The organism is Streptomyces sp. NPDC046915, assembly GCF_040644935.1.
Lineage (GTDB): Bacteria > Actinomycetota > Actinomycetes > Streptomycetales > Streptomycetaceae > Streptomyces.
This window is the reverse complement of record NZ_JBEYXB010000005.1, coordinates 461,208-516,538: the sequence shown is the minus strand read 5'-3', so window position 1 is coordinate 516,538 and position 55,331 is coordinate 461,208. Positions and strand designations below refer to the sequence as shown.

General features: G+C 73.1%; 53 protein-coding genes (2 of these 53 cut by a window edge). 32 read left to right on the top strand and 21 right to left on the bottom strand.

What is annotated here, in order from left to right:
• Nucleotides 1–126 carry the final stretch of an aminotransferase class I/II-fold pyridoxal phosphate-dependent enzyme gene (locus ABZ915_RS16400; RefSeq protein WP_361802336.1) on the top strand. The gene continues 1,206 nt to the left of window position 1, outside the view, so the window shows 126 of its 1,332 coding nt (coding positions 1,207–1,332); its start codon lies off the left edge, out of view; it ends in the stop codon at nt 124–126.
• A gap of 6 nt (nt 127–132) precedes the next feature.
• On the opposite strand, the gene ABZ915_RS16395 is transcribed toward ABZ915_RS16400, so the two are convergent.
• The gene (locus tag ABZ915_RS16395) at nt 133–1,071 is read right to left on the bottom strand and encodes a DMT family transporter (protein WP_361802333.1); all 939 of its coding nucleotides are present in this window, start codon (nt 1,069–1,071) and stop codon (nt 133–135) included.
• A 74-nt stretch (nt 1,072–1,145) separates the two neighbouring features.
• Here ABZ915_RS16395 and ABZ915_RS16390 point away from each other — a divergent pair, with 74 nt between their 5' ends.
• Nucleotides 1,146–2,048: a LysR family transcriptional regulator gene (locus ABZ915_RS16390; protein ID WP_361802330.1), complete on the top strand. Its 903-nt coding sequence runs from the start codon at nt 1,146–1,148 to the stop codon at nt 2,046–2,048.
• A gap of 15 nt (nt 2,049–2,063) precedes the next feature.
• On the opposite strand, the gene ABZ915_RS16385 is transcribed toward ABZ915_RS16390, so the two are convergent.
• The gene (locus ABZ915_RS16385) at nt 2,064–2,531 is read right to left on the bottom strand and encodes a pyridoxamine 5'-phosphate oxidase family protein (RefSeq protein WP_361802327.1); all 468 of its coding nucleotides are present in this window, start codon (nt 2,529–2,531) and stop codon (nt 2,064–2,066) included.
• Between the two features lie 162 nt (nt 2,532–2,693).
• Between ABZ915_RS16385 and ABZ915_RS16380 the strand changes: the two genes are divergently transcribed.
• Complete coding sequence (locus ABZ915_RS16380; RefSeq protein ID WP_361802324.1) at nt 2,694–3,338, top strand: cysteine hydrolase; 645 nt, start codon at nt 2,694–2,696, stop codon at nt 3,336–3,338.
• A gap of 10 nt (nt 3,339–3,348) precedes the next feature.
• Here ABZ915_RS16380 and ABZ915_RS16375 read toward each other — a convergent pair whose 3' ends face one another.
• Nucleotides 3,349–3,855: a Rieske (2Fe-2S) protein gene (locus ABZ915_RS16375; protein ID WP_361802321.1), complete on the bottom strand. Its 507-nt coding sequence runs from the start codon at nt 3,853–3,855 to the stop codon at nt 3,349–3,351.
• Nucleotides 3,856–4,029: 174 nt separating this feature from the next.
• Between ABZ915_RS16375 and ABZ915_RS16370 the strand changes: the two genes are divergently transcribed.
• The 7 genes from ABZ915_RS16370 (at nt 4,030) to ABZ915_RS16340 (ending at nt 10,085) form a co-directional block, all read left to right on the top strand.
• Nucleotides 4,030–4,821 carry a HipA family kinase gene (locus ABZ915_RS16370; protein WP_361802319.1) on the top strand — a complete coding sequence of 264 codons (792 nt, stop codon included), beginning with the start codon at nt 4,030–4,032 and terminating at the stop codon, nt 4,819–4,821.
• Nucleotides 4,818–5,234, top strand: coding sequence for a DUF3037 domain-containing protein (locus tag ABZ915_RS16365; protein WP_361802316.1), 417 nt, complete (start codon nt 4,818–4,820; stop codon nt 5,232–5,234). Before ABZ915_RS16370 ends, ABZ915_RS16365 begins: the two co-directional genes overlap by 4 nt.
• Before the next feature lie 126 nt (nt 5,235–5,360).
• Entirely contained in the window at nt 5,361–6,122 is a 762-nt protein-coding gene (fabG, locus tag ABZ915_RS16360; RefSeq protein ID WP_361802313.1) for a 3-oxoacyl-ACP reductase FabG, read from the top strand.
• A 20-nt stretch (nt 6,123–6,142) separates the two neighbouring features.
• Nucleotides 6,143–6,904: an SDR family oxidoreductase gene (locus tag ABZ915_RS16355; protein WP_361802310.1), complete on the top strand. Its 762-nt coding sequence runs from the start codon at nt 6,143–6,145 to the stop codon at nt 6,902–6,904.
• 200 nt (nt 6,905–7,104) lie between these two features.
• Nucleotides 7,105–8,679 carry an ABC transporter substrate-binding protein gene (locus tag ABZ915_RS16350; RefSeq protein WP_361802308.1) on the top strand — a complete coding sequence of 525 codons (1,575 nt, stop codon included), beginning with the start codon at nt 7,105–7,107 and terminating at the stop codon, nt 8,677–8,679.
• Between the two features lie 91 nt (nt 8,680–8,770).
• Entirely contained in the window at nt 8,771–9,454 is a 684-nt protein-coding gene (locus ABZ915_RS16345) for a uracil-DNA glycosylase (RefSeq protein ID WP_361802305.1), read from the top strand.
• Between the two features lie 106 nt (nt 9,455–9,560).
• On the top strand, nt 9,561–10,085 hold the full coding sequence (locus tag ABZ915_RS16340) for a hypothetical protein (protein ID WP_361802302.1): 525 nt from the start codon (nt 9,561–9,563) through the stop codon (nt 10,083–10,085).
• 33 nt (nt 10,086–10,118) lie between these two features.
• Here the strand turns inward: ABZ915_RS16340 and ABZ915_RS16335 are convergent, their stop codons facing one another.
• The 3 genes from ABZ915_RS16335 to ABZ915_RS16325 form a co-directional block, all read right to left on the bottom strand.
• Entirely contained in the window at nt 10,119–10,604 is a 486-nt protein-coding gene (locus ABZ915_RS16335) for a hypothetical protein (RefSeq protein WP_361802299.1), read from the bottom strand.
• A 114-nt stretch (nt 10,605–10,718) separates the two neighbouring features.
• Nucleotides 10,719–11,231, bottom strand: a complete 513-nt coding sequence (locus tag ABZ915_RS16330; protein WP_361802296.1) for a DinB family protein — start codon at nt 11,229–11,231, stop codon at nt 10,719–10,721.
• A gap of 69 nt (nt 11,232–11,300) precedes the next feature.
• Entirely contained in the window at nt 11,301–11,891 is a 591-nt protein-coding gene (locus ABZ915_RS16325; RefSeq protein ID WP_361802293.1) for a TetR/AcrR family transcriptional regulator, read from the bottom strand.
• A 128-nt stretch (nt 11,892–12,019) separates the two neighbouring features.
• Here ABZ915_RS16325 and ABZ915_RS16320 point away from each other — a divergent pair, with 128 nt between their 5' ends.
• Together ABZ915_RS16320 and ABZ915_RS16315 are read left to right on the top strand one after the other, a co-directional pair.
• Nucleotides 12,020–13,207, top strand: a complete 1,188-nt coding sequence (locus ABZ915_RS16320; protein WP_361802290.1) for an FAD-dependent monooxygenase — start codon at nt 12,020–12,022, stop codon at nt 13,205–13,207.
• Entirely contained in the window at nt 13,204–14,118 is a 915-nt protein-coding gene (locus ABZ915_RS16315; protein WP_361802287.1) for a Gfo/Idh/MocA family oxidoreductase, read from the top strand. The genes ABZ915_RS16320 and ABZ915_RS16315 overlap by 4 nt, the downstream gene beginning before the upstream one ends.
• A 24-nt stretch (nt 14,119–14,142) precedes the next feature.
• On the opposite strand, the gene lnt is transcribed toward ABZ915_RS16315, so the two are convergent.
• The 4 genes from lnt to ABZ915_RS16295 all read right to left on the bottom strand — a co-directional run bounded on the left by lnt (nt 14,143) and on the right by ABZ915_RS16295 (nt 17,768).
• A complete protein-coding gene (gene lnt / locus ABZ915_RS16310) occupies nt 14,143–15,726 on the bottom strand; it encodes an apolipoprotein N-acyltransferase (RefSeq protein ID WP_361802284.1) in 1,584 nt (527 codons plus the stop codon).
• A gap of 104 nt (nt 15,727–15,830) precedes the next feature.
• Complete coding sequence (locus tag ABZ915_RS16305) at nt 15,831–16,316, bottom strand: nuclear transport factor 2 family protein (protein ID WP_361802281.1); 486 nt, start codon at nt 16,314–16,316, stop codon at nt 15,831–15,833.
• Between the two features lie 139 nt (nt 16,317–16,455).
• Nucleotides 16,456–16,953, bottom strand: a complete 498-nt coding sequence (locus ABZ915_RS16300) for a hypothetical protein (RefSeq protein WP_361802278.1) — start codon at nt 16,951–16,953, stop codon at nt 16,456–16,458.
• Between the two features lie 173 nt (nt 16,954–17,126).
• Complete coding sequence (locus ABZ915_RS16295) at nt 17,127–17,768, bottom strand: helix-turn-helix domain-containing protein (protein ID WP_361802275.1); 642 nt, start codon at nt 17,766–17,768, stop codon at nt 17,127–17,129.
• Between the two features lie 70 nt (nt 17,769–17,838).
• Here ABZ915_RS16295 and ABZ915_RS16290 point away from each other — a divergent pair, with 70 nt between their 5' ends.
• A complete protein-coding gene (locus ABZ915_RS16290) occupies nt 17,839–18,732 on the top strand; it encodes an NADP-dependent oxidoreductase (RefSeq protein ID WP_361802272.1) in 894 nt (297 codons plus the stop codon).
• A 206-nt stretch (nt 18,733–18,938) separates the two neighbouring features.
• Here the strand turns inward: ABZ915_RS16290 and ABZ915_RS16285 are convergent, their stop codons facing one another.
• Nucleotides 18,939–19,562, bottom strand: coding sequence for a hypothetical protein (locus ABZ915_RS16285; protein ID WP_361802269.1), 624 nt, complete (start codon nt 19,560–19,562; stop codon nt 18,939–18,941).
• A 190-nt stretch (nt 19,563–19,752) separates the two neighbouring features.
• On the opposite strand from ABZ915_RS16285, the gene ABZ915_RS16280 reads away from it, so the two are divergent.
• On the top strand, nt 19,753–20,739 hold the full coding sequence (locus ABZ915_RS16280) for an LLM class flavin-dependent oxidoreductase (RefSeq protein ID WP_361802266.1): 987 nt from the start codon (nt 19,753–19,755) through the stop codon (nt 20,737–20,739).
• Nucleotides 20,740–20,790: 51 nt separating this feature from the next.
• Here ABZ915_RS16280 and ABZ915_RS16275 read toward each other — a convergent pair whose 3' ends face one another.
• The gene (locus ABZ915_RS16275) at nt 20,791–20,970 is read right to left on the bottom strand and encodes a hypothetical protein (protein ID WP_361802263.1); all 180 of its coding nucleotides are present in this window, start codon (nt 20,968–20,970) and stop codon (nt 20,791–20,793) included.
• 95 nt (nt 20,971–21,065) lie between these two features.
• Nucleotides 21,066–21,941: an undecaprenyl-diphosphate phosphatase gene (locus tag ABZ915_RS16270; RefSeq protein WP_361802260.1), complete on the bottom strand. Its 876-nt coding sequence runs from the start codon at nt 21,939–21,941 to the stop codon at nt 21,066–21,068.
• A gap of 290 nt (nt 21,942–22,231) precedes the next feature.
• On the opposite strand from ABZ915_RS16270, the gene ABZ915_RS16265 reads away from it, so the two are divergent.
• The 3 genes from ABZ915_RS16265 to ABZ915_RS16255 are packed head-to-tail and all read left to right on the top strand — an operon-like array spanning nt 22,232 to nt 25,028.
• Nucleotides 22,232–23,380: a Gfo/Idh/MocA family oxidoreductase gene (locus ABZ915_RS16265; RefSeq protein ID WP_361802257.1), complete on the top strand. Its 1,149-nt coding sequence runs from the start codon at nt 22,232–22,234 to the stop codon at nt 23,378–23,380.
• Entirely contained in the window at nt 23,377–24,312 is a 936-nt protein-coding gene (locus tag ABZ915_RS16260; RefSeq protein WP_361802254.1) for a PmoA family protein, read from the top strand. Before ABZ915_RS16265 ends, ABZ915_RS16260 begins: the two co-directional genes overlap by 4 nt.
• Nucleotides 24,306–25,028, top strand: a complete 723-nt coding sequence (locus ABZ915_RS16255; RefSeq protein ID WP_361802251.1) for a cupin — start codon at nt 24,306–24,308, stop codon at nt 25,026–25,028. Before ABZ915_RS16260 ends, ABZ915_RS16255 begins: the two co-directional genes overlap by 7 nt.
• Before the next feature lie 166 nt (nt 25,029–25,194).
• Here ABZ915_RS16255 and ABZ915_RS16250 read toward each other — a convergent pair whose 3' ends face one another.
• Complete coding sequence (locus ABZ915_RS16250) at nt 25,195–25,665, bottom strand: helix-turn-helix domain-containing protein (RefSeq protein WP_361802248.1); 471 nt, start codon at nt 25,663–25,665, stop codon at nt 25,195–25,197.
• A 102-nt stretch (nt 25,666–25,767) separates the two neighbouring features.
• On the opposite strand from ABZ915_RS16250, the gene ABZ915_RS16245 reads away from it, so the two are divergent.
• The gene (locus tag ABZ915_RS16245; protein WP_361802245.1) at nt 25,768–26,937 is read left to right on the top strand and encodes a thiolase family protein; all 1,170 of its coding nucleotides are present in this window, start codon (nt 25,768–25,770) and stop codon (nt 26,935–26,937) included.
• A 16-nt stretch (nt 26,938–26,953) separates the two neighbouring features.
• On the opposite strand, the gene ABZ915_RS16240 is transcribed toward ABZ915_RS16245, so the two are convergent.
• The gene (locus ABZ915_RS16240; RefSeq protein ID WP_361802242.1) at nt 26,954–27,781 is read right to left on the bottom strand and encodes a VTT domain-containing protein; all 828 of its coding nucleotides are present in this window, start codon (nt 27,779–27,781) and stop codon (nt 26,954–26,956) included.
• 37 nt (nt 27,782–27,818) lie between these two features.
• On the opposite strand from ABZ915_RS16240, the gene ABZ915_RS16235 reads away from it, so the two are divergent.
• The 3 genes from ABZ915_RS16235 (at nt 27,819) to ABZ915_RS16225 (ending at nt 30,145) form a co-directional block, all read left to right on the top strand.
• On the top strand, nt 27,819–28,010 hold the full coding sequence (locus tag ABZ915_RS16235; protein WP_361802500.1) for a hypothetical protein: 192 nt from the start codon (nt 27,819–27,821) through the stop codon (nt 28,008–28,010).
• 106 nt (nt 28,011–28,116) lie between these two features.
• Nucleotides 28,117–29,286, top strand: a complete 1,170-nt coding sequence (tuf, locus tag ABZ915_RS16230) for an elongation factor Tu (protein ID WP_361802239.1) — start codon at nt 28,117–28,119, stop codon at nt 29,284–29,286.
• 13 nt (nt 29,287–29,299) lie between these two features.
• A complete protein-coding gene (locus ABZ915_RS16225; RefSeq protein WP_361802236.1) occupies nt 29,300–30,145 on the top strand; it encodes a fused MFS/spermidine synthase in 846 nt (281 codons plus the stop codon).
• 4 nt (nt 30,146–30,149) lie between these two features.
• Here ABZ915_RS16225 and ABZ915_RS16220 read toward each other — a convergent pair whose 3' ends face one another.
• Nucleotides 30,150–31,166, bottom strand: a complete 1,017-nt coding sequence (locus ABZ915_RS16220) for a hypothetical protein (RefSeq protein WP_361802233.1) — start codon at nt 31,164–31,166, stop codon at nt 30,150–30,152.
• An 85-nt stretch (nt 31,167–31,251) separates the two neighbouring features.
• On the opposite strand from ABZ915_RS16220, the gene ABZ915_RS16215 reads away from it, so the two are divergent.
• Complete coding sequence (locus ABZ915_RS16215) at nt 31,252–31,689, top strand: DUF4442 domain-containing protein (protein WP_132855047.1); 438 nt, start codon at nt 31,252–31,254, stop codon at nt 31,687–31,689.
• A gap of 9 nt (nt 31,690–31,698) precedes the next feature.
• On the opposite strand, the gene ABZ915_RS16210 is transcribed toward ABZ915_RS16215, so the two are convergent.
• The gene (locus ABZ915_RS16210) at nt 31,699–32,313 is read right to left on the bottom strand and encodes a sugar phosphate nucleotidyltransferase (RefSeq protein ID WP_361802488.1); all 615 of its coding nucleotides are present in this window, start codon (nt 32,311–32,313) and stop codon (nt 31,699–31,701) included.
• Nucleotides 32,214–32,657 (bottom strand): sugar phosphate nucleotidyltransferase, encoded by a 444-nt coding sequence (locus ABZ915_RS16205; RefSeq protein ID WP_361802230.1) that lies wholly within the window; start codon nt 32,655–32,657, stop codon nt 32,214–32,216. The genes ABZ915_RS16210 and ABZ915_RS16205 overlap by 100 nt, the downstream gene beginning before the upstream one ends.
• 356 nt (nt 32,658–33,013) lie before the next feature.
• Here ABZ915_RS16205 and ABZ915_RS16200 point away from each other — a divergent pair, with 356 nt between their 5' ends.
• From ABZ915_RS16200 to ABZ915_RS16170, 7 genes are all read left to right on the top strand, one after another.
• The gene (locus tag ABZ915_RS16200; RefSeq protein ID WP_361802227.1) at nt 33,014–34,825 is read left to right on the top strand and encodes an RICIN domain-containing protein; all 1,812 of its coding nucleotides are present in this window, start codon (nt 33,014–33,016) and stop codon (nt 34,823–34,825) included.
• Nucleotides 34,826–35,285: 460 nt separating this feature from the next.
• Nucleotides 35,286–42,281 carry an SDR family NAD(P)-dependent oxidoreductase gene (locus tag ABZ915_RS16195; protein ID WP_361802224.1) on the top strand — a complete coding sequence of 2,332 codons (6,996 nt, stop codon included), beginning with the start codon at nt 35,286–35,288 and terminating at the stop codon, nt 42,279–42,281.
• Nucleotides 42,282–42,291: 10 nt separating this feature from the next.
• Complete coding sequence (locus ABZ915_RS16190) at nt 42,292–47,157, top strand: beta-ketoacyl synthase N-terminal-like domain-containing protein (RefSeq protein WP_361802221.1); 4,866 nt, start codon at nt 42,292–42,294, stop codon at nt 47,155–47,157.
• Nucleotides 47,154–47,474: a phosphopantetheine-binding protein gene (locus ABZ915_RS16185; protein ID WP_361802218.1), complete on the top strand. Its 321-nt coding sequence runs from the start codon at nt 47,154–47,156 to the stop codon at nt 47,472–47,474. Before ABZ915_RS16190 ends, ABZ915_RS16185 begins: the two co-directional genes overlap by 4 nt.
• A gap of 3 nt (nt 47,475–47,477) precedes the next feature.
• A complete protein-coding gene (locus ABZ915_RS16180) occupies nt 47,478–48,284 on the top strand; it encodes an alpha/beta fold hydrolase (RefSeq protein WP_361802215.1) in 807 nt (268 codons plus the stop codon).
• Nucleotides 48,281–49,465 (top strand): glycosyltransferase, encoded by a 1,185-nt coding sequence (locus ABZ915_RS16175; protein WP_361802212.1) that lies wholly within the window; start codon nt 48,281–48,283, stop codon nt 49,463–49,465. The genes ABZ915_RS16180 and ABZ915_RS16175 overlap by 4 nt, the downstream gene beginning before the upstream one ends.
• Nucleotides 49,462–50,547 carry a class I SAM-dependent methyltransferase gene (locus ABZ915_RS16170; RefSeq protein WP_361802209.1) on the top strand — a complete coding sequence of 362 codons (1,086 nt, stop codon included), beginning with the start codon at nt 49,462–49,464 and terminating at the stop codon, nt 50,545–50,547. The genes ABZ915_RS16175 and ABZ915_RS16170 overlap by 4 nt, the downstream gene beginning before the upstream one ends.
• Before the next feature lie 234 nt (nt 50,548–50,781).
• Here ABZ915_RS16170 and ABZ915_RS16165 read toward each other — a convergent pair whose 3' ends face one another.
• Nucleotides 50,782–51,759 carry a lysylphosphatidylglycerol synthase domain-containing protein gene (locus ABZ915_RS16165; RefSeq protein WP_361802206.1) on the bottom strand — a complete coding sequence of 326 codons (978 nt, stop codon included), beginning with the start codon at nt 51,757–51,759 and terminating at the stop codon, nt 50,782–50,784.
• A gap of 182 nt (nt 51,760–51,941) precedes the next feature.
• On the opposite strand from ABZ915_RS16165, the gene ABZ915_RS16160 reads away from it, so the two are divergent.
• A complete protein-coding gene (locus ABZ915_RS16160) occupies nt 51,942–52,592 on the top strand; it encodes a DedA family protein (protein ID WP_361802203.1) in 651 nt (216 codons plus the stop codon).
• 23 nt (nt 52,593–52,615) lie between these two features.
• Here ABZ915_RS16160 and ABZ915_RS16155 read toward each other — a convergent pair whose 3' ends face one another.
• Nucleotides 52,616–53,146, bottom strand: coding sequence for a gamma carbonic anhydrase family protein (locus ABZ915_RS16155; RefSeq protein WP_361802200.1), 531 nt, complete (start codon nt 53,144–53,146; stop codon nt 52,616–52,618).
• A 107-nt stretch (nt 53,147–53,253) separates the two neighbouring features.
• On the opposite strand from ABZ915_RS16155, the gene ABZ915_RS16150 reads away from it, so the two are divergent.
• Nucleotides 53,254–54,024: an acyltransferase gene (locus ABZ915_RS16150; protein ID WP_361802197.1), complete on the top strand. Its 771-nt coding sequence runs from the start codon at nt 53,254–53,256 to the stop codon at nt 54,022–54,024.
• Nucleotide 54,025: 1 nt separating this feature from the next.
• On the opposite strand, the gene ABZ915_RS16145 is transcribed toward ABZ915_RS16150, so the two are convergent.
• Nucleotides 54,026–54,883: a DMT family transporter gene (locus ABZ915_RS16145; protein ID WP_361802194.1), complete on the bottom strand. Its 858-nt coding sequence runs from the start codon at nt 54,881–54,883 to the stop codon at nt 54,026–54,028.
• Between the two features lie 89 nt (nt 54,884–54,972).
• Between ABZ915_RS16145 and ABZ915_RS16140 the strand changes: the two genes are divergently transcribed.
• Nucleotides 54,973–55,331, top strand: partial view of an XRE family transcriptional regulator gene (locus ABZ915_RS16140; RefSeq protein ID WP_361802191.1) — the 5' portion only. It continues 214 nt past the right edge of the window; 359 of the gene's 573 nt are visible here — the first part of the coding sequence; its start codon is at nt 54,973–54,975; its stop codon lies off the right edge, out of view.

The window sequence follows — 55,331 nt, the reverse complement described above, 5'->3', positions numbered from 1 at the left end:
TTCCGCCTCGACGCCCCGCCCGGCATCCGGATCACCGTCTCGACCCTGGCCCCGGCCGAGGTCGCCCCACTGGCGGACGCGATCGCCTCGGCGGTCGGGCCGACCCCGATGCGCAGCTACGTCTAGGGGTCCCTAAGCGGCCCGCTTGCCCCGCGCCTGGGTCAGCGCCGCCCCCGCCAGCACGATCACCGCCCCCACCGGCGTCGTCCAGTGCAGTGTCTCGTCCAGGATGGCGACGCCGGCGGCTGTGGCGATGACCGGGATGAAGTAGGTGACCATCTGGGCCGTCGTCGGGCCGACCTCGGCGACCAGGCCGTACTGGATGAGGACCGCGAGACCGGTGCCGAGGGCGCCGAGGGCGGCGACGGCGAGCAGCGGTATGAGGGCGAAGCGGTCGGGGGCGGTGGTGAACAGGGGGGTGACGACGGTCAGCTGGAGCGTGGCCAGGAGCAGTTGGGCGCCCGTCATCGACAGGTGGGAGTGGCCGCTGCCGGCGAGTGTGCGGCGGACGTATATCCAGCCGACCGGGTAGCTGAGCGAGGCCAGCAGGGCCAGCGCGGTGCCCGTGGCGTCGAGGCCGGTGAAGCCCTGCCAGGCGCCCAGGACCGTCAGGACTCCGAGGAAGCCCAGACCGAGCCCGGCGACCCGCACTCGCGTCGGCCGGTCCTCGGAGAGGGCGACCAGGGACAGGGCCATGCCCCACAGGGGCGACGTGGCGTTGCAGATGCCGGCCAGCGTGGACGGGATCGTCAGTTCCGAGTACGCGAAGAGGGAGAACGGCAGGGCGTTGAGCAGGAACGCGGCGACCGCCAGATGGCCCCAGGTGCGGGCCCCGCGCGGGAGTCGTTCCCGCTTCACCGCCATCGCGGCCCCGAGCACCGCCGTGCCGAAGACCAGCCGCCCGAGCGTGACCTGGAAGGGCGCGTAGCCCTGCGTGCCCACCTTGATGAGCAGGAAGCTGAAGCCCCATATCAGGGACAGGGCGCCGAAACGGAGGCGCCAGTCGAGGCGGGTGCGGGGGCGCGCGGCGGTCTGTCGGGCCTCGGCGCGGGTGGCAGCGGCGGTGGTCATGGCCTCCACGATGCTTCAGTCGACCTCGTAGCACAATTGAGATTTCCACAGCGACACCTCTTAGTATTACTTATATGTTGAACCTGGAGCGCCTGCGCACCCTCGACGCCCTCGCCCGGCACGGCTCGGTCAGCGGGGCGGCCGAGGCGCTGCACGTCACGACGTCCGCGGTCTCCCAGCAGCTGGGCAAACTGGAGCGGGAGGTCGGCCAGCGGCTCCTGGCCAAGAACGGGCGGGGCGTCAGGCTCACCGACGGCGGCCGGCTGCTCGCCGAGCACGCCGCGCGCATCCTCTCCCAGGTGGAGCTCGCCCAGTCCGACCTGGAGGCGCACCGGGGCCAGGTCGCCGGAGAGCTGCGGCTGTCGGCGTTCCCGACCGCCGCGCGCGGTCTGTTCCCCACCGCCCTCGCCGACCTGCGCGCCCGGCACCCGGCGCTGCGGGTGCGCTCCGGCGAGCTGGAGCCGGAGAACGGCATCGCCGGAGTGGTGCGCGGCGACCTGGACCTCGCGGTCGTCCTCGACTGGTACAACAAGCCGATGCCGGTGCCCGACGGCCTGGTCAAGGCACCCCTGCTCGACGACCCCGCCGACGTGGCGATGCCGGCCGGCCACCCGCTCGCGGACCGCGAGGAGGTGGACCTCGGGGAGTTCGCCGAGGACGAGTGGATCACTTGGGGCGAGGGCGAGTTCTGCCACGAGTGGCTGATGTTCACGCTGCGTTCGCGCGGCGTCGAGCCCATCGTCGGCCACCGTGCCGCCGAGACCCACACCCAATTGGGCCTGGTCGCCGCGGGACTCGGCGTGTGCATCGCGCCGTTGCTGGGCCGCCACCCGGTGCCCCCCGGCGTCGTCATGGTGCCGCTCAAGCAGCGGGTGCGCCGCCATGTGTACGTCGTCTGGCGCGCGGACGCCGACCGCCGCCCGTCGATCCGCGCGGCGGTCGAGGCGCTGCGGACGGCGGCCGAGCAGGTCGGCTGAACCGCGCCGACAGTCCTACGCCGGGCCCAGCTTGCTGAAGTCCCAGGAGACGATCTTCTCCGGTGTCAGCCGCGCCCAGGCGTGCCGCCCGTCGTGGGGCATCTCGTCCAGGCCGAAGTTCTTGCGCGCGAACAGCGTCTCCGCGGTGTCCAGTTCGGCGCACAGCTCCCCGATGCGCGGCACCTCGCCCACGAACTCCATCGTGCCGGTCAGTTCGACGCCGCGCAGCTGGTCGTACTCCTCGCCCGAGTCGACCACGACCGCCACCCGCGGATCGCGGCTGAGGTCCGTCCAGCGCTTGCTGCGCACCACCGAGTACAGCCACAGCGACACACCGTCCCAGGCGTACCACAGGGCACTCACGTGCGGTGCGCCGTTCGCCGACACGGTGGCGACCCGGCAGGTGCGCTGGGTGGTGAGGAACTCGTCCACCTCACCCGTTGTCATCATGATCTTCCGGCCCCGGCGCTGAGTGGCAGTCATGCATCCCCCTCTTCTCCCACGTCGTGCCAGAGGAGGACGGTCCGGGTCCTGTCCGGCGCCTAGATCCTCTGACATCACGTCAGAAAAGAATGGGTCGTCTTCCCCTCGGACGCAATGCCGGTTAGTCTCGCCCGCCCCGAACTCCGGCGAAAGGGCGCGAACATGGCGTCGCACGAGCGGCTCGGTGAAGTCCTCGACCCCGCGAGCACCGCCCTGCTCACCGTGGAGTGCCAGCAGGGCGTGGTCGGCCCGGACAGCGCGCTGCCCGAACTCGCCCGTCAGGCCCGCTCCTCCGGCGCCCTGGCCAACATCGCCCGGCTGGTCGCCGCCGCGCACGACAGCGGTGTCCAGGTGATCCACGCCGTTGCCGAACGCCGCCCCGACGGCCGGGCCGCCAGTCGCAACGCCCGGCTGTTCCGTGCCGCCGAACGGCTCCCGGTACAGCAGCTGTCCGGCACCTCGGCGGTGCGTGTCGCGGCGCCGATCGAGGTCACCGAGGAGGACATCGTCGTACGACGGCTGCACGGCCTCTCGCCCGTACAGGGCACCGAGGTCGACGCACTGCTGCGCAACCTGGGCTGCCGCACGCTGATCGTGACCGGAGTCTCGGCCAACGTGGCGATCCCCAACGCCGTGTTCGACGCGGTCAACCTCGGCTACACCGCCGTCGTGCCCGCCGACGCCGTCGCGGGGGTGCCCGCCGACTACACCCCCGCGATGATCCGCAACACCCTCGCGCTGGTCGCCACGGTCGCGACCACGGACGAGGTGCTCGGCTGCCTCAAGCGGCCGCGCCGCCAGGGCTGACGCCCGCGTTTCACGCCAGCTTGATCTCGTCCCCGGAGACGGTGATGTTCGCGGCGGCCAGCGGCTGCGTCGCGGGCCCCTGCTTCACACTTCCGTCGGCCGCGGAGAAGTGGCTGTTGTGGCACGGACAGACGATCACGCCGTTGGCGACGCTGCCCACCGCGCACCCCGCGTGGGTGCACTTGGACGAGAACGCCTTGTACGTGCCCGAGGCCGGCTGGGTGACGACGACGCCCTGGTCCTTGAAGATCTTGCCGCCGCCCTCGGGGATGTCCGAGGTCTTGGCGAGCGTGGTGCCACCGGCGCTGCCGCCGCTCTCCTGTGCGCTGGGCGAGCTGCCGGCACCGGCACCGGCCGATCCGGCCGTTCCGTTGGACCCGGCCGCGCTGGAGGAGTCCGACGACTTGTCGTCCGACCCGCAGGCGGTCAGCGCGGCGGCGAGTCCCGCCGCTCCGGCCGCCGCCACGACGGTGCGGCGGGCCGGTCCCGCTGCGGGAGTGGGCGATGCGCTGGTCATGTGGGGTTCCCTTCCGCGGAGCTTTTCGTGATCCGTCCAGGGGTACGGTCTTGGGGCACCACCTGTTCAGACGGCATCGAGATCTTGTCTTCCTGGAGATGAGGCGAACGTAAACCACAGCTGTCGTTCCGCTGTCGGTCCGGGCGTCGCCGCAGCCCCCAGTAGCCTGGGGCGATGCTCAAGGAAGTCATCGCGACCCGCTACATCACGCCCCTGCGGGAGGGCGGCTCACTGCCGGGACTCGTCGAGGCCGACGACTTCGGGACGTACGTCATGAAGTTCATGGGCGCCGGTCAGGGCCGCAAGACGCTGGTGGCGGAGGTCGTCTGCGGCGAACTGGCCCGCCGCCTCGGCTTCCGGATGCCCCGGCTGGTCACGATCGACCTCGACCCGGTACTGGGGCTCGGCGAACCCGACCAGCAGGTGCAGGAACTGCTCAGGTCCAGCGGCGGCACCAACCTCGGCATGGACTTCCTCTCGGGTGCCCTCGGCTTCGACCCGCTCGCCTTCACGGTGAGCAGCGAGGAGGCCGGGCGGATCGTCTGGTTCGACGCGCTGGTGAACAATGTCGACCGCTCCTGGCGCAACCCCAATCTGCTGATGCACCGGGGAGAGCTGTGGCTCATCGACCACGGCGCCACCATGATCTGGCACCACAACTGGCCTTCCGCCGAGACCTCCGCGGCCCGTCCGTACGATGCCTCGGACCACGCCCTCGCGCGCTTCGCGCCCGATGTCCGCTCGGCCGCCGCCGCGTTGGCGCCCCTGGTCACCGAGGAACTCCTCGCCGAGGTCACCGCCGAGATCCCCGACGCCTGGCTGGCCGGTGAACCGGGCTTCGCGGCCCCGGACGACCTCCGGCGGGCCTATGCGCGTCCGCTGCTCGCGCGGGCCGCCGGCATCCACGAGCGCGTCAACGGCCTCGACAGCATCCACGGCATCCACGGCATCGAGGGGAACAAGTGATCGAGCGCCACATCACCCGGTCAGGTCAGGGCGGCGACCGCGACGTCTTCGAGTACGCGCTGCTCAGGGTCGTACCCCGTGTCGAACGGGGCGAGTGCATCAATGCGGGAGTGGTCGTCTACTGCCGCGCGAAGGCGTACGTCGGCGCCCGTACCCACCTCGACGAGGTCCGGCTGCTGGCGCTCGATCCGGATGCGGACGTGGTGGGTGTGCGGGCCGCGCTGGGCGCCGTCGAGGGCGTGTGCGCCGGGGGCGGGGCGGCCGGACAGGCGGCGGGGGACGATCCCGGGCGGCGCTTCCGCTGGCTGATCGCGCCCCGCTCGACGGTCGTGCAGCCCGGGCCCGTGCACACGGGGCTCACGACCGATCCGGCGGGCGAGGCGGAGCGGTTGCTGGACCTCCTGGTGAGGTAATGGATCACACGCGCCCTGTGTGCCGTTGACACGGGGTGCCAGGGCTTCTAGCGTCACCTGTGTCGAAGGTACTAAGCGGTCGCTCACCCATCGGGCGCACCTTCTCTAGGGCGAGGAGAATCAGCAATGTCCACCACTGAGCAGCGGGTCGCCGTGGTCACCGGCGCCGCGCGCGGCATCGGTGCCGCCACCGCCGTACGGCTGGCCGCCGAGGGTCGCGCGGTCGCCGTGATCGACCTCGACGAGGCCGCCTGCAAGGACACCGTGGAGAAGATCACCGCGGCCGGCGGCAAGGCCATCGCGGTCGGTGCCGACGTCTCCGACGAGGCGCAGGTCGAGGCGGCCGTCGCGCGCGTCGTCGAGGAGCTGGGCGCCCCGACGATCCTGGTCAACAACGCGGGCGTGCTCCGTGACAACCTGCTGTTCAAGATGAGCGCCTCGGACTGGGACACCGTCCTGAACGTGCACCTGCGCGGCTCCTTCCTGATGACCAAGGCCGTCCAGAAGCACATGGTGGACGCGGGCTTCGGCCGCGTCGTCAACCTGTCTTCCTCCTCCGCGCTCGGCAACCGCGGCCAGGCCAACTACTCCGCCGCCAAGGCGGGCCTGCAGGGCTTCACCAAGACCCTCGCCATCGAGCTGGGCAAGTTCGGCATCACCGCCAACGCCGTCGCCCCGGGCTTCATCGCCACCGAGATGACCAAGGCCACGGCCGACCGCGTCAAGATGGGCTTCGAGGAGTTCAAGGCCGCCGCCGCCACCCAGATCCCGGTGCAGCGCGTGGGCGAGCCCGAGGACATCGCCAACGCCATCGCGTTCTTCACCGGCGAGGCCGCGGGCTTCGTCTCCGGCCAGGTGCTGTACGTCGCCGGCGGACCGCTGAACTAGGGACACTGGGGACCACGGACATGACTGAACTGCCTGAACTCTCCGGCAAGGTCGCCCTCGTCACGGGCGCCAGCCGCGGCATCGGCTACGGCGTCGCCGAGGCGCTCGTCGCGCGCGGCGACCGGGTGTGCATCACCGGCCGCAACGAGGACGCCCTCAAGGAGGCCGTCGAGCAGCTCGGCGCCGAACGGGTCATCGGCGTCGCCGGCAAGGCGCACGACCTCGCCCACCAGACCGAGGCCGTCGCACGCGCCATGGAGGCTTTCGGCCGCGTCGACTTCCTGGTCAACAACGCCGGTACGAACCCGGTGTTCGGGCCGATCGCCGACCTCGACCTGGATGTCGCGCGCAAGGTGTTCGAGACCAACGTGATCTCGGCGCTCGGCTTCGCGCAGAAGACCTGGCACGCCTGGCAGAAGGACAACGGCGGTGCGATCGTCAACATCGCCTCGGTCGCGGGTCTCGCGCCCTCGCCGTTCATCGGCGCCTACGGCGTCAGCAAGGCCGCGATGATCAACCTGACCCAGCAGCTCGCGCACGAGTTCGCGCCCAAGGTACGGGTCAACGCCATCGCCCCGGCCGTCGTGAAGACCAAGTTCGCGCAGGCCCTGTACGAGGGCCGGGAGGAGGAGGCGGCCGCGGCCTACCCGCTCGCCCGGCTCGGCGTGCCCTCCGACATCGGCGGCGCCGCCGCCTTCCTCACCTCGACGCAGTCCGACTGGATCACCGGGCAGACGCTCGTGGTCGACGGCGGCATCTTCCTGAACGCCGGCGTGGGCTGACGGCGCTCGCCGTCACGCGCTCCGGGCGCCGTTCCCCACGGGAGCGGCGCCCGTTTTCATGCCGTACAAGATCCACACGGGGAATGACAACGTCGTCATACCACAGTGGATCAAGGAGCCTGGTCACAGGGTGGTTCAGCGGGCGTGACGCTGCGGTATGGTCTGCCGACCCTTGGTATGGCGGATCGAGGAGTGTGCGCGTGTTCAACCGGAACCGAGGCCTGCAGAAGGTGGCTGCGGTCCTGTCCATATCCTTGGTGGCCGGCTGCGGAATCCTTTCCGACGATGGCCAGGACAGCGGCGGCCCGATCGTGGTGGGCACCACGAGCGCGCCCAGCACCCTGGATCCGGCCGCCTCTTGGGACCAGTCCTGGGAACTCTTCCGTAACATCTACCAGACCCTGCTGAACTACCCCGTCGGCGCGACCACGCCGCAGCCCGACGCGGCCGAGAGCTGTCGGTTCTCGGCGTCCAACACGGTCTACACCTGCAAGCTCCGCTCGGACCTGACCTTCTCCAACGGGCACAAACTGGACGCTCAGGCCGTCAAGTACTCGTTCGACCGAATAAAGAAGATCAACGTCAGCACCGGCCCCGCCGGCCTGCTCACCGGCCTCGACCGGGTCCAGGCGGTGGGCGACCGCGAGGTGGTCTTCCGCCTGAACAAGCCGGACGCCACGTTCCCGTTCGTGCTGGCGACGCCCGGCATGTCGATCGTGGACCCCGCGGAGTACTCGAAGAACGCACTGCGCAAGGACGACCGGGTGACCGGGTCCGGGCCGTACGACCTGAAGTCCTACCAGCAGGGCAAGGAGGCCGTGCTGGTCGCGAACAAGAGCTACAAGGGCTTCGCGAAGCGTGAGAACGACGCGGTGACCATCCGCTACTACCAGGATTCGCATCTGCTGGCCGACGACCTGCGTGACAAGAAGATCGACGTCATCTTCCGCGGCCTCGCCGCCGCCGACGTCCTCTCCTTCCAGAGGCAGGGCAACAAGGACATCGATCTCATCGACGGATCGAGCAACGAGATCGAGTACCTGGTGTTCAACCCCAAGGACCCCTGGGCCCGCAAGACTCCCGTTCGAAGAGCCATCGCCCAGCTCATCAACCGCAGCGAGATCGTCCACCAGGTCTACAAGGACACCGTCCAACCGCTCTACTCCATGGTCCCCGCCGGCCTGACCGGGCACACCACCGTCTTCTTCGACGACTTCGGAGACCCCAGCGTCGCCAAGGCCCGCAAGATCCTCACCGACGCGGGCATCACCCAGAAGGTGCCGCTCACGCTCTGGTACACCACCGACCGCTACGGCTCGGCGACCGCGAAGGAGTTCCAGGAGATCAAGAGCCAGCTGGAGGCCTCCGGCCTGTTCACCGTCACCCTGCACGGTGCCCCCTGGAACACCTATGTGAAGGGCTACCAGAAGGGCGAGTACCCGGTGTTCGGGCGCGGGTGGTCCCCCGACTACCCCGACGCCGACAACTTCATCGCGCCGTTCGTCGGCAGTCAGAACGCCGTCGGCACGCCCTACTCGACACCCAAGATCACTGACGACCTGCTGCCCCGCTCCCGCCAAGAGGCCGACCGCGGCCGTGTGGTGAAGGAGTTCCAGGAGGCGCAGACGATCCTGGCGAACGACGTGCGGCTGCTGCCGCTGTGGCAGGGCAAGCAGTACCTGGCCGTGAGCGACGACATCTCCGGCGCGGAGCGGTCGGTCGACCCGTCCACGATCATGATGATGTGGGAGTTGTTCCGGAAGACCAGCTGGTAGCGGAGGCGTTTTCCGAGGGCGGGACCCGTTGTCAGTGGTCGCCTGTAGGTTCTGAGACCTGGAAGTGACCGCACATCGTGAGGACGTTGACGTGACCGACATCGCCATGCTGCCCGAGTCCTGGCGCGGGGTTCTGGGCGACGAGCTGCAGCAGCCCTACTTCAAGGAGCTGACCGAGTTCGTCGAGGAGGAGCGGTCGAAGGGTCCCGTCCATCCGCCGCGCGAGGAGGTCTTCGCCGCGCTGGATGCCACGCCGTTCGAGCGGGTGAAGGTCCTGATCCTCGGTCAGGACCCCTACCACGGCGAGGGCCAGGGCCACGGCCTGTGCTTCTCGGTCCGGCCCGGCGTGCGGACCCCGCCCTCGCTGCGCAACATCTACAAGGAGATGCACGAGGAGCTGGGCACGCCGGTCCCGGACAACGGTTATCTGATGCCGTGGGCCCAGCAGGGCGTCCTGCTGCTGAACGCGGTGCTCACGGTCCGCGGCGGCGAGGCCAACTCGCACAAGGGCCGGGGCTGGGAGCGGTTCACGGACGCGGTGATCCGCGCGGTGGCGGGCCGGCCCGACCCCGCGGTCTTCGTGCTGTGGGGCAACTACGCGCAGAAGAAGCTCCCGCTGATCGACGCCGAGCGGCACGCCGTGGTCAAGGGCGCGCACCCCTCGCCGCTGTCGGCCAAGAAGTTCTTCGGCTCCCGTCCGTTCACGCAGATCAACGAGGCCGTCGCCGCGCAGGGCCACGAGCCGATCGACTGGAGCATCCCGAACCTCGGCTGACCGCGGCCGGGCGGTCCTGTGTCGTACGGGGCCGCCTGACCGGGTTTGCCGGTGCCGACGGTTAGCGTCGTCCGGTACAGGCCCCTACGTGTGCCCGGAGGACGCGGTGGCGGAGCGACAGGAGCAGGCGGCGCCGGACGCCGTGCTGACGCGGATCGGGCAGGTCGTGATGCTGCATCACGGCGGGGACCGCGAGGAGGCCCGGCGCCGGTTCCTGGATCTGTGGGCGGAGCTGGCGGAGGACGGGGACCCGCTGTACCGCTGCACACTGGCCCACTACCTGGCCGACACCCAGGACGACCCCTCCGACGAACTCGCCTGGGACCTGCGGGCGTTGTCGGCGGCTGAGGAACTGGCCCAGGAGCACGAGGCCGGGGACGAGAGCCCGGCCGCGATGCGTGCCTTCTACCCCAGCCTGCATCTGAACCTCGCCGCCGACTACGTGAAACTGGGCCACTCCGAGGCCGCCCGCACCCATCTGCGCCGGGCCCGTGGGGCGGCCGACGCGCTCGGCGAGGACCGCTACGGGGACGGGGTGCGGGCGGCGATCAGCCGGCTGGAGCTGCGGCTGGGGGAGGAGGGTCCCCCCGGAGGGGAGTCCTGGGGGCCGCCGAGACAGCGGCCGACGTAGCGGCCGACGCAGCGCCCGGGGCCGCGGCCGGGGTCAGTGCCCGTAGGCCTGATCGCAGATGACCGCCTCCGGGCTGCCCGGCCGCCAGCCGCCGTACTGCTTGCCGAGGGCGCACACGTCCGGGTTCTTCGGCAGGGACCTCGGTGCGGAATCGGGTACGGACTTCGACGCGCCGGGGATCTTCCCGCGCGGCTGCTCGGGAGGCTTGCGAGGCGGCTGGGGACGCGTGACCCGCGGCGGCTGCTGCCGGGGCACCGGTGGGGCCGGCGGACGATGTGGCGTGGGCGCCGCGGGGCGGCCCGGCCGGCGGGACGGGCCGACCATCTCCAGTGCCTCCCGGGCCGGCGCCTGCACGATCCGTGGCCGGGTGCTGCCGTCCGGCCGGGACGCCGAGGTCTGTGACGGTGCCGTACCCGGCGGCGGGCCGGACGTCGGCGGACGCTGGACCGTCACACAGCCGGAGAGGGCCGAGACGGCCACGGTGGCCAGGAGCGCTGCGGTGGTCGTCGTTCGATGCACCCGCGCAACTCTGGTGGGTGACGCCCGCGTTGGAAACGGCACCGGGGCGGATGGTGCCCCGCACGGGTGATCTCGTACCCCGTACGGGTGGGTGCGGGCACGCCGGGGATGACGTCAGTCGCCGGTGGCGCCGTCCAGCTGCTCGCGAACCAGGTCGGCGTGGCCGTTGTGGCGGGCGTACTCCTCGATCATGTGGGTGTAGATCCAGCGGAGGCTGAAGGGCTCCTGGGTGGACCTGCCGGTGCCCACGGAGAGGTCGTCGAGACCGAACCCGGCCGCGTGCCGCCGAGCGATCTCCATCTCGGCCTGCCAGGTGCCGTACGCCTCCTGCCAGGTGTCCGTCTCGGTGAGATGGAACTCGCCGTCCGGGTCCTCGTCGCTGTAGTAGATCGGCCCCGGATCGTCGCCGGTCAGCACCTTGCGGAACCAGCCCCGCTCCACCTCCGCCATGTGGCGCACGAGCCCCATCAGCGACAGCTCGGACGGCGGCACGGACGCGGTGCGCAACTGTTCGTCGGTCAGGCCCTCGCACTTCAAGGCCAGCGTCTGGCGGTGGTAGTCCAGCCAGCCCTCCAGCATGGTGCGTTCGTCGGCGTTCTGGGCGGGCTCTTCCCGCTTGATCGTCATGTCCGCATCCTCGCCCAACTCGCCGTCCGCCTCTACGGGTTTTCCGCGTCCGCTCAGTCCCCCCCCCCGTCAGCGGCCGAGCATCCCCCGCAACAGCTCCCGCACCCCCGCCCGCACCTCCGCCAGGCTCGGTACCTCCGCGTTGAACGACCCGGCCACGCACGAGAACATCACCCCGTCCGCCCAGCCGGTCAGCGACAGCACGTGCCGGGCCGGATCGGTCGAGCCGACGGCGGTGAGCATGGCGGCCAGCTGTTCGCGGAACACGGCGCCCGTCGCGTCGTAGAAGGCGCGCAGCTCGGGGCGGCGGGTCGCCTCCAGGGCCAGTTCGTAGCGGGCGACGAGCAGGTCGCGGTGGCCGGTGATCGAGCGGTGCGTGGCCAGGGCCAGGGCGTCCGCCAGCGCGTCGAGCCCGCCGCGCGGATCCGGCATCTCGTCCAGGGCCAGCACCCGCGCCTCCCGCTCGGCGTGCCTGCGCACCGCCAGCTCCAGCAGCGCCTGCCGGGTGCGGGCCACGTTCGACGTGGAGCCCTGCGGCAGGCCCGCCGCCTCGTCGACCGCCCGGTGCGTCAGCCCGCGCATGCCGCGTGAGGCGAGCAGGGCGAGGGCGGTGTCGGCGACGAGATCGGCGCGGGCGGCGCTCGTGGGGTGTACGGACATGCTGGTCAACCTACCGTCCGGACTACGCCTGTAGTGTCACCCTATCGCTCGGACTACACCTGTAGTACGGTCGAGGAACTACTTCACTACACTTGTAGTGCGCGGTGCGCCGCGCCGGAGGAGGAGCCATGGCACAGTCGCGTGCCGTCGTCATCGGGGGCGGCATAGGGGGCCTGACCGCCGCGGCGGCCCTGCACCGGGACGGATGGCAGGTCACCGTGGTGGAGCGGGCCCACTCCCTGGAGCCGGTCGGCGCGGCCATCTCGCTGGCCCCGAACGCCCTGCGCGCCCTGGACGTCCTCGGCATCGGCGAGGAGATCCGCGACCTCGCCGCCTGGCAGGGCGACGGGGGACTGCGGGCACCGCGCGGCCGCTGGCTCTCCCGCTCCAGTGCCGAGGCCGCCGCCGCCCGCTTTGGCGGTCCCCTGGTCCTGCTGCACCGGGCCACCCTGGTCGACAGCCTCGCCGCGCTGCTCCCGCCGGGCACCGTCCGCACCGCCGCGGCCGCGGCCCTCGCCGACCCCGGCGACCGCGACCGGCCCGCCCGCGTGACCATCGCCGACGACGAGCTGGAGGCCGACCTCGTGGTGGCCGCCGACGGCGTCCACTCCCGCGCGCGGAGCCTGCTGTTCCCCGGCCGTCCGGGGGCGGTGTACGCCGGGTTCACCACCTGGCGGCTCGTGCTCCCGGTACCCGGGGCACGCTTCGCCTCGCACGAGACCTGGGGCCGGGGCCGGCTGTGGGGCACGCATCCGCTCAAGGACGGCCGGGTGTACGCGTACGCCGCCGCGACGGTCCCCGCCGGGGAGCACGCCCCGGACGACGAACGGGCCGAGCTGCTGCGCCGGTTCGGCGACTGGCACGACCCGATCCCGGCCGTCCTCGCCGCCGCCCGCGCGGAGGACGTGCTGCGCCACGACGTCCACCACCTCGCCGAGCCGCTGCCCGCCTTCCACCACGGCCGGACCGCCCTCCTCGGGGACGCCGCGCACGCCATGCCCCCGACCCTCGGCCAGGGCGGCAACCAGGCCATCGAGGACGCCGTCGTCCTCGCCTTCCACGCCCGCGACCTCTCCGCCTACACGGCGGCCCGGCTGCCCCGCACGGCTGCCATCGCCCGGCAGGCCGTCAGGGCCGCCCGCCTGAGCATGGCCGACGGCCGCGTGACCGTCGCCGTGCGCGACACCGCGATCGCGGTGCTGTCGAAGGCCGCACCGGCGCTGCTGCTGCGCGGCTTCGACGGCATCGCCGACTGGCGCCCCCCGTATGCTTCCGGCAGGACACCGGCGGGCAACCACGACAGGGAGCGCACGTGAAGGTCGGCTGCATCGGACTCGGTGACATCGCGCAGAAGGCCTATCTGCCGGTGCTGGCCGCGCAGCAGGGCATCGACCTGCACCTGCACACCCGTACGCCCGCCACCCTCGCCCGGGTCGCCGACGGCCTCCACCTCCCGGCCGACCGGCGGCACCCCACCCTGGACGCCCTGCTCGCCCAGGACCTCGATGCGGCCTTCGTGCACGCGCCCACCGTCGCGCACCCCGAGATCGTCACCCGGCTGCTCGAGGCGGGCGTCCCGACCTACGTCGACAAGCCGCTTGCCTACGAACTCGCCGACTCCGAGCGGCTGGTGGCGCTCGCCGAGCGGCACGGCAGCTCGCTCGCCGTCGGCTTCAACCGGCGGTACGCTCCCGGGTACGCGCAGTGCGCCGACCATCCGCGCGAGCTGATCATCATGCAGAAGAACCGGGTCGGGCTGCCGGAGGAGCCGCGCTCGATGATCCTCGACGACTTCATCCACGTCGTCGACACCCTGCGGTTCCTGGTCCCGGGCCCGGTCGACGACGTGACCGTGCGCGCCCGCACGGAAGGCGGCCTGCTGCACCACGTGGTGCTTCAGCTCGCCGGGGACGGCTTCACCGCGCTCGGTGTGATGAACCGGCTCAGCGGCTCGGCCGAGGAGATCCTCGAGGTCTCCGGCCAGGACACCAAGCGCCAGGTCGTGAACCTCGCCGAGATAATCGACCACAAGGGCCAGCCGACCGTGCGGCGCCGCGGCGACTGGGTGCCGGTCGCCCGGCAGCGCGGCATCGAGCAGGCGGCACTGGCGTTCCTCGACGCCGTACGCACCGGCAAGGTGCTCGGCGCCCGGGACGCACTGGCGACCCATGAACTGTGCGAGCGGGTCGTACGCGCGGTCCTGGAGGGGACGTCGGGGGCGGTCTGAGGGGCCGCAGCACCTCGCGGGGGCTCAGCGTCCGGGACGCACGGGCGACTTACGGGCTGTGCGAGCGGGTCGTACGCGCGGTTCCGGAGGGGGCGTGCGGCGCCGTCCGAGGGCGCGCAGGCCGTCGCTGACGCACAGGGTGGCCAGCACCAGCAGGGCGCCGTGCACCGGCCAGTCGCCGTAGCGGACGTACGGGGTGATGCCGTGGGCGAGGGGCACGTCGTACACGCGGGTCGTGCTCGCCTCGGTGCCGAGCCAGGGGCCGACGCGCTGCCCGGCGGGCCCGTAGACGGCGGAGACGCCGGTCAGTGTCGCGTGCACCATGGGCCGGCCGGTCTCGGCGGCGCGCAGTGCGGCCAGCGAGGCGTGCTGGGCGGGCGCCCAGCTGCCCTGGAACGACGATGTCGACGACTGGCCGAGCAGGAGGTCCGCGCCGTCCTCGGCGAGATGGCGGCTCATGTCGGGGAACGCGGTCTCGAAGCACACCAGCGGGCCGACGCGCAACCCGTGGCCGACGTCCATCACGACCTGCTCGGTGCCGCGGTGCCGGTCCTCGCCCGCCGCCCTGCCCACCGAGGTGGCCCAGCCGAGCAGTGAGCGGGCGGGTATGTACTCGCCGAACGGCACGAGTCGCATCTTGTCGTACCGCTCGCCGGTCGGGCCGTCCGGGCCGATCAGGATCGAGCTCTTGTAGATGCCGGGCTGGTCGGAGCGGCGGGCGTCCACGTTGACCAGGACGTCGGCGCCGGTCGAACGGGACAGCGCGGCCACGCGGCGGGCCAGGTCGGGGCGGTCCCCGAGGTCGTAGCCGACGCTGCTCTCGCCCCACACGACCAGGTCGACGTGCTGCCCGACGAGCCGCCGGGTGAGCGCCTCCTCACGGTCGAAGCGCGCCTCCGGCCCCTTGATCACGCCGGGCTGGACCACCGCGACGCGCACCCCGCCGTCCACGTGGGGCCGCGGCGACCACACCCAGGCCGCCGAGGTCGCGGCGGCGGCGGCCGCCAGCGAGGCCACGGCGGGCACCCTGGACTCGCGCACCGACACCAGCTGGGCGACCGCGACGTTCACGGCCACCACCAGGAAGCTGAGCAGCCACACCCCGCCCACCGAGGCGAGCCGCAGCGCCGGGGCCACCTGCCACTGTGTGGCGCCGAGCATGCCCCACGGGCCGCCCAGCCCCTGCCAGGAGCGCACCAGCTCCACCCCCAGCCAGGCCGACGGCAGCACCAGCACCGCGGCCAGGCCCCGGCCGGGCCCGGACGCGCCACCCGCCGGCCGGTCACCGAGGAACCTGCGGGTCAGCCAGCCCCACGGCGCCCAGAGGGCACCCAGCAGGGCGGCCAGCAGGAAGATGAACACGTGCAGGCTCGGCAGCAGCCAGTGGTGCACCGCCACCATGAACCCGAATCCGCCGCACCAGCCGTCGTACGCCGCCCGCCGCCCGGTCGGCGCCGTGCGCGCGATCAGAAGCCACGGGACCAGCGCGACGAACGCGAACCACCACAGCGAGGGCGCGGGGAACGCGAACACGGGCAGGGCGCCCGCGAGCACGGCGGCGACGGAGCGCCGCCACGGGGAGGCGAGCCAGCGGTCGAACGTATCCATAGATCGCCTCCCTACCCAGTGGACGGCAGCATGTGCGCACCGAATTACCGGTGGGTGGCTCCAGTGTGCGCGCCGGCAGGGGATCTCGGACAGGGGGCCTGGACTCAGCCCGCCGCAGGTGCCGGCCGCGGGTCGGGGAGCCGGCGCCACTTCTCCTGGACGACGACCTCGCGAAGGCGCCAGCCGTCGGCCGTGCGCAGCAGGGCGAAGGAGTAGCGCCCGCCGCACACCAGATCCGGCACGGTGGACCCGTCGGTGCCGCCCGCGAACCGCATCGGGTTGACGTAGTCGGCCCGCACCCGGGCGGTGTCCCCGGTGTCCTGCTCCAGGACGCCGAACCGCACCCGCCGGTTGACGATCAGGTGCTGCCGCATGGCGAACAGCCCCAGACTCTCCGCGAGCCACTCGGCGATCCGCCCGGCATCCCCCTCGATGCCGCCGGCGCTGCGGTAGTCGGCCCGCCCGTCCGCCGTGAACAGCCTCCGGTACGCCGCCCAGTCGCCGTCGTCCACGGCCACCGCGTAGTCGGTCACCACCTCGTCCACGGCCAGCCGGTCCATCACGGTCGCGAGCTCCACGCGCTGCGTCATCGGCACAGTGTTGGGCACCGGGCGGGAGGAGCCAAGAGGCGTGCGGGGATACGGGGACATTCGGTGGTGCCGGGCGGGTGTGACGGCGGAGGCCGTCGACGGCCGCTTCCGTCCCGCTTCTGCCGCGCTTCTGCCGCGGTCACGTCCCGCGGCGCTGCTCCTGGACGGCCTTCATGAGGTCCTCCATGGCGGACTGGGTCTCGTGGTCACGCCTGTCATCGATCGCCGCGAGCGCTGCGGCCGCGGCCTCACGGATCCGATGGGGAAGCCCGTCGGCGGCCGTGAGGTGGTAGGCGGCCTTACGGCGCGCCATGCGCTCGGCGGCGTCCACCGCGTCGGGGCCGGACAGCGGGAAGACGGCGGCGCTGTATGCCGATATCCCGAGCACCATCATGTCCGCGATTCCGTCGGCGTATCCGAGCGCGGCGGCCTTGCCCTGGCCTTCCCGAATGGTCTCGATCATGCGACGGCGGGACAGGATCGTGCCCAGAGCGCCGCCGCCTCCCAGGGAAAGGGCGCAGGTGACGGCGAGGAACGGTCCGTCCCACGCGTAGCCGGTGAATCCTCCGAGGACCGCGAGCGCGACGGTCCATGCGGCCGCTGTCCGGGCGCTTACCTGCTCGGGTGTGGTGTCCATGACGGCAGTGTCCCAGCCGGTACCGGCAGCATCGGCGCGGGGTGGGGAGCATGGACAGGTGAACAAGCGGACCAGCGCGCTGCGGGGCAGGCTTCTCGCTGCCGCGGTGGTTGGGCGCGGCCGGCCACGTGAGGCCCGGGGACGGGTCGTCGGCCCAGGCCCGGACGGAGCCTTCAGGGACTCGTAACAGTGCGGCCGGCCCCTGTCCTGTCAGGGGTGACAGTTCCTTGCCCACGTCGAGAAGGGCGGGCGACCTCCCAGGCCGCCTCGATCATCTGGAAGATCTCGTCCACCGCGGCCTCCGGATCAGCCGCCTCACGGGCCAGCGAATAGGCGTCGATCACGAACCTCGCGATCGTCCGGCAGGCCGTTGTGGCCGGTGACAGGCCGAGATCGGCGGCGATGGCCGTTGCCAGCGACTCCGCGTGGCGCAGCCTCATCGACTCCTCGTACTTCCGCAGGGCGGGCGATTCGTCGATCATGCGCCAGATCGGGGCGGCGGCGTCCGCCGTGCAATGTCGCACCAGGGCCTGGATCTCGACGCGCAGCGCGGGGATGAGCGGCTCGTGCGGCGCCCGGCCGGTGACCGCCCGCGTGAGGCGTTGCTCGAAGTCTTCGTCCTGCTCGAACACCAGGGCCTCTTTCGAGGCGAAGTGGGAGAAGAGCGTGGTGACGGCGACGTCGGCCTCAGCGGCCACGTCGCGGATGCCCACCGCGTCGTACCCGCGTTCCAGGAAGAGCCGCAGGGCGGAGTCGGCGATCTTCTGGCGGGTCGCGGCCTTCTTGCGCTCACGGCGTCCGGACGGCACGGTCATGGCTCAACGCTATCAGATGCAAAAGTGTATCTGTTTTTAAACACTAACCGTTAGTGCTACGGTCGATCGCATGAAGAGAGTGAGCTTCGCCGAGTTCGGCGGTCCGGACGTTCTGCAACTCGTAGACGCCGAGGAGCCCCACGCGGGCCCCGGCCAAGTACGCATCGCCGTGCGGGCGGCGGGCGTGAACCCCGTCGACTGGAGGCTTCGTGAAGGCCAGATCCTCGGGGCCCATCCGATCGAGTTGCCCGCCGGAGTCGGGCTGGACGCCTCAGGGGTGGTGGACGAGGTCGGGGCGGGCGTCGAAGGGGTCGAGGTCGGCGACCACGTGTTCGGCGAAGGCTCCAGCACGTATGCCGAGTTCGCCGTGCTGTCGGCCTGGGCCCGGATGCCCGAGGGCCTGACGTTCGAAGAGGCGGCCGGATACCCCTCCGTGGTGGAGACCGCGCTGCGCATCCTCCGCGAGGTCGGTGTACAGCCCGGGCAGACGCTGCTGGCCAGCGGTGCGTCCGGGGGAGTCGGATCCGCCGTGTTGCAGATCGCCCGCGACCGCGGCATCACGGTGATCGGCACGGCCGGGGCCGCGAACCAGGACTATCTGCGGAGCCTGGGTGCCGTCGCCACGACGTACGGCGAGGGCTGGGTCGAGCGGGTGCGGCAGCTCGGCCATGTCGACGCGGCCCTCGATCTGGCCGGCTCGGGCGTGATCCGTGAGCTCGTCGAACTGACCGGGAACCCGCGGAAGGTGATCTCCATCGCCGATCTCGGTGCGCCGGAGCTCGGTGTCCGGTTCTCCGGCGTGGCCGGGAGCGTGCCGGAAGCGCTCGCCGAGGCCGTCGGCCTGATCTCACGGGGAAAGCTCCACATCCCGGTTGAGAAGTCGTACACGCTCGCCGAGGCCGCGGCGGCGCACATCGACAGCCAGGCGGGTCACACACGCGGGCGCCGGGTCGTGGTCGTCTGAACCGTTTCCTGCGCAGTCGCCCGGCCCGGCATGCTTGACCTGGATCACCGAGCGTGTGAGGAGCGGAGCGGCACACATGCCGAGGCGCCGCCCCGTGTCGACCACGCCCTGGTTCGTCACCGTGCTCGACCGCCCAGCGTCCGAGGGCCGGCATCGGACCCTCGACCAGGCTCTGCCCCAAGTCGGTCGGGAGGGGCTCTGCGCGGTCAGCCGAACGCCACGACCAGGCGGACGCCGTCATCACCGAAGCGGCCTGCCAGAGCCCTCATCACGGCGAAGACATGCGGCCAGTGCGTTTCAGGACCCAGGACAGCGCCGACGGTCAACGGTTCGTAGGCGCACATCACTTCGTCGGTGGCCCACTCCAGGCGTCCCGTCGCGCTGTGCAGGTCCGCGGGCGGCTCACCTACCGCGGACAGGGTTTCCGGCGGCCACGGATCGGATACGAGCCGTTGGTGCAGCGTCGTTGGCAGCGATCTCGTGCGCCAGGTCAGCCGGCCGGCGAACTGATCAGGCGCGGCCGCGAGATCCATCGAAGCGAGCTCCGCCCAGCTGACCCAGCTCGCGCCGTGCAGGTCGCCGGCTGCAACCCCGGGCCCCAGCTGCGAGCGCATCACGCTCGACAGGTCGACGGGCAGGCCGCGGTCCGGTGCGAGCGGTTGAAAGCCCGAGTGGTTGCGCACTCCGAAGAGACAGCCGAACGCCGCGTAGTCGGTCTGGTCGTACAGCGGCCAAAGATCCATTGCGGCCACCCACGGTGCGCCGTCGTAGTAGTCGGTGTCGACGCCGGGGTGACGGAACTCGATGCCGCCATGGATGTCCGTACTCACGATGCGGCACCGTAACAGCGCCGGCCCGGACAGCCCGGAAGGAGTTCGCCGACCCGCACGCCTCCCCGTATGAGTCACCACGTCCCGGGGGGCCTTCGGCGGCAGGCCGGTCGGGCGGGAGTCAGAATTGGCCGAATCGCCTTGAGGGCAGGGGGCGTTGGCGGTCATGGAGGGTTCCTATACTGACCGGATGATCAGCGTTCCGCTCAGTGCGCTCGAAGTGGCCATGGTTCAGGCAGGAGCCCGGGCCGTAGACACGTTGCGTGACACCACCGAGTTCGCCCGTCGCCTCGAAGACCTCGGTTATCTGCGGCTCTGGTACGCCGAGCATCACCATTCGCCGGCCATCGGAGCGTTCCCACCCGTCGTCCTGACCGCTCACGCGGCCGCGCTGACGTCGTCCATGCGTCTCGGCTCCGGGGGTGTGCTCGCCCCGAACCACGCCCCGATCATGCTGGCGGAGCAGTTCGGCACGCTGGCCGCGCTGCACGGGGGCCGGATCGACCTCGGCATCGGCCGTGGCCCGGGCACCTTCGACGAGTCCACCGCGCGGGCCCTGCGCCGTGGGGCCGGTCCGGCGACGGACGACGAGTACCGCGACGACGTGGCGGCGACGCTGCGTCTCCTCGTGGACGAGGTCGCGCTCGGCCCGCTCCCGGAGCCGTGGCTGCTGGCCTCCAGCACGGCAGGGGCCGCGCTCGCCGCGGAACTCGGCCTGCCGATCGCCTTCGCCCATCACATCCGTCCCGACAACACCCTGCCCGCGCTCGCCCACTACCGCGAGCACTTCTCCCCCTCCCGCTGGTGCGCGCGCCCGCGCGTGCTGATCTGCGTGGAAACGGTCTGCGCCGAGACGCAGGAGGAGGCCGCCCGGCTCGCCGGCCCCATGAATGTCGTCAAGGCCGGACTCCTCAAGGGACGGGGCGACCTGCCGTTCCCCACGCCCGACGAGGCCGCCGGTCACTCGTTCGCCCCGGAAGAGGCACAGGCGCTGGCCCACTTCTGCGCCCAGCAGGCGCACGGCTCACCCGAGGCCGTCGCGAAGCAGCTGACGCATCTGGTGGACGTGACCCGTGCGGACGAGCTCATGCTCGTGACGCCGGTCTACGCCTTGGCCGACCGACTGAGGTCGTACGAGCTCGTCAGACAGCACGTCGTGATGCCGACGGCGTCGTGAGGATGATGCCCTGCGGAGCGGGGCGTGCGGGGTTCGCCGAAGCGAGGGCCGTCAGGCCGCCTCGACGATCCCGTCCCGGATCGCCTCGGCCCACTCGATCACCAGCAGCTCGTACTCCGCCCGCTCCTGGGCCGAGAGGGACCCGCCCGCACGCAGCCACAGAGCGCGGATCTGCTCGTTCAGCTCGGCAGCAGACCGCACGGAACCAGGGGTCATGGAATCGGGGGACACGCGGACAAGCCTAGGGGCAAGCACTGACACTGCGCTACCGCACCGCTACGCAAACCGTATGGGCTTGGTCACGGCTCGGCCGGCCGGGGCGGGCCTCAGCTCGCCGACTCGGCGGCGTGCGGGCTCAGTGCGCCCGCCGTGACCAGGGCGATGATGACGATGCCGAGGGCGACGCGGTACCAGACGAACGGCATGAAGCTCTTCGAGGAGATGAACTTCATGAACCAGGCGATCACCGCGTACCCGGACGCGAAGGCGATCACCGTGGCGAACAGCGTCGGCCCCCACGCCACATGCCCGCTGCCCACCGCGTCCTTCACCTCGAACGCCCCGGAGGCGAGCACCGCCGGGACGGCGAGCAGGAAGGAGTAGCGGGCGGCCGCCTCGCGCTTGTAGCCCATGAACAGGCCGCCGCTGATCGTGGCGCCGGAGCGGGAGACGCCGGGGACGAGGGCGCAGGCCTGGCAGAGGCCGTAGACGAGGCCGTCCTTGACGCGGAGGTCGGCGAGGGTCTTGCGCTGCTTGGGCGCCCGGTGCCGCCCGCCCTTCTCGTCGCGTGCCGCCAGGCGGTCGGCGATGCCGATGATCACGCCGATCACGATCAGCATGGTCGCGGTGATCCGAAGATCGCGGAACGGCCCCTCGATCTGGTCCTTGAGCGTCACACCCAGGACCCCGATGGGTATCGAGCCGACGATCACCAGCCAGCCCATCCGGGCGTCGTGGTCCCGGCGCATCTCCTTGTCGGCCAGTGACCGGAACCAGGCCGAGATGATCCGCCCGATGTCCTTGCGGAAATAGATCAGCACCGCGGCCTCCGTGCCGATCTGGGTGATCGCCGTGAAGGCCGCGCCCGGGTCCTTCCAGCCGGAGAAGGCAGCGGTCAGCCGCAGGTGCGCGCTGGAGGAGACGGGGAGGAACTCGGTCAGCCCCTGGACGAGTCCGAGGACGAGGGATTCAAACCAAGACATGAAGGTGTCGTGTCCAAGTGCTCAGTAGGTCGTGGGGGTTGAGGGCGATCCCGCGGTGGTCCGGGGGTGGTCCGGGGATGGTCCGGCCGTGATCCGGTGGTGATCTTGTGTCGCCGAGGGCAGCGTACCGGCCCGCCGTGGCAGGCCGACACAGGGGTTGGCCAGGTGGGCCGGGGCCGGGGGTGTTGACCGGCCGCGAGGTCGCCACATACGTTGCAGCGGACAGGGAAAGCGCTTGCCGTGCTGGTCCGCGCACGCCCGCCGCCCCCGGAGGAGTGCTGATCACGCCCATGCCCCGCCCCATCACCCCGCTCACCGGCCGGCGCATCCGGGCCGCCGTCGTCGGCACCGGCGCCATCGGACGCGGTTCCCACCTGACCGCGCTCGCGCGGCTCGCCGAGGAGGGCGAGACGGAGGTCGTCGCCGCGGTGGACGTCGACGCGCGGGCCGTCGAGGAGTTCTGCGCCGAGACCGGCGTCCCGCACGCCTACACCGACCTGCACCGGATGCTCGAGGAGCAGCGGCCCGACCTGGTGTGCGTCTGCACCCCGCCGACGCTGCACCGCGAGCAGACCGTGGCCGCGCTGCGCGCCGGGGCCTGGGTGTGGTGCGAGAAGCCGCCGGTGCCGACACTCGCCGACTACGACGCCGTGGAGGCGGAGGAGGGGACGGACGGCGGCCCGTACGCCTCGATCGTCTTCCAGCACCGCTTCGGTTCGGGCTCCGCGCACGTGCGCCGGCTGATCGCCGAGCGGGCGATGGGGCGTCCGCTGGTGGCGCACTGCCAGACCACCTGGTACCGCGACACCGCCTACTACGCCGTGCCCTGGCGAGGCCGCTGGCACACCGAGGGCGGCGGGCCCGCCATGGGCCACGGCATCCACCAGATGGATCTGCTCCTCGACCTGCTCGGCCCGTGGAGCGAGGTGCGCGCCATGGCCGGGCGGCTGGTCCACGACGTGGAGACCGAGGACGTCTCCACGGCGCTTCTCCGGTTCGAGAGCGGCGCCATGGCGACGATCGTCAACAGCGTCCTGAGCCCCGACGAGGTGAGCCGCATCCGCATCGACTGCGAACGGGCCACCGTCGAGCTCACCCACCTCTACGGCCACAGCAACGCGAACTGGAGCATCACCCCCGCCCGGGACGTGCCGGTCGACGAGGCCACCGCCTGGCAGGACTTCGGCCCCGACGTGCCCAGCTCGCACCTGGCGCAGCTGCGGGAGCTGGTCGCGAGCATGCGCGCGGGGGAGCGGCCGCGCAGCAGCGGGGCGGACGGACGGACCAGCCTGGAGCTGATCACCGCGCTGTACAAGTCGGCGTTCACGGACACGACGGTGAAGGCGGGCGAGATCGGGCCCGGCGACCCGTTCTACACGGCGATGCACGGGGACGCGCCCGGCTGGGCGCCCGTCGTCGCGGAGGAGGTGTCCGGGTGACCCGCACGAGCCGACTGCGCGTCGTCCACGCCCACGGTGACCGCATCAGCGTCACCGAGCCCGGCACCGGCGTCGAACTCCTCGCCTACGTCTACCGGCCGGAGGCCGCGTGGGAGGCGCCGAAGCCGTACCTCCACCCGATCCGGACGCTGGCCGGAGACGTCGTCACTGACTACCGGCCCAACGACCACCGCTGGCACAAGGGCCTCCAGCTGACGGCCTCACACCTGTCCGGCGCCAACCTGTGGGGCGGCAACTCCTACGTCCACGGCCAGGGGTACCTCGAACTCCCGGAGCGGGTCGGCTCGATGGCGCACGTCGGCTTCGACGAGGTCGCCGCGCACGACGACCGCGTGGTCATCGCGGAACGGCTGACCTGGCACCCGTACAGCGGTGAACTGTGGGCGGACGAGGAGCGCCGGATCGAGGTGCACGACGTGGACCCGGCGTCCGGCTCCTGGGCGCTGACCTGGACCAGCGCCATCACCAACCGGCGGGCCGAGCCGCTGCGCTTCGGCAGCCCGACGACGGCGGGGCGTGAGATGGCCGGGTACACGGGCCTGTTCTGGCGCGGTCCGCGAGCCTTCCGCGACGGCCGGGTCCTCGGCCCGGACGCCGAGGGCCCCGGCCTGATGGGTGCCCAGGCGCCCTGGTTGGCCTTCTCCGGCGAGCACGACGTCTCCGACGGGCATGCGACGCTCGTCTTCGCGCACGCTCCCGAGAACGATCACCTCGGCACCGACGGGGCCCACCCGGCCCACTGGTTCGTGCGCAGCGAGCCGTTCGCCGCGGTCGCCCCTTCCTGGGCGTTCTTCGACGAGCTGGAACTCGCCCCCGGTGACACGCTGCGCCGGCGCTACCGGGTCGTCGTGGCGGACGGGGCGTGGGAGCGCGCGGAGATCGCCGGGTACCTGGAGGCGCATCCGTGGTGAGCGCCGGGGAGTTCACGGGCCTGCCGGGCGGCGTCGCCGTCTCCCGGCTGTGCGTGTACGACTGGCCCGCCGCCGACGGCGTCCGCGGCGGAACCCCCCATCTGCATCTGGCCTGTTCGGAGGCGTACGTGGTCACCGGCGGGCGGGGTGCCGTGCAGACGCTCACGACGTCCGGGTACGAGGTCACGCCCCTCGTGCCCGGCACGGTGGCCTGGTTCACGCCGGGGACCGTCCACCGGCTCGTCAACGACGGCGACCTGCGCATCACCGTTCTCATGCAGAACAGCGGGCTGCCCGAGGCGGGGGACGCGGTGCTCACGCTGCCTCCGGAACACCTGGCCGATCCCGAGGCCTACGCCGCCGCGACCGCCGTCCCGGCCGACGCGCCGGAGGCGGAACGGGAGCGGATCGCCCGCGCCCGGCGCGATCTCGCGCTGGAGGGATACCGGGCGCTGCGCGAGGCCTCCGGCCCGGAGACACTGGCGGCCTTCCACCGGGCCGCCGCGGCGCTGGTACGGCCCCGGATCGCCGAGTGGCGCGAGCGCTGGCGGCGTGGCGCGGAGGCCGCCGCGGCGACGACGGGGGAGCAGCTCGACCGGCTCGAGCGAGGGGACGCCTCCCACCTGGCCGGTGCCGTCGTACGGGCCGAGCAGCCGTCGGAGTCCGGGAAGTTCGGTATGTGCGGGCGGCTCGACGTGTATCCGGGGCCGGCCTGAAGGCAGGGGCCGGGCGGCCGTCCGGCTCGGGAGACGTGGGCGGGTTCCGCCGGTCCGCCGCGGCGCTGGTGCGGCCCCCGACCGCCCAGTGGCGGGAGCACCGGCGGTGACGGCGGAGCGGCTCGGGCGGCTCGACGTGCACCCGGGGCCCGCCTGACGGCACGGGCTACGCGGCTGTCGGGCCCGTCACGGTCCAGCCCTCGGCCTGCGGGTGGGCCGTCAGGTCCTCGTGGCGTACGGTCTCGCCGCAGGCCCGGCAGGTGACGGCCGGGACCAGTTCGTGGCCGCAGATGTGCTCGATCACCATGGGGCGGTCGTCGTCCTTGCGCAGGTGACGGTCGCCCCACGCCATGAGGGTCATCAGGACCGGTTCCAGCTCCAGGCCGGCCTGTGTGGGCCGGTACTCGAAGCGCTGCGGGCGCTCGCTGTAGACCCGCTTGGTCAGGATCCCGGCGTCCACGAGCCGGCGCAGCCGGGTGGCCAGGATGTCGCGCGGGGCGCCGATGTTGCGCACCAGCTGGTCGAAGCGGCCGTTGCCGAGGCACACCTCGCGCAGTACGAGCAGCGAGTACTTCTCCCCGACGAGCGCCAGGGCGTCGGCGATGGAGCAGGGGCGCGGATCCTTCATGGCGGCCATGCGCCCAGTCTAGGTGAGGGTTTGATTTTCCAACTCGGCGAGCTATGGTGAGTTTGGTTTTCCTACTCACCGGTAGTCCCCGTAGTCGTGGAGGCCCGCACCATGCGTGACGCAGTCATCGTCGAAGCCGTACGCACCCCCATCGGCAAGGGCAAGCCGAACGGCGCCCTCGCGCACGTCCACCCCGTCGAGCTCCTCGCCCACACCCTGCGCACCCTCGTCGAGCGCTCCGGCGTCGACCCCGCCCTGGTCGACGACGTCATCGGCGGCACCGTCGACCAGGTCGGTGAGCAGGCCATGAACACCACCCGGTACGCGGCCCTGTCCGCGGGCCTGCCCGAGACCGTCCCGGCCACCACCGTGGACCGGCAGTGCGGCTCCTCCCAGCAGGCGGTGCACTTCGCCGCCCAGGGCGTCATCGCGGGCGCCTACGACATCGTCGTCGCCTGTGGCGTGGAGTCGATGAGCCGGGTGCCGATGTGGTCGAACGTGCCGCCCGGCAAGGACCCCTTCGGCCCCGGGATCGCCGAGCGCTACTCCGACGGGCTCGTCCCGCAGGGCATCAGCGCCGAGCTCATCGCCGCCAAGTGGTCCATCACGCGCGAGCAGATGGACGCCTTCGCGGTCTCCTCGCACCAGAAGGCCGCCGCCGCCTGGGACAGCGGACTGTTCGACGCCGAGATCGCGCCCCTGGACGGCGTCTCCCGCGACGAGTGCGTGCGGCCCGGCAGCACCCCGGAGATCCTCGCCGGGCTCAAGCCCGCCTACTTCGACCCGGGGTTCGCCGAACGCTTCCCGCAGATCGAGTGGAACGTCACCGCGGGCAACGCCAGCCCCGTCAACGACGGCGCCTCGGCGGTACTGATCACCTCCGCGGAGACCGCGCAGCGGCTCGGCCTGCGTCCCCTGGCCCGTCTGCACAGCTTCGCCGTCACCGGATCCGACCCGCTGCTGATGCTCACCGGCGTCCTCCCGGCGACCGAGAAGGTGCTGCGCAGGGCACACCTCTCCCTCGCGGACATCGACCTGTTCGAGGTCAACGAGGCCTTCTCCAGCGTGGTCCTGGCCTGGCAGCAGGAGACCGGAGCCGACCTCACCAAGGTCAACGCGCACGGCGGCGCGATCGCCCTCGGCCACCCCCTGGGCGCCAGCGGCACCCGGCTCACCACGACCCTCGTCCACGCGATGCGCGAACGCGGTGCCCGCTACGCGCTGCAGACGATGTGCGAGGCGGGCGGACTCGCCAACGCGATGATCCTGGAAGCCGTCTGACGGCCTGGCCGAGACCTCAGCGGGCCCGCAGGTGGTGGCGCTTGCGCCAGGCCACCACCGTGCCCACCAGCGCCGGTGCGGCGATACAGGCCATCGCCACCAGGAAGGCCGGCGAGGTCGGTGCCGAGGCACGGGCCCCGGCGACGGCGTACGCGGCGGTGTTCGGGACCGAGCCGAGCGCCGTCGCCAGCAGGAACGGCAGCCAGCCCATCCGGGAGACGGCGGCACAGTAGTTCGCGGCCCAGAACGGCACGCCGGGGAAGAGCCGCGCCACCATCATCGAGCGGAAGCCGTGCCGGCTGAGCTGTCCGTCGGCCGCCTTCAGCCAGCGGCCGCGCAGCAGCGGACGCAGCGCGTCCTGACCGAGCAGCCGGCCCAGCCCGAAGGCGACCCCGGCACCGAGCACGGTGCCCGTCAGCGCCGTCCCGAGGCCCACCTGGGAGCCGAAGAGGGCGCCCGCCGCGAGGTTCAGCAGCGGCCGGGGCACGAAGGCCACCGTGCACAGTCCGTACGCCCCCGCGAACACGGTCGCCGCGGCGGCCCCGCCCAGCTGCGGCGGCCAGCCGTGCGTGATCAGCCGCTGCGGCTCGAACAGCAGCACGCAGGCCGCGGCGGCCGCGAGCAGCGCGACGAGCAGCGACAGCCGCGACCACGGCGACAGCAGCACGCGCGTGCAGCGGGCGGCCAGGGCCGGTCGCGGCCCTGGCCCCGACCGTGCGGCGGGCAGGGCGGAGGGGAGGGGCGTGGCGGTCGCGGCCGTGGGGACGGCGACCGCGAACTCCGTGGCAGCGGCCCGGGGAGAGGCCGTGGCGGTGCCCCCAGAGCGGTTGGTGGCATCGGGCATCCGGTGACATTAACTGACGAGCGTGTGTGATCGCCGTATGGAAGCTGTCCGTTGGGTGGCAACCGGGGCGATGGACCGCGCGAAAAACCATTCGACGTGGGACGAAGTGTCGGCCATGATCTGCGTCATGTTCCGGCACGCCTTCCTCCTCGCAGCATCCGCGGTCGCGGATGCCCCGAAGGCTGCCGTCCCGATCTTCCTGGCCGCTGTCGACGGCGCCCGAAGCTGACCCTCTCCGGAACGTCCGGCGGACCCCGCAGGGGGAGGGTCGGCGAGTTCTCGGGGTCCCGATCTCTCCCGGATCTTCCTACGCAGAGGCTTCGAGGTACTCAGCCATGCCCAAGACGGCATACGTACGCACCAAACCGCATCTGAACATCGGCACGATGGGTCACGTCGACCACGGCAAGACCACCCTGACCGCCGCCATCACCAAGGTCCTCGCCGAGCGCGGCACCGGCACGTTCGTGCCCTTCGACCGCATCGACCGGGCGCCGGAGGAGGCCGCGCGCGGCATCACCATCAACATCGCGCACGTCGAGTACGAGACCGACACCCGGCACTACGCGCACGTGGACATGCCGGGCCATGCCGACTACGTCAAGAACATGGTCACCGGCGCCGCCCAGCTGGACGGCGCGATCCTGGTCGTCTCCGCGCTGGACGGGATCATGCCGCAGACCGCCGAACACGTGCTGCTCGCCCGGCAGGTGGGCGTGGACCACATCGTGGTCGCGCTCAACAAGGCCGACGCGGGCGACGAGGAGCTCACCGACCTGGTGGAGCTCGAGGTCCGCGAGCTGCTCACCGCGAACGGCTACGGCGGCGACTCCGCCCCCGTCGTACGGGTCTCCGGCCTCGGGGCCCTCAAGGGCGACCCGCGCTGGACGGCGTCCATCGAGGCGCTGCTCGACGCGGTGGACACGTACGTGCCCATGCCGGAGCGGTACCTGGACGCGCCGTTCCTGCTCCCGGTGGAGAACGTGCTCACCATCTCCGGGCGGGGCACCGTCGTCACCGGTGCCGTCGAACGGGGCACGGTCCGGGTCGGTGACCGGGTCGAGGTGCTCGGCGCCGGCGTGGAGACGGTCGTCACCGGTCTGGAGACCTTCGGCAAGCCCATGGAGGAGGCGCAGGCCGGGGACAACGTGGCGCTGCTGCTGCGCGGGGTGCCGCGGGACGCCGTCCGCCGGGGGCACGTGGTCGCCGCGCCCGGCAGCGTCGTGCCCCGGCGCCGGTTCTCGGCGCGGGTGTACGTGCTCTCGGCGCGGGAGGGCGGTCGTACGACGCCCGTCTCCACGGGGTACCGGCCGCAGTTCTACATCCGGACGGCGGACGTGGTCGGGGACGTGGACCTCGGCGAGGCGGCGGTGGCCCGGCCCGGGGACACGGTGAGCATGACCGTGGAGCTGGGCCGTGACATGCCGCTCGAGCCGGGACTCGGCTTCGCCATCCGGGAGGGCGGCAGGACCGTCGGGGCGGGCACGGTGACCGCCGTGGACTAGGCACAATGGGGAGGTGAACGAGTCCATACCCGTCTCCCGTGCCACCGACCACGGCACCGCCAAGCTGATGCCGGACGTCGACCGGGAGCGGGCGTGGCTGCTCACGGTCGACGGGGCGCCGCAGTCGTATGTGGACCTGGACGCGCCGGCGCATCTGGAGTTCGAGTACGCGCGGCGGCTCGGCTTCGTCCTGGAGACCGTCGCCGAGCCGGGGCGGCCGCTGGACGTGCTGCACCTCGGGGGCGGCGCGCTCACGCTGCCCCGGTATCTCGCGGCGACCCGGCCCGGGTCCCGGCAGGACGTCGTGGAGGCCGACCGGGGGCTGCTGGAGCTCGTCGCCGAGCACCTGCCGCTGCCGGACGGCGCCGGCATCACGACGCACGCCGCCGACGCCCGGGCCTGGCTCGAGGCCGCGCCGGCCGGCTCGGCGGACGTGCTGATCGCCGATGTGTTCGGCGGCTCCCGGATCCCCGCGCACCTGACCTCGCTCGCCTACGCCCGCGAGGCCGCCCGCGTCCTGCGCGCCGACGGGATCTATCTCGCCAACCTCGCCGACGCCGCGCCGTTCGCCTTCCTCCGCTCCCAGCTCGCCACGTTCGCGGCCGTCTTCGAGGAGCTGGCGCTGATCGCCGAGCCCGGTGTGCTGCGCGGCCGCCGGTTCGGCAACGCGGTGCTGGTCGCCGCGCACCACCCGCTCGACACGGCCGGCCTGGCCCGGCGCACCGCCTCCGACGTCTTCCCGGCCCGGGTCGAACACGGCGCGGCGCTGCGGGAGTTCACCGGCGCCGCCGCACCGGTGCGGGACGAGGACGCCGTACCGTCACCGGTCCCGCCCGACGGGGCGTTCGGCATCGGCTGAGCGGTCAGCTCGCCGTCGGTTCCCCGTGCAGCCGTACGGTGCTGAGGATCTTCATGATGGTCGCGGTGCCGACCTCGTCCTTCACGCCCTTCCCGCCGAAGATGTTGAACGTCACCAGGTCGCCTGCGGAGTTCTTGAAGCCGAAGCTGAGTGCCTTGCCGTCGCTCGCGCACTTGCCCTTGCGCGGGGTGTTCGTCGAACGGGCCCAGGCGTAGCCGCCCTTGATGCCCGAGGCGGTCGTGTAGGGGGTGGCCTTCTTGTCGTACGTGACGCTCTTCTTGTCCGGCTGTGTGTAACCGCCGTACACCCACGTGGGCGCTTCCCCGATCGCCGCGTTGCCCGGACTCTTGGCGCCGCTCGCGCCCTTCGTGCCCGCCGCGGCCAGCGCGGTGTCGGAGGTCCGGCCGTCCTTGTCCTCGTCGGACGTGCACCACTTGGGCTTGTACTCGGCCGGTGCCGACATCGTGTCGACGAGCTTGCCGTCGGACGACTTCTCGTCGGGGAAGGCGATGTTGCTGCCCGGGGGGTCGACCTGCCAGTCCGCGGGGACGTCGAAGGCCGTGCCCCACCTGGGGTTGACCACGACCTTCCAGCCCGCGACGGTCGGCTTCTCGGTCTCGTCGCCGCGCGGGTTGTCGTTCGAGGCCGAGGAGGTGGCGGTCGGCGAGGTGCTCGGCTTGCCCTTCGAACCGCCTCCCTCGTCGTCCTTGCCGCCGCCGAGCACGAGGAATCCGGTCACGCCGGCCGCGACGACCACGGCGGCGGCCGCCACGATCGCGACCAGCTTCGTCCGGTTCCCGCCGCCACCGCCCTGCGGCGGCTGGGGCGGCTGCGGGCCGCCGGCGGGTGCCGGAGCGCCCCATTGCGGTTGCTGCTGAGGCTGCTGCCCATAGGGGTTGGGCTGCGGGTACTGCTGGTAGCCGGGCTGCTGGTACGGATTCGGCTGCTGGTAACCCGGCTGCTGGTACGGGTTGTTCTGCGGGTTCTGCTCGCCCCCGGGCGGCTGCTGTCCTGGCCACATGGCACGTAACCCTAATGGGTGCCGTGCGGGCTCTGGCCAGGACCGGCTACTCGTGAGTAACATGGCGGCCATGAGCGCAGACCAGATGTCGATCGGCGAGCTGCTGGCCGCCACGGTGCCGATGGTGCGGACCCTGAACCTCGAGTACCTCGAGACCACCCCGGAACGGGCCGTGCTGTCCCTGCCGGACCAGAGCGAGTACCGCAACCACGTCGGCGGGCCGCATGCCGGGGCGATGTTCACCCTCGGCGAGTCGGCCAGCGGTGCCATCGTGCTCGCCGCCTTCGGCGACCAACTCTCGCGCGCCGTGCCGCTCCCGGTCACCGCGGAGATCGCGTTCAAGAAGATCGCCCTCGGCCCGGTCAAGGCCACGGCGACCCTCGGCCGCCCCGCCGCGGACGTCGTCGCCGAACTCGACGAGGGCAAGCGCCCGGAGTTCCCCGTGACCGTCGCCATCCAGCGGGAGGACGGCGCGGTCACCGGGGAGATGACGGTGGTGTGGACGCTGCGGCCGAACAGCTGAACCGCGCCGTCAGGCTGCCCGTCGTCCCTCGTCCCGCCCGGCCGTCGCGTCTCCCGGTTCCGCGACGAACTCCTTGAGCCAGGCCACGAATTCCGGGCCGAGGTCCGGGCGGTCGCAGACCAGGCGGACCACGGTGCGGAGGTGGTCCGCCTGGTCGCCGGTGTCGTGGCGCGGCCCGTCGAAGACGACCCCGTGCACCGTGCCGCCCGCGGCGAGTTCCTGGAGGGCGTCCGTCAGCTGTATCTCGCCGCCGCGGCCGGGCGGCGTGCGCTCCAGGGCGCCGAAGACGGCCGGGTCGAGTACGTAGCGCCCGATCACCGCGTAGGCGCTCGGGGCGTTCTCGCGGGACGGCTTCTCCACCAGGCCCGTGACGCGTACGACGTCGTCCTCACCCATGGGTGCCACGGTCGCGCAGCCGTACAGGTGGATCTGGGCGGGGTCGACCCGCATGAGGGCGACCATGCTGCCGGCGTACCGGTCACGGACGTCGAGCATGCTGCTGAGCAGAGTCTCGCGCGGGTCGATCAGGTCGTCGCCGAGAAGGACGGCGAAAGGCTGGTCGCCGACGTGCCGGTGGGCGCACAGGACGGCATGGCCCAGGCCGAGCGGGTCACCCTGGCGGATGTGGTGGATGTCCGCCAGGCGCGCCGGGTCCCGCACGGCGTCGAGGCGCACGGTGTCGCCCTTGGCCGCGAGGGCCTGCTCCAGCTCGTAGGCGTGGTCGAAGTGGTCCTCGATGGCACGCTTGTGCCGTGCCGTCCGGTGACCATGAGGATGTCGTCGAGGCCGGCCGCGGCGGCCTCCTCGACGACGTACTGGATGGCCGGCTTGCCGACGACCGGCAGCATCTCCTTCGGCGTCGCCTTGGTCGCGGGCGGGAACCGGGTGCCCAGCCCGGCGGCCGGGACGACGGCCTTGCGCACCGTGCGGGGGCGGGCGGGGCCGGCTGGTGAGTGGGGGGCGATCATGCGCCCCATGCTGGGGGACGGGGATGAGAGCGCACCGAGAGAGTCATGGGAGAAGCCTGTGGACGGTGCGTCATCCGGCTATTGCTGACCAGTGTTGATGCATCCCCGACTACCGCTTTCGAATGAGGGTACGGATACCGGCGGTAACTCCACTGAATTCCCCGCGCCCTGAACTTGGGTCACTCGAACTTCTTGTTTCCTGTGAGGCGCGTGTGCGAAGGTGAGCCTCTCGCGGGAGGGGTGAGGCCGGGCTCATGCAGGAAGGCCGAGCCCCCTAAGGTACGCACCAATCAGGCACTGATTTCCGCATGGCGCGCATTCCCCGTGCCGCCTGCGGCTCGGAAGGAAAAGGTCCAGTGCAACCCCCTCACCCCCCACACCCGCCGTACCCGCCGCGCCCCGGACCTGGATCGGGGGATTCCGACCGCGACCTCGTCGCCCAGCTGCGCGGCACGGGCGAGGACAGTCACCGCGCGGTCGCCCTGCTGCTGGCCCGGCACTGGCGCGCGACCTGCGACTACGCGGTCATCTGCCTGGCGGCTTCCGCGAGTTCGGCCCAGTTGGTGGCCACCTCCGCCTTCAGCCGGGTACTCGGCCGGCTGTCGAGCGGAGCGGTCGGCGGCGCCCTGCGCCCACAACTCCTGGTGGCCGTACGGGAGACCGTCCGGGCCTGGGCCGCCGATGATGTGATTCCCATCGTCCTGCCGGAATTGCGCAAACCGAACGGCGGTCGCGGTCTACGCGCGGCGATGCCCGGAACCCCCGAAAGGCGCCAACTCGCCGAGCGTGCATTCCGGGCACTCCCGGGAGCCTCCCAATGCCTTCTGTGGCACACCGAGGTCGAAGCCGAACCGATAACCATACCAGCTGGTCTGCTGGGGGTCGACACCGCCACCGCGTCGGCCGCTCTGGGGCAGTCCCGAGAGCAATTCAGGGTGGCCTGCGTACGCGCCCACCGGGAACTCGCGCCCACCAAGGAATGCCGCTTCTACAGCCGTCTGCTCGAGGTGCCCGTTCGCCGGGGCGGCGTCCTGCTGCCCGATGTGCGACGGCATCTGGTGGAGTGCCGCTACTGCCGGTACGCCGCGGAACAGCTCAGTCACTTCGACGACGGCCTGGGCGTGCTGCTCGCCGAGACCGTGCTCGGCTGGGGCGCCCGACGCTATCTCGACTCGCGCGCGGGACGCGGCGCCGCCGAGGAGCGGCCGCCCGCGCCGGAGGCCGTCCGCCCGGCGGCCGGCGGGCGTCATCGCACCGCGCTCGGGGGTGGTCGCCGCAAGGCCCTGGCGATCGGCGTCGGCCTCACCTCCCTCGCGCTGCTCGCCACCGTCCTCGCGGCCAGGAGCTGGTCCGACGACAGCGGTGTCCCCCACCCCCACGCGACCTGGGGCGCCCCCAGCGGCAGTTCGGCCCGCCCGAGCGCCGACGGCGAGGCCTCCCGGCAGGCCCCCTCCGCCGGCCGGAGCGCCGAGGTGGGCCAGGGCAGGCTGCGCAGCCGTGCCGCCGGGCTGTGCCTGGACGTGCGCGGCAGCCGGGCCCGGGACGGAGCCGGCGCGCTGCTCACGGCGTGCTCCGCCGCCCGGTCCCAGCAGTGGTCGTACGAGGACGACGGACGGCTGCGCAGCGTCGCCGATCCGGCCCTCTGCCTCGCCGCCGAACCCGACTCCGGCCCCGGGTCGGTCGTCCTGTCCGGCTGCGTCGTGCACGCCGGTGAGGTGTCCTACGACCTCACCGTCCGCGGCGAACTCCTGCTCCGCCGGCCCGAGGGGCTGGCCGTCGCCCCCGGTTCCGGCGCGTCCCGCACCCATGTGGTCGTCACCGCCCGCGACGGCTCGGTGAAGCAGCGGTGGACGCTGGAACCCTCGACCGGGCAGGCACCGCGAAGGACTCCCGGCGCCGGCGGACCCCGGTGGCCGGACCCGGAGCGGACGGCCGCACCCGCGCCCCCGGGAGCGGACGCGCCGCGGGACCGGCCCGCGCCGCCGCCGGAGGACCACCGGACCCGCATCGCCCAGGTCGGCTGTCGCACGGACGCCGGACCGGCCGAGGCGCCACCGGCACCGTCCGCCGGCACCGCCGGGACGCTCACCGCACCGGCCGACGACCCCGCCTCCGTCCTGCCCGGCGCGACCGGGAGCGCGACGACCATGGTGTCGGCATTCGGCTAGCCCTCACCCGTCACTGGGCGTTACTTCAATGGTTTACGTTTATTTTCCCTGATTCGCGTTTCGCGCGCGGGAATTGCGCTGCCGAGCGGTTTCCCGCGGGCGTCGAACCGATCGAGCCACGGGGCGGCGGACATGCGGATTTAACAGAGTGCGGCTCGGCAGCCCGGCGCGTTGCGCGGGGATGAGTGGTGGGTGAATCCCTTGGACGCTTTGACGGGCTTGCGGTGGTGTGGCGCGTACCCGGGCGTGGTCCGCGGGGTCCGGGGCTGAAGGGAATTGCTCGGATTTTCGGCTCTTGCGGTGAGTTCCGATGGCTGGCCGAATCAATTCGACGGCATGGAGAAGGGCCGCACCGATATTGACCGGCGAGTAAGTTGCTCGCTAGTTTCCGGTGGCCTCGCACAGGAGTTCCCCGTCGCACAAGCCCCCCACCGTGGTCCACCGATTTTCTCGGAGCATCATGACGTCTGCCGTGCGCGCCCTGGACCTGATCATCTGCGTCACCCCTTTCGGAGAACCCGATGCCAGGATCGCCGCGGCGGCCTCCCGGGCCGGCGGACTCGGCGTCCTGGACCTGGGAGCCGGCGACCGAAGAACACGTGAGGCGCTGGCCCGCCTGAGACGGATGGCCCCCGGGCCGTACGGGGTGCGGGTGGCCGCGCACTGCCGGATGCGGCCCGAAGACCTCCCCGGCCCCGGCCCGACGGGTCCGGGTCAGGAGCGTGCGGGCGCACCGGACACCGTGGTACTGGCGCCGGACGCGCCGTGGCACGTGGATGAGATCGCCGCCGGCCACCGTGTTCTGGTCGAGGTGACGGATCTGGCCGCGGCCCGCGAGGCGATCCGTGCCGGGGCGCACGGACTGATCGCCCGGGGCGGCGAGAGCGGCGGCCGGATCGGCGGCCTCAGTACCTTCGTACTCCTCCAACAGCTGCTGGCCGAACCGGACTTGGACGTGCCGGTGTGGGCCTGCGGCGGTATCGGGCCGCGTACGGCGGCGGCCGCCGTGGCCGGCGGGGCGGCCGGGGTGGTGCTCGACGGCCAACTGGCCCTGCTGGCCGAGTCCGAGCTGCCCGAGGCGACGGCCGCGGCACTGCGTTTCCTGGACGGCTCGGAGACCGTCGTGGTCGGCGGGCACCGGGTGCTGCGCCGCCGGGGCCCGGACGCGCCGCCCCTCCCGGCCGACGACCCGGCGGCGGTCGCGGCCCGGCTCGGCGCCCAGGACCCGCGCCGTCAGCTGCTGCCGGTGGGACAGGACGGCTTCCTCGCGGCTCGTTTCGCCGAGCGATGGCGGGACGTGGGCGGCACGGTACGCGGGCTCACGGCGGCCGTGCGGGAGGCGTTGACGCAGGGCCCGCCGGCCGGCTCCGGTGACGCTTCCGACGCTTCTCCCGCGAGCGCTCCCGGCCGTGCCCTGCTCCCCGGCTCCCCGATGAGCCGGGCCCTCGGCACGCGGCTGCCCCTGGCGCAGGGGCCCATGACCCGGGTCAGTGACCAGGCGGGATTCGCCGCCGCCGTGGCCGACGGGGGCGCGCTGCCGTTCCTGGCGCTGGCCCTCGCGAGCGGCGAGCAGGCCCGCGCGATGCTGGCGGAGACCCGGGCGGTGCTGGCGGGCCGGCCGTGGGGTGTGGGCGTGCTCGGGTTCGCGCCGGAGGACACCAGGAACGCCCAGCTCGAAGCCGTACGGGAACTGCGGCCCAGCCACGCCATCATCGCGGGCGGCCGGCCCGCGCAGGCCGAGGCGCTGGAACGGGCCGGGATACGCACCTTCCTGCACGTGCCCTCGCCCGGTCTGCTCCGGCAGTTCCTGGAGGCCGGGGTCCGCCGGTTCGTGTTCGAGGGCTCGGAGTGCGGCGGCCACGTCGGACCGCGCGCGAGCTTCCCGCTGTGGGAGGCGCAACTCGCCGTCCTGGAGGACTTCCTGGCCGGCGCGGACGACGACACCGCCCGGCGGATCGAGGTGTTCTTCGCGGGCGGCGTGCACGACGAGCGCTCGGCGGCGATGGTCGCCGCGCTCGCCGCACCCCTCACCGCCCGGGGCGCGGCGGTCGGCGTCCTCATGGGCACCGCCTACCTGTTCACGGCGGAGGCGGTCGAACGCGGCGCGATCCAGCCCCTGTTCCAGCGGCAGGTCGTCGCGGCGACCACGACCGCCCTGCTGGAGACCGCCCCCGGCCACGCCACCCGCTGCGTGCCCAGCCCCTTCACCCGCGACTACCGCGACCGGGAGGCCGAGTTGCGCGCCCGGGGCGTGCCGGACCGGCGGATCTGGGAGCAGCTGGAACGGCTCAACGTCGGGCGGCTGCGCATCGCCAGCAAGGGACTGGACCGGCCCGACGGCGGTGAACTCGCGCCGGTGGACGAGCGACGCCAGCTCGCCGAGGGCATGTTCATGGCCGGGGACGTGGCCGTCCTGCGCTCCGCGACCACCACGATCGACATCCTGCACCGCTCGGTCACCGAGGGCGCGGCCGGTTTCCTCGCCGACCGCACGCGGCGGCTGAGCGACCGGCTCGGCACGGACCGGACCGCGCGACCGCAGGCGCCCGCCCCGCTCGACATCGCTGTCATCGGCATGGCCTGCATGTTCCCCCAGGCCCCCGACCTGCCCGCCTTCTGGGCGAACGTCGTCGCCGGGCACGACGCGGTCACGGAGGTCCCGCCCGAGCGCTGGGACCCGGCGGTGCACCACGCCGACGGCAGCACCACGTCCAAATGGGGCGGCTTCCTGCCCCCCATCCCCTTCGACCCGCTGAGCTACGGCATCCCGCCCGCCTCGCTCGGCAGCATCGAGCCGGTCCAGCTGCTGTCGCTGGAGGCGGCCCGGCGCGCACTGGACGACGCCGGATACGGCGACGCGGGCCGGGAGTTCGACCGCACCCGCACCTCCGTCGTCTTCGGCGCTGAGGCGGGCAGCGACCTGTCCAACGCCGCCACGCTGCGCGCCGTACTGCCGTCGTACTACGGAAAGGTGCCGGACGGGCTGGAGGCACAGCTGCCCCGGCTCACCGAGGACTCCTTCCCCGGCATGCTCTCCAACGTCATCTCGGGCCGGATCGCCAACCGCCTCGACCTCGGCGGGGCCAACTACACCGTCGACGCCGCCTGCGCCTCCTCACTGGCCGCGGTCGACGTCGCCTGCAAGGAACTCGTCGCCGGGACCAGCGACGTCGTCCTGTGCGGCGGTGCCGACCTGCACAACGGCATCAACGACTACGTCCTGTTCTCCTCGGTGCACGCGCTCTCCCCGACCGGCCGCTCGCGGGCCTTCGACAGCTCGGCCGACGGCATCGCGCTCGGCGAGGGCGTCGCCTGCGTCGTCCTGAAGCGGCTGGCGGACGCCGAACGCGACGGCGACCGGATCTACGGCGTGATCAAGGGGCTCGGCTCGTCCAGCGACGGCCGCTCCCTCGGCCTGACGGCACCCCGGCCGGAGGGCCAGCGGGCCGCGCTGGAACGGGCGTACCGCAACGCCCGTGTCTCGCCCGCCGACGTCGGTCTCGTCGAGGCCCACGGCACCGGCACCGTGGTCGGGGACCGCACCGAACTCACCATCCTCAGCGAGGTCTTCACCACGGCCGGCGCCGGCGCGGGCGGCTGTTCGCTCGGCTCGGTCAAGTCGCAGATCGGGCACACCAAGTGCGCCGCCGGTCTCGCGGGCCTGATCAAGACCACGCTCGCCCTCTACACCGGCGTCAAGCCGCCCACCCTGCACGTGGAGCGGCCCAACGCGGCCTGGCGGGAAGGAGAGAGTCCCTTCGCCTTCCACACGCGGGCCCGGCCGTGGGCGGCACCGCCCGGGGAACGGGTCGCCGGAGTCAGCGCGTTCGGCTTCGGCGGCACCAACTTCCATGTGGTCCTCAGCGCTCACGGCGACGCCGTACCGCCCGAGCAGGCGCTGGACGCCTGGCCCGCCGAGCTGTTCCTCTTCCGGGGCAGGGACCTCGCGGCGGCCCACCGTGCCATCGGGGAACTGCTCACGGCCGCCGAGGCCGAGGGGCGCCCCTGGCGACTGCGCGACCTCGCGCTGAGCACGGCGCGACGAGCCGACGCCTCCGCGGAACCGGTGCGTGCCGCGATCGTGGCGAGCGACGTCGACGGCCTGATCGGGCAGCTGCGCGGAGCGCTGGCGGGGGAGCACGACCCGGCCGCGGGCATCCATCTGGCGCGGCAGGAGGAGGCCCTCGCCGAGGGCGAGGTCGCCTTCCTCTTCCCCGGCCAGGGCAGCCAGCGCCCCGGCATGCTCGCCGAGGTGTTCCTCGCCTTCCCCGAACTCCAGCGGTTCCTGGAACCGGCGCCCGAGCACGCCCAGCGGATGTATCCGCCCGCCGCCTTCGACGAGGCCGGGCGGGCCCGGCAGCGGGCCGCGCTCACCGACACCCGGGCCGCCCAGCCCGCACTCGGCATCACCGGCCTCGCCGCGCACGCCCTGCTCACCGCCGCCGGCGTACGGCCCGACATGGCGGCCGGACACAGCTACGGCGAACTGGCCGCCCTCTGCGCGGCCGGCGCCCTCGACCCCGAGACGCTGCTGGAGCTCAGCACCGAACGCGCGGCGGCGATCCTGGCCGCGGCGGGCGACGACCCCGGCACCATGGCCGCCGTCGCCGCCGGCGCCGAGGACGTCGAACGAGCCCTGCGCGCCTCGGGCGCACCCGCCACGATCGTCGTCGCCAACCACAACTCGCCCGAGCAGACGGTCATCTCCGGCCCCACCGAGGACATCGCCACCGCCGTACGGCTGCTGCGCGCCGCCGGACACGCCGCCAAGGGCGTCCCGGTCGCCTGCGCCTTCCACAGCCCCCTGGTGGCGGGCGCGGGCGAACGGTTCGCCAAGGTCCTCAAGGACAAGGCCGTACGGGCACCAGAGTTCCCCGTGTGGTCCAACCGCACCGCCGCCCCCTACGACCCGGACCCCGACGCCGTGCGCGCCGGACTCGCCGCGCAGATCGGCGCCCCGGTCGCCTTCGTCCGGCAGATCGAGGCGATGTACGAGGCGGGGGCGCGGATCTTCGTGGAGGCGGGGCCCGGCACGGTCCTCACCCGCCTGGTCCGGCAGATCCTCGGCGACCGCCCGCACCGCACCGTCGCCTGCGAGCCACGCGACGGCGGCGGCCTGCGCGGCTGGCTCGACGCACTCGCCCAACTCGCCGTCTCGGGAAGCCCGGTGCGCACCGCCTGGCTCCTGAGAGGACGCGACGCCGTCGACGCGGTCCGCACACCGGTGCCCAAGCGGCCCGGCTGGACGGTCGACGGACAGCTGGTCCGCACCGCCGCCGGAGACCTCCTCCCCGGCGCGCTCGCACCCGCCCGACGAGTCGTGGAGACGACGGTGACGACGAACCCCCCACACGGTGCCCCGCACGGTGCTCCCGCCGACCGGGACGCGCTGATCTCCGAATTCCTGCGCACCAGCCGGGAGATGATCGCCGCACAGCGAGACGTCCTCCTGACCTACTTCGGCGCGGTACCGGGCGCGTCGATCCCCGCACCCGCGGCCCCCGGCCCGCTGCCGCAGGCCGCACCCGCCGGGCTGTCGCCCGCCGAACTGTCGCCCGCCGGGCTCCCGACGGTCGAAGCCGCCGTGCCCCGGCCGCCGGAGCCCGAGCCCGCCCCCGACAGCGACGCGCCCACGGAGGCCGACGTCCAGCGTGTCGTCCTGGAGATCATCAGCGAACGCACCGGCTACCCCGTCGACATGATCGAGCCCGACCTCGACCTGGAGGCGGACCTGAGCATCGACTCGATCAAACGGGCCGAGATCGCGGGCGAACTCGCCAAGCGGCTCGGCATCGGCGGCGCCACCGACCTCCAGACGGCCCTCGACGACGCCGAGTTGGAGGAGCTCGCCAAGGCGCGGACGGCCGCGGCGGTCACCGACTGGCTCGCGGCGCGGCTCAGCGCGGCCGACGACCGAACCGCGGCCGAACCGGAGACCACCCGGCCCACCCAGGAGCCTTCCGAGATCACCGGCGAGGCCCCGAAGCGGTTCGAGCTCCGCCCGGTGCCCCTCACCGACGGCCCGCCGGACCCCACCACCGTCCTCGCCGGGCAGCGGTTCGCCGTCCTCGGTGACGGCGCCGGCGCGGCCGGGCAGGTCGAGGCACGGCTCACCGGATACGGCGCCCACGTCGTGACCGCCGGCCGGGAGCACCTCCTCACCAAGACGGACGGACCACTGGACGGCGTCCTCTACCTCGGCGCGCTGCCCGGCGCCGACACCCCCGTCCTGCCGGACGCCTACCCCGTACTGCGGGCCGCCCTCGCCCTCGGCCCGCGCCGGCTGCTGGCCGCCCGGCCCGCCGACGGCGCCGCCGCACTGCCCGCGGCCGGGCTGTACGGCCTGTTCCGCACCATCGCCCGCGAGTACCCGGAGACCGTCGCACGGGTCGTCGGCCTCGACGACACCGCCCCGTCCGCCGTCGCCGACGCCCTGCTCGCCGAACTGCTCGCACCGTCGCCGGAGCGGGCCCCGGTCGTCCTGCGCACGGCCGCGGGCCGGCACGGTACGGAACTCGTCGAGACACCCCTCGGCCCGCTCGGCACCACCGGCTCCGGTCCCGCGGGGGACGGCGCCGCCGAGGCCGCCGCGCTGGGCCTCGACCGGGAGTCCGTGGTGCTGCTGGTGGGCGGCGCCCGTGGGATCACCGCCAGGTTCGCGGCCACGCTCGCCTCCGCCTGCCGCTGCCGCATCGAACTGATCGGCAGGACCCCCGCCCCCACCGGCCCCGAGGACCCGCGGACCGCCGCCGCCCGCACCCCGGCCGAACTGCGCGCCGCGCTCGCCGCCCGCGCGGACGGCGGCCCGCTCAAGCCCGCCGAGGTCAACCGTGCCGCCGAACTCCTCCTGGCGCAGCGGGAGATCACCGCGACGCTCGGGGAACTCGCCGCGCTCGGCAGCGACGCCCGCTACCGCTCCGTGGACTTCCGCGACCGGGACGCGGCGCTCCAGGCGGTCAAGGAGATCCACGCCGAGCACGGCCGGCTCGACGGGGTCGTGTTCGCCGCCGGGGTGATCGAGGACCGGCTGATCGCCGAGAAGACCGCCGAGTCCTTCCAGCGGGTGTACGGCACCAAGACCGCCGGAGCGGCGACCCTGCTGGCCGCCCTGGAGGAACTACCCACCGGGCCGGGCTTCGCCGTCCTGTTCGGCAGCGTCTCCGCCGTCCTCGGCAACCGGGGCCAGGCCGACTACGCGGCCGCCAACGACGCCCTGGAGGACCTCGGCGCCGACTGGGCGGCCCGCACCGGCCACCGCGCGCTGACCGTGCACTGGGGCCCGTGGGCGCCCACCGGCGGCCACACCGGCATGGTCAGCCCCGAACTCGGCCGGGAGTACGCCCGGCGCGGGGTCCGGCTCATCGACCCCGAAGAGGGCACCGCGGCCCTGCTGCGGGAACTCGCCTGGGGCGACGAGTCGGCCCGCGCGGTCGTCTACACCGCCTCGGGCTGGTGACATGACCGACATGACGGAGCGTCAAACCCCGGTGGCGATCACGGGAATGGCGGTCCTGCTGCCCGGCGCCGCCGACCTCGACGCCTACTGGCACAACCTGCGCGACGGCGTGGACGCGATCGGCGAGGTGCCCGAGGGCCGCTGGGACGCCGACTACTACCGTCCCTCGGCCGCGACCGGGCCCGCCGTCGCCGACCAGGTGTACTGCCGGCGCGGCGGGTTCGTGGACGGCCTGGCCGAGGTGGAGGTCACCCGGTTCGGCATCATGCCCGCCTCGGTGGCGGGCACCGAGCCGGACCAGCTGATCGCGCTGCACGTGGCCGCCGCCGCGCTCGCCGACGCGGGCGGCGCGGACCGGCTGCCCGACCGGCACCGCGTCGGCGTCGTCCTGGGCCGGGGCGGCTACCTCACCCCCGGCCTGGTCCGGCTCGACCAGCGGGTCCGGACGGCCGGACAACTCGTACGCACCCTGGGCGAGTTGCTGCCCGACCTGACACCGGACCAACTGGGCCGGGTCCGGGAGGCGTTCACCGAACGGCTGGGGCCGCAGAGCCCCGAGTCCGCGATCGGTCTGGTGCCCAACCTGGCGGCCTCCCGCATCGCCAACCGGCTCGACCTGCGCGGCCCCGCCTACACCGTGGACGCGGCCTGCGCCTCCTCGCTGGTCGCCGTCGACCAGGCGGTCGGTGAACTCGCCGCCGGACGCTGCGACCTGATGCTGGCCGGGGGAGTGCACCACTGCCACGACATCACCCTGTGGAGCGTGTTCTCCCAACTGCGCGCCCTCTCCCCGAGCCAGCGCAGCCGCCCCTTCCACCGGGACGCCGACGGCATCCTCATCGGCGAGGGCACGGGCGTGGTCGTCCTCAAGCGTCTCGCCGACGCCGAGCGCGACGGCGACCGCGTCTACGCGGTGATCCGGGGCACGGGCGTGGCCAGCGACGGCCGTACGTCCGGTCTCGTCAACCCCGACCCGGGCGGCCAGGCGCACGCCGTACGCCAGGCCTGGCGGGCCGCCGGCCTCGACCCGGCCGCCCCCGGCGCGGTCGGCCTGCTGGAGGCGCACGGCACCGCCACCCCCGCCGGGGACGCGGCCGAACTGGCCACGCTGGCCGAGGTGTTCGGCCGGGGAGACCCCGGCGCGCCGGACGGTGAGGACCGCGCCGTGCTCGGCTCGGTGAAGTCGATGATCGGCCACACCATGCCCGCCGCGGGAGTGGCCGGCCTCGTCAAGGCCGCCCTGGCCGTCCACCACGGCACGCTCCTGCCCACCCTGCACTGCGACGACCCCCACCCCGCGCTCGCCCGCACCCGCTTCCGGCCCCTCGGGAAGGCGGTGCCCTGGGACACCACCCCGGACCGGCCGGTACGCCGGGCCGCGGTGAACGCGTTCGGCTTCGGCGGGATCAACGCCCACGTGGTGCTGGAGGAGCCTCCCAGCGGGCACACGGCGCCGGCCATGGCGGGAGGCGACCTCCGCGCCCCCGCTCGCGTCGGTGAGCCGGCGGGCCGAGGGGCGGGTGTGGTGGGCGGCTCCGCTGCCGCTGCCGGCACCGTTGGGACCGTGGGAGGCGAGGGCGTCCGTGCCGTCGAGCGCGCCGACCGGCCCGAGGGCTCGGTGCGGGCCGTGGGTGGGCCCCCGCGCACCACCGTCCGGGTCACCGAACCCGAGCGTGTGCTCCTGCTCGCCGCCGACCACCCGGAGGGGCTCGCCGCGCTCCTCGCCCCGGACGACTCCGCCGTACTCGGCTCCGGACTCGACAGCGACCGGACGCACCCCGACGCCGGCCCGGTGCGGCTCGGCATCGTCGATCCGACCGCCAAGCGGCTGGCGCTGGCCCGGCGGGCGGTCGGCAAGGGCCGGGCCTGGCAGGGCCGCAGCGACGTCTGGTTCCGGAGCCGACCGCTCCTCGGGCCCGGCCAGGGGCGACTCGCCTTCGTCTTCCCCGGCCTGGAGGCCGAGTTCACGCCCCGCGTCGACGACATCGCCGCCCACTTCGGCCTGCCCCGGCTTCCCGGGGCCCCGGCCGAGGAACTGCGGGTCGGTGACGTGGGCCGGCACGGTGCCGGTGTCGTCGGCGTGGGCCGGCTCCTCGACGCGGCGCTGCGCAGCATGGGCGTCGTGCCGGACGCGGTGGCCGGTCACAGCGTCGGCGAATGGACCGCGATGGCGGTGGCCGGGCTGTACTCCGGTGCCGAGGTCGACGCGTTCATGGCCGGGTTCGACCCGGACACGGTGACCGTTCCGGGCCTGGCCTTCGGTGCCGTCGGCGCCCCCGCAGCGCAGGTCGCCGCCGCCCTCGCCGACGGCTGGGCGGACGCCGGGATCGTGCTCTCCCACGACAACGCGCCCAGCCAGTCGATGGTGTGTGGGCCGGACACGGCGGTCGGCGAGTTCGTCCGGGCCTTCCGCGCCCGGGGCGTGCTGTGCCAGGTGCTGCCCTTCCGGTCCGGGTTCCACACACCGATGCTGGAGCCCTACCTGGCGCCCATCAAGGAAGCCGCCGACCGCTTCCGGCTCCATCCGCCCACCATCCCCGTCTGGTCCGGGACCACGGCGGCACCCTTCCCGGCGGGCGAGGCCGCCGTGCGCGCACTCTTCCTGCGGCATCTGCTCGAACCCGTCCGCTTCCGCGAGCTCGTCGGAGCCCTGTACGACGCCGGGCACCGCGCCTTCGTCCAGGTGGGCCCCGGCCGGCTCGCCTCCCTGATCGACGACACCCTCGGCGACCGCGATCACCTGGTCGTCGCCGCGAACTCGCCCCACCGCACGGGCCTCGCCCAACTCCGCCGGACGGCGACGGCGTTGTGGACGGCGGGCGCGCCGGTGGCACCGGCACTGCCCCGGCCGGGCGCCCCCGCGCCCGCCGTCCGGCCGCACCGTCCGCCGGTCCGGCTGGACCTGGGCGGTGCGCTGGTGTCCCTCGACGGTCCGGCCCTGACCGCACTGCGCGCGGAGTTGCACGCGACGCCTCCCGCGAGGGAGACACGAGATCTGACCGGCGCCGGCCCGACCCCGGCCGCCGGTCTGCCGTCCCCGCTGGACGCCGTGGCCGAACGCTTTCCGGCCGCCGCCGAACTGAACGCGCTCCTGCGCGACACCGCGCACGCGGCGGCCGAACTCATCGCGACGGGTGGCCATGGACACCACTCGCCCCCGTCTGCGACCGGCGCCAGCCCCGGCACCGCCGTCGACACCCGGGTCCCAGCGGCCACCGGGCAGGCCCCCGCTCGCATGCGAGCGCATGCCAGTCACGCCGAAGGAGGACGCCGCACACCCGCGGTCGCCGACCAGACGGCCGTCCCCCCGGCCACCTGGCGGACCACCGTCCGCGTGTCCCCGGACACCATGCCCCACCTCCTCGACCACTGCTTCTTCCCGCAGCGCCCCGGCTGGCCGGACGTGGCCGACCGGTGGCCGGTCGTCCCGGCGACCACGATCGTGCGGCACATGATGGACGCGGCGGAGCAGGCGTCACCCGGCATGCGGGCGGTCGCCGTGCACGGGGCGCGCTTCGACCGGTGGCTGACCGCCACACCACCCGTCGACGTCCCGGTCACCGTCACCCGCACCCCGGACGACCCGCACCGCCTCGCCGTTTCCTTCGGCCCCACGGCCCGCGCCGTCGTCGAACTGGCCGGCCGGCACCCCGCACCACCCGCGACACGCACGGCCCACCCCACCCCGGAACGCGCCCCCGACCACACCGCCGCGCAGCTCTACACCGAGCGCTGGATGTTCCACGGACCGGCGTTCCAGGGGGTCACCGAGCTCACCGGCATCGGCGACCGGCACGTACGCGGGGTCATCACCACCCCCTCCGCCCCCGGCGCCCTGCTCGACAACGTGGGCCAGATCCTCGGCTACTGGATCATGGCGACCCGGACCGAGCGGACCGTCGTGTTCCCCGTCCAGATGCGGCACATGCGGTTCCACGGACCGCACCCGGCCCCCGGCACGAAGGTCGAGTGCCTGGTGCGGATCACCTCGCTCACCGACACCGTCCTCGAGGCGGACGTGGAACTGACCGTCGCCGGGCGGGTGTGGGCCCTGCTGACCGGCTGGCAGGACCGCCGTTTCGACAACGACCCGCAGACCCGCCCGGTCGAGCGCTTCCCCGAGCGCAACACCCTCTCCGAGCCCCGGCCCGGCGGCTGGTCACTGCTCCACGAGCGGTGGCCGGACCTCGCCTCCCGCGAGCTGATCATGCGCAACTCGCTGGGCGGCCCGGAGCGAGCGGAGTACGCCGAGCACGCGCCGCGCGGCCGCAGGCAGTGGCTGCTCGGCCGGATCGCGGTCAAGGACGCCGTACGGCGATGGCTCTGGGAGCAGGGCGAGGGGCCGGTCTTCCCGGCGGAGATCCGCGTCCGCAACGACGACCTGGGCCGCCCGTACGTCACGGGCGTCCACGGCCGCACCCTGCCCGCGCTGGACGTCTCGCTGGCCCACCGGGCCGAGGCGGGCGTGGCGATCGTACGGCCGCACGAGCCCGGCCCGGGACCCGGCATCGACATCGAAGAGGTCACCGAACGGGACCCGGCGGCCCTCGCCGCCGCCCTCGGCACGGACGAACTCCGGCTGCTGCACACCCTGTCCGAGGCGGGGGACACGGCGCTGTGGTTCACCCGGTTCTGGGCCGCCAAGGAAGCCGTCGCCAAGGCGGAGGGCACCGGATTCGGCGGGCGCCCCCGGGACTTCGCCGTCTTCCACGCGGCACCGGCCGGAGACCGGCTGCTGGTCTCGGGCCGCCTGGAACGCGTCTACACGGTGCGCCTGGCACCGGTCAGCAATCCCCCGGCACTGCCGGCCCGGGACTACGTCGTGGCCTGGACGACGGGACCGGCGGGCGACGACGAAGAGGAGCAGGAGCGATGAATCCCACGGAGCCGACCACCGGGCACGCCGACGAGGAGGTGGTGCTCGCCGAGATCAGGGCGCTGCTCCTGACCCTGCTGGAGGAGTACGGCGACGAGGACCTCGAGATCGGCATGAACACCACGTTCAACCGCGATCTCGAACTGGAGAGCATCGATCTCGTGGCCCTCGCGGGTCTGCTCAAGGAGCACTACGGGAACCGGGTCAACTTCGCCGAGTTCCTGGCCGGCATGGAGTTCGAGGAGATCATCGAGCTCACCGTCGGCAGGCTCGTCGAGCACGTCGTGCAGAGCCTGAAGGCCGCGGAGGCGGGCTGACGGATGGCCATGGTCGACGCCGGCGACATCCGGCTGCACGTGCAGAGAATGGGCCCCGAGGACGGCCGCGCCCCGGTCGCCACCGCCGTGCTCGTGCACGGCCTGCTCACCGACAGCCTGGCCAGCTACTACTTCACGGTGGCCCCGCGGTTCGCGGCGGCGGGCGTCGACGTCGTCATGTACGACCTGCGCGGCCACGGCCGCAGTGAACGACCGCCGGCCGGCTACACCCTCGACCACAACATCGACGACTTGGAGGCGCTGCTCGACCGGCTGGGCATCACCGGCCCCGTCCATCTGGTCGGCAACTCCTACGGCGGCACCATCGCCTTCGGCTACGCCGCCCGCCATCCGGAGCGGGTCGCCAGCCTCGCCCTGATCGAGTCCGAGCCGGCGACCGCGGCCTGGGCGGCGAAGCTGCGCGGCATCCTGGACCGGGTGGTCTCCGAGCTGACCCACAACGAGCCCGACACGATCGCCTGGATCAGCGCCAACCGCGGCCACCACACCGCCCGTCTCGCCCGGGGCGCCGGACGACTGGCCCGGGAGACCACCCTCGGCCGGGACGTCCCTGCCAGCCGGGTGCTCACCGAGCCCGAGATCAGGGCCGTACGCTGCCCCGTCCTCGGCGTCTACGGCGGCGACTCGGACGTGGTGGAACTGCTGCCGCTGAAGGAGGCCCTGCTCGCGGACTTCCGGTCCGTCGTGCTGCCCGGACACGAGCACTCCGTGCTGGTGGAGGCGGCCGGGGCGGTCGGCGGGCACGTCCTGGACCTGATCCGCTCGGCGGGCGCCGAGGCCGTCCGGTGAGCGGGTTCCTGTTCGTCGTACCGCCCCTGGTCGGGCACATCAACCCCACGGTGGGCGTCGCCGTGGGGCTCGCCGCGCGCGGCCACCGGGTGGCCTGGGCGTGCGCCGATCCCGCGCTGGTACGGCGGCTCGCGGGCCCGGAGGCCGTCGTCCTGCCCTGTGCGGGACCCGCCCCGGGCGCGCGCCCGCCGGAGCTGCGGGGGCCGGAGGCGCTGAAGTACCTGTGGGAGGGGTACCTGCTGCCGCTCGCGGACGCGATGGCTCCCGGCGTGCGGGCGGCCGTCGGGGAGTTCCGGCCCGATGTCGTCGTCGCCGACCAGCAGACCTTCGCCGGAGCCCTGGTGGCCGAGCGCCTCGGCCTGCGCTGGGCCACCTCCGCCACCACCTCGGCCGAACTCACCGGCGCCTACGACGGCATCCCCAAGGTCGCCGACTGGCTCCGGGCGAGGCTCGGCGAACTGCGCGCCCGCGTCGGCGACCCGGCCGGTGACACCGACCCGCGCTTCTCGCCCCACCTGCTGTTGGCCTTCAGCACCCCCGAACTCGCCGGCCCGTCCGCCGCCCGGGGCGACCACATCCACTACGTCGGCCCCTCGATCGCCGACCGCCCCGCCACGCCCGGCTTCCCCTGGGAGTGGCTGGATCCCGGCCGGGCCAAGGTCCTGGTGACCCTCGGCACCGCCAACGCCGACGTGGGCGGGCGCTTCCTCGCCGAGTGCGTGAGCGCGCTGCGGGAGCGGGCCGGCACGGTGCAGGCGGTGGTGGCCGATCCCGGCGGCACCCTGCCGAAGTCCGGCGACGACAAGGACGTCCTGGTCCTGCCCTCCGTGCCCCAGCTCCCGCTCCTGGAAGAAGTCGACGCGGTGGTGTGCCACGCCGGGCACAACACCGTCTGCGAGGCCCTCTGGCACGGCGTCCCGCTCGTCGTCGCCCCCATCCGCGACGACCAGCCCGTGGTGGCCGCCCAGGTCGCCGCCGCCGGAGCGGGCGTCCGGGTGCGGTTCGGCCGGGTCACCGCGGCCCGGCTGGGCCCGGCACTCGACGCCGTCCTGCTCGAACCCGCCCACCGCACCGCCGCCGGCCGTGTCCGCGCCGCCTTCCGGGCGGCCGGCGGCGCCCCCGCCGCCGCGGCCCACCTCGAGCGACTGGCCGCCGACGCACGCCCGGAGGAGAGCCGATGAGCAACGAAACGCCAGGCGCAGACCGCGCGGACCGCGCCGCCCGGGTCGCCGCGCTGCGCCCCGCCTACCAGGCCGACCTGGCCGACGGCGTGGACCGCTTCCTCGCGCCCCGCCGCACCACCTGCCCGTGGTGCCGTTCGGACCGTCTGACCACCCGGCTGCGCACCACCGACCTGCTCCAGCACAAGCCGGGCCGCTTCGTCCTCGACCGCTGCGAGGCCTGCGGGCACACCTTCCAGAACCCGGCGCTGAACCAGACGGGCCTGGAGTTCTACTACCGCGACTTCTACGACGGCCTCGGCGAACAGCGCATGGGCGGGACCTTCGGCGGCCGCACCGGCATGTACCGGGGCCGCGCCGAGTCGATGCTGCCGCACGACCCCACCCCGAAGAACTGGCTCGACGTCGGCACCGGCCACGGCCACTTCTGCGCCGCCGCCCGCGAGGTGCTGCCCGGCACGACGTTCGACGGCCTCGACTTCACCGACGGCGTGGAGATCGCCGAACGCGAGGGCCGCGTCGAGCACGGCCACCGCGGCGCCTTCCCGGAGCTCGCCCGCGACCTCACCGCCCGCTACGACGTCGTCAGCATGTTCCACTACCTGGAGCACAGCACCGACCCCGACCGCGAACTGCGCGCCGCCCACCAGGCCGTCCGCCCCGGCGGCCACCTGCTCATCGAGGTCCCCGACCCCGAGAGCCGCTACGCCCGCCTCCTCGGCCGCTGGTGGCTGCCCTGGCTCCAGCCGCAGCACCTGCACCTGGTGCCGGTCGGCAATCTGCGCCGGCGGCTCACCGAGCTGGGCTTCACCGTGGTCGCCGAACAGCACGCCGAGCCGCACGACCCGGTCGACCTGCTCGCCGCCGTCTGGCTGGCCCTGGACCACATCGCGCCGCGCGAGGACGCCCCCTGGCTGCCCGAGCCGCCGGGTGCCCTCCGGCGCGTCCTGCGCACCTCGGTCCTTCTCGCGGGCATACCGGTGTTCCTCGCGGCCACGCTCCTCGACCGTTTCGCGGTACGGCCCCTGTCCCACCGCCTCGGCCTGTCCAACGCCTACCGTCTGGTCGCCCGCCGCGAGTGACCGCCGCGGGTGACCGGCGCTCACCGACCGAACACCCGGCCTGTTCGCGCGCCCGCGCACGCGGGGGCCGCGGCCTCGCAGCCCGCGAAGTGAGGCCGGCACGGCAAGCGCGGGAGAGGTCTGCGACGGCCGTCCGCGACGATGTTGCAGCACCGGCGCCGACCGCCCCCGAGCAGGTGTCCGGGCGGCAGACGCGCCCGCCGCGTCCACGTGACCGGCGCGGGTGACCGGCGCTCACAGCACCTTGGCGCGGATCAGAGCCGACAGCACCAGCGTGCCCGGCAGCAGTGGCAGCCAGTCGGTGAGTACGCGGTAGCCGATCACGGTCGCGGTGGCCGCGGCCACCGGGGCGCCGCATGCCGCGAGGGAGAACACCAGCGCCGCGTCCACCGCGAGACCACCGGGCGCGGGTACGGCCCCGGCGGCGGTGCCCGCGGCCAGGTGGGCGAACACCACCTGGCCCCACGGCACCGCCAGCCCGAGCGCCGCCGCGACCGAGGCGAGCACACAGCCTTGCAGCAGCGGCATCGCGGTGGCCCCGCCCCACAGAGCGAGCACCCGGCCGGGCCGGGTGTGCAACTGCCGCGCGTCGGCCAGGGCGGTGCGCAGCAGCCCCGTCACCGGGCGCCGCAGGGGACGTACGACCGTGACGAGCACGCCCGCCGCCGCGACACCGGTGACCGCCACGGCGAGGACCGGCAGCGGCGGCGGCCCGTCCGGGACGATCACGTCGAGCAGCGGTGTGTCCTGGAAGACCAGCAGGAACACCAGCAGCACCAGCGTCTTCGCGGCGGTCTTAGCCAGCGAGTACAGGGCGATCGAGGCCGTGGCCCGGGCGGGCGGAACGCCCCGCCCGCGCAGGAAGCGCAGGGTCACCAGGTGCGCGCCGATCCCGCCGGGCAGCGCGTGGTTCGCGGCCCCCGCGGCGAACTGCGAGGCCAGCAGCAGCCCCGGAGGCAGCCGGTCCGGCACGGCGCCCTGCCGTACGCACGCGGCGGCGACCCAGCCCAGGCAGGTGCACCCGCCTCCGACCAGCAGCCACCAGGGGTCCGCCCGGGCCAGCCGGACGGCTCCCTCCTGGGCGAGGGAACGATTCGTCAGCCCCCAGACCACCACCAGCAACAGGGGACAGAGGCACAGAGCCAGCCGCAGCGGGCGGGCCGGGGCGGGGGACACCGGGGGCGCGGGCGCGTCGAGCCGGAGGGAGGACACGGCAGGGTGCTTCCCGGCTCGTGTGTCGCCCGGATGTCCGGGAATCGACGCAGCGTCGGCGGATCGGTGCCACGGCCGCGCGCACGGGCGCCACCGTCCGGCGGCGAACCGGTAGCCTTCACAGGGGGCGCGCCGTCGGGTGACGTCCGCAGCAGTGAGGACCGACAGGGGAGGAACCGGCGGTGCACGTCCAGGAATGGCTCGACTCGGTGCCCGCGGCCGCCGTCTACGCCGTGGTGGCCCTGGTGATCGGTCTGGAGAGCCTGGGCATCCCCCTGCCCGGTGAGATCGTCCTGGTCTCGGCGGCCCTGATGTCCTCCCACCACTCCGGCATCAACCCCGTCGTGCTCGGCGCGTGCGCGACGGCCGGCGCCGTCATCGGCGACTCCATCGGTTACGCGATCGGCCGCAAGGGCGGCCGCCCGCTGCTGGCCTGGCTGGGCAGCAAGTTCCCCAGGCACTTCAGCGAGGGCCATGTCGCCACCGCCGAGCGGTCCTTCGAGAAGTGGGGCATGTGGGCGGTCTTCTTCGGCCGCTTCGTCGCCCTGCTCCGCATCTTCGCCGGCCCGCTCGCCGGTGTCCTGCACATGCCGTACTGGAAGTTCCTGATCGCCAACGTCCTCGGCGGCATCTGCTGGGCGGGCGGCACCACCGCGGTCGTCTACTACGTGGGAGTGGTCGCCGAGGACTGGCTCAAGCGCTTCTCGTACCTGGGCCTGGTGGTGGCGCTGCTGATCGGTCTGACCTCGATGCTGGTGATCAGGCGCAAGGCGAAGAAGGCGGCGGCCGAGAAGCGGGAAGCCGAGCCGGAGCCCGTCCCGGCCAACGACTGAGGACCGGGACAGGGCCCTCGGGTTCAGCCCTGGTGCACGTCCCGGTGCGCCTTCGCCAGCTCCGCGTACATCGTGCCGTTGAGCGTCACGCCCTGACGCTCCTCCTCCGTCAGCTCCCGCTTCACCTTCGCCGGTACCCCGGCCACCAGCGACCCCGGCGGCACCACCATCCCCTGCGGCACCAACGCCTGCGCGGCGACCAGCGAGCCCGCTCCGATCACGGCCCCGTTGAGCACGGTCGCCCCCATCCCGATCAGGCAGTCGTCCTCGACGGTCGCCCCGTGCACCACGGCGTTGTGCCCGATGGACACCCGCTGCCCGACACTGACCGGAAAGCCGGGGTCGGCATGGAGCGTCACGTTGTCCTGTACGTTCGCGCTCGCCCCGACGCTGATCCGCTCCACGTCCCCGCGCACCACCGCCCCGTACCAGACGCTCGCCCCGGCCTCCAGCGTCACGTCCCCGATCACGGACGCCGTGGGCGCCACGAACGCCTCGGGGTCGATCCTCGGTTCCTTGCCGCCGATGCCCGTGATCAACGCCTTGTGCGTCATCGCCTTCTCCTCGTCGTCGCCACCTCCGCACCGTACGCCACCCGGTGGGGCGAAGATCACAGCCTTCCGGCCTCTTGGGCGGACCGCGCGCTGAGTACCGTGAGCGGGTGCCCAAGCCCAAGAACACGTTCTCGTTCTCTTCCTGGCGGCGCGGCCTCCTCCAGCGCGCCGTGCACGCGGGCTGGGCGTGGGTGCAGCGCACGGGCTCGGTGACCGCCGAGCACCCCGGACGGCTGCGCTTCGGCGCCATGGGAACGGGTACCAGGCTCGCCTTCCCCCTGGGCACCGTCTTCGGCGAACCCTGGATCCACCTCGGCGCCCACTGCATCATCGGCGAGCAGGTCACCCTGACCGCGGGCCTCATGCCCGACCTCGACCTCGGCCCCGAGCCCATCCTGCGCCTCGGCGACGGGGTCGTGCTCGGCCGTGGCAGCCACGTCATCGCCGATACGACGGTCACGATCGGCAGCGACTGCTATTTCGGCCCGTACGTGTACGTCACGTCCACCAACCACTCCTACGACGACCCGCACGAGCCCATCGGCAGGCAGTGGCCGCGGATGGAGCCGGTGGAGATCGGTCCGGGGTGCTGGATCGGCACCGGCGCGGTGATCCTGCCGGGCGCGCGGATCGGCCGGAACGTGGTCGTGGCCGCCGGGGCGGTGGTCCGGGGGACCGTGCCCGACCACGCCGTGGTGGCCGGCGCGCCCGCCCGGGTCGTGCGACGCTGGACCCCCGCCGACGGCTGGCAGCCACCGCTTCGGACCCCGCCCCCGGTGCCGATCCCGCAAGGCGTCACCCCGGACCAGCTGCTGGCCCTGGCGGACCTGGACGAGCAGGACGTGGCCCGGCTCGCCGAGCTGGAGACCGAGAGCTGAGTCAGCCCGTCGCCAGCAACAGGGTGCCCAGCAGGGCGAGGCCCGCGCCCGCCGCCTGGACGGCGCGCAGGCGCTCGCGGAGGAAGCCCCGGGCGGCCAGCGCGGTCACCACCGGGTAGAGCGAGGCGAGCACCGCGGCCACGGTGACCGGACCGTGCTGGGCGGCGACCGAGTAGGTGCCGTTGGCCGCCACGTCCGCGAGCCCGACGAAGGCGAGCGCCGGCACGGCGGCCCAGGGGAAGCCGCCCGCCGGGAGGGCGGGGGCGCCCCGCCTGACGGAGACGTACAGCGCGGCGCCGCCCGCGACGACGTTCGTCACGCGCTGCACGAACAGCGCGAGGAACAGGCCGGTGACGGTGGTCGAGGCCTCCGCGATCAGCGCGAACACCGTGCCGAAGCCGAGCGCCGCGACCAGCGTGAGCAGGATCGCCTGCCGCTGCACGGGCGCGCCGCGCAGCTCCGGCCCGCCCGCGAGGACGACGCCCATGACGGCGACCGCGATGCCCGCGACCTGAGCCGGGCCCGGACGCTCACCCAGGAACAGGCCGACGGTGATGGGCACGGCGACGCCGAGGGTGGCGAGCGGCGACACGACGCCCATCGGCCCCAGAGCGAGCGCCTTGTAGAAGGACAGCAGTGCGACCGGACCGACCAGGCCCGCCGCGAACGCGAACCACAGCCGGGGACCGGCCTCGCTCCAGCCGCCCGTCGCGACCACGACCGCGCCCAGCACCACGGCCGCGATCGCCTGGGACAGCACGACGACCGTCAGCGCGGGGTTGCGCCGCGTCAGCAGCCCGCCGCCGAAGTCGGCCAGGCCCCAAAGGAGGCTGGTGGCCAGGGCGAAGAATGCGGTCACGGGCCCTCGCAGTACAGTTCGGTGAACAATCGGTACACCCACCGTAGTTCAGTGCAGTGAACCCTGTCATCCAGAATATTGGACGGAATGTGTCGGACCTCGACCTGCTGACCCAGTCCCTGGCGCGCAGCGTCAAGCACTGGCGCGCGGTGCGCGGCTTCACCCTGGACGTGCTGGCCGCCCGGGCCGGCGTCAGCCGCGGCATGCTCATCCAGATCGAGCAGGCCCGCACCAACCCCAGCCTCGGCACCGTCGTCAAGATCGGCGACGCGCTCGGCGTCAGCATCACCACCCTGCTCGAGTACGAGCAGGGTCCGAAGGTCCGGATCGTCCCCGCCGAGCAGGCCGTACGGCTCTGGCACACGGACGCGGGCAGCTACAACCGGCTCCTCGCGGGCACCGAGGCCCCCGGACCGCTGGAGATCTGGGACTGGCGCCTGATGCCGGG

What these genes read in the sequence shown, in the direction of transcription:
- ABZ915_RS16395 (WP_361802333.1), bottom strand. Translation starts at nt 1,071, where the DNA reads ATGACCACCGCCGCTGCCACCCGCGCCGAGGCCCGACAGACCGCCGCG.
- ABZ915_RS16390 (WP_361802330.1), top strand. Translation starts at nt 1,146, where the DNA reads ATGTTGAACCTGGAGCGCCTGCGCACCCTCGACGCCCTCGCCCGGCAC.
- ABZ915_RS16385 (WP_361802327.1), bottom strand. Translation starts at nt 2,531, where the DNA reads ATGACTGCCACTCAGCGCCGGGGCCGGAAGATCATGATGACAACGGGT.
- ABZ915_RS16380 (WP_361802324.1), top strand. Translation starts at nt 2,694, where the DNA reads ATGGCGTCGCACGAGCGGCTCGGTGAAGTCCTCGACCCCGCGAGCACC.
- ABZ915_RS16375 (WP_361802321.1), bottom strand. Translation starts at nt 3,855, where the DNA reads ATGACCAGCGCATCGCCCACTCCCGCAGCGGGACCGGCCCGCCGCACC.
- ABZ915_RS16370 (WP_361802319.1), top strand. Translation starts at nt 4,030, where the DNA reads ATGCTCAAGGAAGTCATCGCGACCCGCTACATCACGCCCCTGCGGGAG.
- fabG (WP_361802313.1), top strand. Translation starts at nt 5,361, where the DNA reads ATGTCCACCACTGAGCAGCGGGTCGCCGTGGTCACCGGCGCCGCGCGC.
- ABZ915_RS16355 (WP_361802310.1), top strand. Translation starts at nt 6,143, where the DNA reads ATGACTGAACTGCCTGAACTCTCCGGCAAGGTCGCCCTCGTCACGGGC.
- ABZ915_RS16330 (WP_361802296.1), bottom strand. Translation starts at nt 11,231, where the DNA reads ATGACGATCAAGCGGGAAGAGCCCGCCCAGAACGCCGACGAACGCACC.
- ABZ915_RS16325 (WP_361802293.1), bottom strand. Translation starts at nt 11,891, where the DNA reads ATGTCCGTACACCCCACGAGCGCCGCCCGCGCCGATCTCGTCGCCGAC.
- ABZ915_RS16320 (WP_361802290.1), top strand. Translation starts at nt 12,020, where the DNA reads ATGGCACAGTCGCGTGCCGTCGTCATCGGGGGCGGCATAGGGGGCCTG.
- lnt (WP_361802284.1), bottom strand. Translation starts at nt 15,726, where the DNA reads ATGGATACGTTCGACCGCTGGCTCGCCTCCCCGTGGCGGCGCTCCGTC.
- ABZ915_RS16305 (WP_361802281.1), bottom strand. Translation starts at nt 16,316, where the DNA reads ATGACGCAGCGCGTGGAGCTCGCGACCGTGATGGACCGGCTGGCCGTG.
- ABZ915_RS16300 (WP_361802278.1), bottom strand. Translation starts at nt 16,953, where the DNA reads ATGGACACCACACCCGAGCAGGTAAGCGCCCGGACAGCGGCCGCATGG.
- ABZ915_RS16295 (WP_361802275.1), bottom strand. Translation starts at nt 17,768, where the DNA reads ATGACCGTGCCGTCCGGACGCCGTGAGCGCAAGAAGGCCGCGACCCGC.
- ABZ915_RS16290 (WP_361802272.1), top strand. Translation starts at nt 17,839, where the DNA reads ATGAAGAGAGTGAGCTTCGCCGAGTTCGGCGGTCCGGACGTTCTGCAA.
- ABZ915_RS16280 (WP_361802266.1), top strand. Translation starts at nt 19,753, where the DNA reads ATGATCAGCGTTCCGCTCAGTGCGCTCGAAGTGGCCATGGTTCAGGCA.
- ABZ915_RS16270 (WP_361802260.1), bottom strand. Translation starts at nt 21,941, where the DNA reads ATGTCTTGGTTTGAATCCCTCGTCCTCGGACTCGTCCAGGGGCTGACC.
- ABZ915_RS16265 (WP_361802257.1), top strand. Translation starts at nt 22,232, where the DNA reads ATGCCCCGCCCCATCACCCCGCTCACCGGCCGGCGCATCCGGGCCGCC.
- ABZ915_RS16250 (WP_361802248.1), bottom strand. Translation starts at nt 25,665, where the DNA reads ATGGCCGCCATGAAGGATCCGCGCCCCTGCTCCATCGCCGACGCCCTG.
- ABZ915_RS16245 (WP_361802245.1), top strand. Translation starts at nt 25,768, where the DNA reads ATGCGTGACGCAGTCATCGTCGAAGCCGTACGCACCCCCATCGGCAAG.
- ABZ915_RS16240 (WP_361802242.1), bottom strand. Translation starts at nt 27,781, where the DNA reads ATGCCCGATGCCACCAACCGCTCTGGGGGCACCGCCACGGCCTCTCCC.
- ABZ915_RS16235 (WP_361802500.1), top strand. Translation starts at nt 27,819, where the DNA reads ATGGAAGCTGTCCGTTGGGTGGCAACCGGGGCGATGGACCGCGCGAAA.
- tuf (WP_361802239.1), top strand. Translation starts at nt 28,117, where the DNA reads ATGCCCAAGACGGCATACGTACGCACCAAACCGCATCTGAACATCGGC.
- ABZ915_RS16220 (WP_361802233.1), bottom strand. Translation starts at nt 31,166, where the DNA reads ATGTGGCCAGGACAGCAGCCGCCCGGGGGCGAGCAGAACCCGCAGAAC.
- ABZ915_RS16215 (WP_132855047.1), top strand. Translation starts at nt 31,252, where the DNA reads ATGTCGATCGGCGAGCTGCTGGCCGCCACGGTGCCGATGGTGCGGACC.
- ABZ915_RS16205 (WP_361802230.1), bottom strand. Translation starts at nt 32,657, where the DNA reads ATGATCGCCCCCCACTCACCAGCCGGCCCCGCCCGCCCCCGCACGGTG.
- ABZ915_RS16195 (WP_361802224.1), top strand. Translation starts at nt 35,286, where the DNA reads ATGACGTCTGCCGTGCGCGCCCTGGACCTGATCATCTGCGTCACCCCT.
- ABZ915_RS16190 (WP_361802221.1), top strand. Translation starts at nt 42,292, where the DNA reads ATGACGGAGCGTCAAACCCCGGTGGCGATCACGGGAATGGCGGTCCTG.
- ABZ915_RS16185 (WP_361802218.1), top strand. Translation starts at nt 47,154, where the DNA reads ATGAATCCCACGGAGCCGACCACCGGGCACGCCGACGAGGAGGTGGTG.
- ABZ915_RS16180 (WP_361802215.1), top strand. Translation starts at nt 47,478, where the DNA reads ATGGCCATGGTCGACGCCGGCGACATCCGGCTGCACGTGCAGAGAATG.
- ABZ915_RS16170 (WP_361802209.1), top strand. Translation starts at nt 49,462, where the DNA reads ATGAGCAACGAAACGCCAGGCGCAGACCGCGCGGACCGCGCCGCCCGG.
- ABZ915_RS16155 (WP_361802200.1), bottom strand. Translation starts at nt 53,146, where the DNA reads ATGACGCACAAGGCGTTGATCACGGGCATCGGCGGCAAGGAACCGAGG.